General features: G+C 72.1%; 46 protein-coding genes and 1 pseudogene (1 of these 47 running past the window's edge). 23 read left to right on the top strand and 24 right to left on the bottom strand.

Annotated features, from left to right (window positions below; genetic code table 11):
* The first annotated feature begins 409 nt into the window (after positions 1-409).
* Complete coding sequence (locus tag ACFZDE_RS36825; RefSeq protein ID WP_381458631.1) at positions 410-859, top strand: PTS glucose transporter subunit IIA; 450 nt, start codon at positions 410-412, stop codon at positions 857-859.
* Between the two features lie 78 nt (positions 860-937).
* A complete protein-coding gene (gene ptsP / locus ACFZDE_RS36830) occupies positions 938-2608 on the top strand; it encodes a phosphoenolpyruvate--protein phosphotransferase (RefSeq protein WP_391005036.1) in 1671 nt (556 codons plus the stop codon).
* A gap of 108 nt (positions 2609-2716) precedes the next feature.
* Here the strand turns inward: ptsP and ACFZDE_RS36835 are convergent, their stop codons facing one another.
* A complete protein-coding gene (locus ACFZDE_RS36835) occupies positions 2717-3607 on the bottom strand; it encodes a hypothetical protein (protein ID WP_391211449.1) in 891 nt (296 codons plus the stop codon).
* 173 nt (positions 3608-3780) lie between these two features.
* Entirely contained in the window at positions 3781-5748 is a 1968-nt protein-coding gene (locus ACFZDE_RS36840) for an acetoacetate--CoA ligase (protein WP_391211460.1), read from the bottom strand.
* Between the two features lie 211 nt (positions 5749-5959).
* On the opposite strand from ACFZDE_RS36840, the gene ACFZDE_RS36845 reads away from it, so the two are divergent.
* A complete protein-coding gene (locus ACFZDE_RS36845) occupies positions 5960-8326 on the top strand; it encodes a TIM-barrel domain-containing protein (RefSeq protein ID WP_391211469.1) in 2367 nt (788 codons plus the stop codon).
* Positions 8327-8328: 2 nt separating this feature from the next.
* Here ACFZDE_RS36845 and ACFZDE_RS36850 read toward each other — a convergent pair whose 3' ends face one another.
* On the bottom strand, positions 8329-8865 hold the full coding sequence (locus tag ACFZDE_RS36850; protein ID WP_391005028.1) for an NUDIX domain-containing protein: 537 nt from the start codon (positions 8863-8865) through the stop codon (positions 8329-8331).
* Between the two features lie 46 nt (positions 8866-8911).
* Positions 8912-9721 (bottom strand): M15 family metallopeptidase, encoded by an 810-nt coding sequence (locus tag ACFZDE_RS36855; RefSeq protein WP_391211483.1) that lies wholly within the window; start codon positions 9719-9721, stop codon positions 8912-8914.
* A gap of 175 nt (positions 9722-9896) precedes the next feature.
* On the opposite strand from ACFZDE_RS36855, the gene ACFZDE_RS36860 reads away from it, so the two are divergent.
* From ACFZDE_RS36860 to glpK, 4 genes and pseudogenes are all read left to right on the top strand, one after another.
* Positions 9897-10322, top strand: a complete 426-nt coding sequence (locus tag ACFZDE_RS36860) for a zinc ribbon domain-containing protein (protein WP_391212015.1) — start codon at positions 9897-9899, stop codon at positions 10320-10322.
* A complete protein-coding gene (locus tag ACFZDE_RS36865) occupies positions 10319-11509 on the top strand; it encodes a lipid-transfer protein (protein ID WP_391211493.1) in 1191 nt (396 codons plus the stop codon). Before ACFZDE_RS36860 ends, ACFZDE_RS36865 begins: the two co-directional genes overlap by 4 nt.
* 803 nt (positions 11510-12312) lie before the next feature.
* A pseudogene (locus ACFZDE_RS36870) lies at positions 12313-12556 on the top strand (aquaporin); the annotation flags it as partial.
* Between the two features lie 19 nt (positions 12557-12575).
* A complete protein-coding gene (glpK, locus tag ACFZDE_RS36875; RefSeq protein ID WP_391005022.1) occupies positions 12576-14096 on the top strand; it encodes a glycerol kinase GlpK in 1521 nt (506 codons plus the stop codon).
* A 78-nt stretch (positions 14097-14174) separates the two neighbouring features.
* Here glpK and ACFZDE_RS36880 read toward each other — a convergent pair whose 3' ends face one another.
* The 5 genes from ACFZDE_RS36880 to ACFZDE_RS36900 are packed head-to-tail and all read right to left on the bottom strand — an operon-like array spanning position 14175 to position 22430.
* Positions 14175-14780 carry an ATP/GTP-binding protein gene (locus ACFZDE_RS36880; RefSeq protein WP_391005020.1) on the bottom strand — a complete coding sequence of 202 codons (606 nt, stop codon included), beginning with the start codon at positions 14778-14780 and terminating at the stop codon, positions 14175-14177.
* Entirely contained in the window at positions 14761-18459 is a 3699-nt protein-coding gene (locus ACFZDE_RS36885) for a hydantoinase B/oxoprolinase family protein (RefSeq protein ID WP_391211515.1), read from the bottom strand. The genes ACFZDE_RS36880 and ACFZDE_RS36885 overlap by 20 nt, the downstream gene beginning before the upstream one ends.
* A gap of 24 nt (positions 18460-18483) precedes the next feature.
* Positions 18484-18879 (bottom strand): DUF742 domain-containing protein, encoded by a 396-nt coding sequence (locus tag ACFZDE_RS36890; RefSeq protein WP_184561475.1) that lies wholly within the window; start codon positions 18877-18879, stop codon positions 18484-18486.
* A gap of 9 nt (positions 18880-18888) precedes the next feature.
* Positions 18889-19323 (bottom strand): roadblock/LC7 domain-containing protein, encoded by a 435-nt coding sequence (locus ACFZDE_RS36895; protein WP_391005015.1) that lies wholly within the window; start codon positions 19321-19323, stop codon positions 18889-18891.
* On the bottom strand, positions 19320-22430 hold the full coding sequence (locus ACFZDE_RS36900; protein ID WP_391211529.1) for a nitrate- and nitrite sensing domain-containing protein: 3111 nt from the start codon (positions 22428-22430) through the stop codon (positions 19320-19322). Before ACFZDE_RS36900 ends, ACFZDE_RS36895 begins: the two co-directional genes overlap by 4 nt.
* A 419-nt stretch (positions 22431-22849) precedes the next feature.
* Between ACFZDE_RS36900 and ACFZDE_RS36905 the strand changes: the two genes are divergently transcribed.
* Entirely contained in the window at positions 22850-23416 is a 567-nt protein-coding gene (locus tag ACFZDE_RS36905) for a hypothetical protein (protein WP_391211534.1), read from the top strand.
* A gap of 386 nt (positions 23417-23802) precedes the next feature.
* On the opposite strand, the gene ACFZDE_RS36910 is transcribed toward ACFZDE_RS36905, so the two are convergent.
* The 4 genes from ACFZDE_RS36910 to ACFZDE_RS36925 all read right to left on the bottom strand — a co-directional run bounded on the left by ACFZDE_RS36910 (position 23803) and on the right by ACFZDE_RS36925 (position 31752).
* Positions 23803-28443, bottom strand: coding sequence for a hypothetical protein (locus ACFZDE_RS36910; RefSeq protein ID WP_391211541.1), 4641 nt, complete (start codon positions 28441-28443; stop codon positions 23803-23805).
* A gap of 35 nt (positions 28444-28478) precedes the next feature.
* Positions 28479-29360, bottom strand: coding sequence for a hypothetical protein (locus ACFZDE_RS36915; RefSeq protein WP_391211548.1), 882 nt, complete (start codon positions 29358-29360; stop codon positions 28479-28481).
* Positions 29361-29391: 31 nt separating this feature from the next.
* Positions 29392-30918, bottom strand: a complete 1527-nt coding sequence (locus ACFZDE_RS36920; RefSeq protein WP_391005005.1) for a hypothetical protein — start codon at positions 30916-30918, stop codon at positions 29392-29394.
* Positions 30919-31056: 138 nt separating this feature from the next.
* A complete protein-coding gene (locus ACFZDE_RS36925; protein WP_391211558.1) occupies positions 31057-31752 on the bottom strand; it encodes an FCD domain-containing protein in 696 nt (231 codons plus the stop codon).
* Positions 31753-31948: 196 nt separating this feature from the next.
* Between ACFZDE_RS36925 and ACFZDE_RS36930 the strand changes: the two genes are divergently transcribed.
* Genes ACFZDE_RS36930 through ACFZDE_RS36950 form a run of 5 tightly spaced genes read left to right on the top strand, consistent with a single transcriptional unit; the run spans position 31949 to position 36328 of the window.
* Complete coding sequence (locus ACFZDE_RS36930) at positions 31949-33250, top strand: MFS transporter (RefSeq protein ID WP_391211566.1); 1302 nt, start codon at positions 31949-31951, stop codon at positions 33248-33250.
* A 5-nt stretch (positions 33251-33255) separates the two neighbouring features.
* Positions 33256-34074 carry a putative hydro-lyase gene (locus tag ACFZDE_RS36935; RefSeq protein ID WP_391005045.1) on the top strand — a complete coding sequence of 273 codons (819 nt, stop codon included), beginning with the start codon at positions 33256-33258 and terminating at the stop codon, positions 34072-34074.
* 15 nt (positions 34075-34089) lie between these two features.
* Entirely contained in the window at positions 34090-34848 is a 759-nt protein-coding gene (locus tag ACFZDE_RS36940) for a 5-oxoprolinase subunit PxpA (RefSeq protein ID WP_391211574.1), read from the top strand.
* Positions 34845-35462, top strand: a complete 618-nt coding sequence (locus ACFZDE_RS36945; RefSeq protein WP_391004997.1) for a carboxyltransferase domain-containing protein — start codon at positions 34845-34847, stop codon at positions 35460-35462. Before ACFZDE_RS36940 ends, ACFZDE_RS36945 begins: the two co-directional genes overlap by 4 nt.
* The gene (locus tag ACFZDE_RS36950) at positions 35459-36328 is read left to right on the top strand and encodes a 5-oxoprolinase/urea amidolyase family protein (protein ID WP_391211584.1); all 870 of its coding nucleotides are present in this window, start codon (positions 35459-35461) and stop codon (positions 36326-36328) included. Before ACFZDE_RS36945 ends, ACFZDE_RS36950 begins: the two co-directional genes overlap by 4 nt.
* Before the next feature lie 132 nt (positions 36329-36460).
* Here ACFZDE_RS36950 and ACFZDE_RS36955 read toward each other — a convergent pair whose 3' ends face one another.
* Positions 36461-37879 carry a HEAT repeat domain-containing protein gene (locus ACFZDE_RS36955; protein WP_391211592.1) on the bottom strand — a complete coding sequence of 473 codons (1419 nt, stop codon included), beginning with the start codon at positions 37877-37879 and terminating at the stop codon, positions 36461-36463.
* A gap of 300 nt (positions 37880-38179) precedes the next feature.
* Positions 38180-38572, bottom strand: a complete 393-nt coding sequence (locus tag ACFZDE_RS36960; protein WP_062925708.1) for an ankyrin repeat domain-containing protein — start codon at positions 38570-38572, stop codon at positions 38180-38182.
* Between the two features lie 295 nt (positions 38573-38867).
* Between ACFZDE_RS36960 and ACFZDE_RS36965 the strand changes: the two genes are divergently transcribed.
* Together ACFZDE_RS36965 and ACFZDE_RS36970 are read left to right on the top strand one after the other, a co-directional pair.
* Positions 38868-39062: a hypothetical protein gene (locus ACFZDE_RS36965; protein ID WP_030843336.1), complete on the top strand. Its 195-nt coding sequence runs from the start codon at positions 38868-38870 to the stop codon at positions 39060-39062.
* Between the two features lie 52 nt (positions 39063-39114).
* Positions 39115-40797: a hypothetical protein gene (locus tag ACFZDE_RS36970; RefSeq protein WP_391211600.1), complete on the top strand. Its 1683-nt coding sequence runs from the start codon at positions 39115-39117 to the stop codon at positions 40795-40797.
* Between the two features lie 205 nt (positions 40798-41002).
* On the opposite strand, the gene ACFZDE_RS36975 is transcribed toward ACFZDE_RS36970, so the two are convergent.
* Positions 41003-42502 carry an aminotransferase class I/II-fold pyridoxal phosphate-dependent enzyme gene (locus ACFZDE_RS36975; protein ID WP_391211608.1) on the bottom strand — a complete coding sequence of 500 codons (1500 nt, stop codon included), beginning with the start codon at positions 42500-42502 and terminating at the stop codon, positions 41003-41005.
* 99 nt (positions 42503-42601) lie between these two features.
* On the opposite strand from ACFZDE_RS36975, the gene ACFZDE_RS36980 reads away from it, so the two are divergent.
* From ACFZDE_RS36980 to ACFZDE_RS36995, 4 genes are all read left to right on the top strand, one after another.
* Positions 42602-43255, top strand: a complete 654-nt coding sequence (locus ACFZDE_RS36980; protein ID WP_391211612.1) for a YitT family protein — start codon at positions 42602-42604, stop codon at positions 43253-43255.
* The gene (locus tag ACFZDE_RS36985; protein ID WP_391211621.1) at positions 43252-44019 is read left to right on the top strand and encodes a glycerophosphodiester phosphodiesterase family protein; all 768 of its coding nucleotides are present in this window, start codon (positions 43252-43254) and stop codon (positions 44017-44019) included. Before ACFZDE_RS36980 ends, ACFZDE_RS36985 begins: the two co-directional genes overlap by 4 nt.
* A 50-nt stretch (positions 44020-44069) precedes the next feature.
* Positions 44070-45416 carry an MFS transporter gene (locus tag ACFZDE_RS36990; RefSeq protein WP_391211630.1) on the top strand — a complete coding sequence of 449 codons (1347 nt, stop codon included), beginning with the start codon at positions 44070-44072 and terminating at the stop codon, positions 45414-45416.
* Positions 45417-45682: 266 nt separating this feature from the next.
* Positions 45683-46057, top strand: a complete 375-nt coding sequence (locus ACFZDE_RS36995) for an RNA polymerase-binding protein RbpA (RefSeq protein WP_030247095.1) — start codon at positions 45683-45685, stop codon at positions 46055-46057.
* Positions 46058-46255: 198 nt separating this feature from the next.
* Here ACFZDE_RS36995 and fxsA read toward each other — a convergent pair whose 3' ends face one another.
* The 4 genes from fxsA to ACFZDE_RS37015 all read right to left on the bottom strand — a co-directional run bounded on the left by fxsA (position 46256) and on the right by ACFZDE_RS37015 (position 50370).
* The gene (gene fxsA, locus ACFZDE_RS37000; RefSeq protein WP_391211643.1) at positions 46256-46831 is read right to left on the bottom strand and encodes an FxsA family membrane protein; all 576 of its coding nucleotides are present in this window, start codon (positions 46829-46831) and stop codon (positions 46256-46258) included.
* Positions 46832-46913: 82 nt separating this feature from the next.
* The gene (locus ACFZDE_RS37005; protein ID WP_391211649.1) at positions 46914-47714 is read right to left on the bottom strand and encodes a glycosyltransferase; all 801 of its coding nucleotides are present in this window, start codon (positions 47712-47714) and stop codon (positions 46914-46916) included.
* Positions 47715-48250: 536 nt separating this feature from the next.
* Complete coding sequence (locus tag ACFZDE_RS37010; protein ID WP_391004976.1) at positions 48251-49852, bottom strand: amidohydrolase family protein; 1602 nt, start codon at positions 49850-49852, stop codon at positions 48251-48253.
* A gap of 77 nt (positions 49853-49929) precedes the next feature.
* Entirely contained in the window at positions 49930-50370 is a 441-nt protein-coding gene (locus ACFZDE_RS37015; RefSeq protein ID WP_004002750.1) for an Lrp/AsnC family transcriptional regulator, read from the bottom strand.
* Positions 50371-50573: 203 nt separating this feature from the next.
* Between ACFZDE_RS37015 and ACFZDE_RS37020 the strand changes: the two genes are divergently transcribed.
* Together ACFZDE_RS37020 and ACFZDE_RS37025 are read left to right on the top strand one after the other, a co-directional pair.
* On the top strand, positions 50574-51008 hold the full coding sequence (locus tag ACFZDE_RS37020; RefSeq protein ID WP_391211666.1) for a hypothetical protein: 435 nt from the start codon (positions 50574-50576) through the stop codon (positions 51006-51008).
* Between the two features lie 166 nt (positions 51009-51174).
* A complete protein-coding gene (locus tag ACFZDE_RS37025; protein WP_107057822.1) occupies positions 51175-51423 on the top strand; it encodes a hypothetical protein in 249 nt (82 codons plus the stop codon).
* On the opposite strand, the gene ACFZDE_RS37030 is transcribed toward ACFZDE_RS37025, so the two are convergent.
* A complete protein-coding gene (locus ACFZDE_RS37030) occupies positions 51386-52558 on the bottom strand; it encodes an acyl-CoA dehydrogenase family protein (protein WP_391004972.1) in 1173 nt (390 codons plus the stop codon). The genes ACFZDE_RS37025 and ACFZDE_RS37030 overlap by 38 nt on opposite strands.
* 328 nt (positions 52559-52886) lie before the next feature.
* Here ACFZDE_RS37030 and ACFZDE_RS37035 point away from each other — a divergent pair, with 328 nt between their 5' ends.
* A complete protein-coding gene (locus ACFZDE_RS37035; RefSeq protein ID WP_391211682.1) occupies positions 52887-54152 on the top strand; it encodes a glycosyl hydrolase family 18 protein in 1266 nt (421 codons plus the stop codon).
* Between the two features lie 52 nt (positions 54153-54204).
* On the opposite strand, the gene ACFZDE_RS37040 is transcribed toward ACFZDE_RS37035, so the two are convergent.
* The 3 genes from ACFZDE_RS37040 to ACFZDE_RS37050 form a co-directional block, all read right to left on the bottom strand.
* Positions 54205-54861: a TetR family transcriptional regulator gene (locus ACFZDE_RS37040; RefSeq protein ID WP_391004968.1), complete on the bottom strand. Its 657-nt coding sequence runs from the start codon at positions 54859-54861 to the stop codon at positions 54205-54207.
* A 75-nt stretch (positions 54862-54936) separates the two neighbouring features.
* The gene (locus ACFZDE_RS37045; RefSeq protein ID WP_391211694.1) at positions 54937-55077 is read right to left on the bottom strand and encodes an SCO1431 family membrane protein; all 141 of its coding nucleotides are present in this window, start codon (positions 55075-55077) and stop codon (positions 54937-54939) included.
* Positions 55078-55167: 90 nt separating this feature from the next.
* Positions 55168-56544 (bottom strand): C39 family peptidase, encoded by a 1377-nt coding sequence (locus tag ACFZDE_RS37050; protein WP_391211701.1) that lies wholly within the window; start codon positions 56542-56544, stop codon positions 55168-55170.
* Positions 56545-56738: 194 nt separating this feature from the next.
* On the opposite strand from ACFZDE_RS37050, the gene ACFZDE_RS37055 reads away from it, so the two are divergent.
* Positions 56739-56879, top strand: partial view of a uridine kinase gene (locus tag ACFZDE_RS37055; protein ID WP_391211706.1) — the 5' end (the start) only. 516 nt of this gene lie beyond the right edge of the window; 141 of the gene's 657 nt are visible here — the first part of the coding sequence; its start codon is at positions 56739-56741; its stop codon lies off the right edge, out of view.

Consider the following 56879-nt stretch of genomic DNA (forward strand, 5'->3'; position numbering starts at 1 on the left):
CTGGCGTTGACTTTTGGCACGCTGTTGAGTTCTCAAGGAACGGTCGCTTCCTTTGTACTCACCCTCTCGGGCTTTCCTCCGGGCTTCCCTTCGGTGCTCCAAACTCTATCAGTGTTTTTCCGGCCCCCTGACCACCATCCTGCAGGCATGCAGAAAGGAACCCAAGGATAGGATCTGACAAGTTGGTTGCTGCTCGGCCAGGGCGCAAGGTTGCGTCGCTCAGCCCCAAGCAGGAGTACGACTGTACACGCGGCCTCGGAGCGGGTGCAAATCGATTTGGGGTATGGTCTAGACCACTTCGGAGTGCACACGCGGAACCGGCACTTCAGGTGACATACGCTGCTCAACAGTGTGCCGCCCGGTACCTACAGGGACGGCCATACCGATCTCCACCCCTGGGAGGCTTCCCATGACCACCGTGACGTCCCCGCTCGCAGGACGCGCCATCGGACTGGCAGCCGTGCCGGATCCCGTCTTCTCCGGGGCCATGGTCGGCCCGGGCACAGCGATCGACCCCGTACGAGAGCCCTCCGAGGCCGTATCCCCCGTGGACGGCGTCATCGTCTCCCTTCACCCGCACGCGTTCGTCGTGGTCGACGAGAGCGGACACGGCGTGCTCACTCACCTCGGCATCGACACCGTGCAGCTCAACGGCGAGGGCTTCGAGCTGCTCGTGAACAAGGGCGACACCGTCCGGCGCGGCCAGGCTGTCGTGCGCTGGAACCCGGCCGCCGTCGAGGCCGCCGGGAAGTCCGCGATCTGCCCGGTCGTGGCGTTGGAAGCCACGGCCGAAGCTCTCTCCGATCTTCGCGTCGACGGCGAAGTGAAGGCCGGCGACAGTCTCTTCCTCTGGAAGTGACGTCCGTGCCGTCCCATGACGGCGAGTACGACAACCAACGCGGCGGCGGGGCCCGCCGCTCTATCGGAGACGGGTGAGATGGAGACAAAGCTGCGAGGCGTCGGCGTGAGCCACGGTGTGGCCATCGGCGAGGTACGGCACATGGGAACGGCGGTGCTCGAGCCGCCCGCGAAGCAGATCCCGGCGGACGAGGCGGAGCGTGAACAGGGGCGCGCCCGCAAGGCCGTGGAGGCGGTCGCGGCGGACCTGATGGCGCGCGGCAACCTGGCTGGTGGCGAAGCCCAGGCGGTGCTCGAGGCGCAGGCCATGATGGCCCAGGACCCGGAGCTGATGGCCGATGTCGAGCGCCGGATCGCGGTCGGCAGCACGGCGGAGCGCGGGGTGTACGACGCGTTCGCCTCGTACCGCGAGCTGCTGGCGGGAGCCGGTGAGTACCTCGCGGGTCGCGTGGCCGACCTCGATGACGTGCGGAATCGTATTGTCGCCCGGCTGCTGGGGGTGCCGATGCCGGGCGTCCCCGACAGCGACGAGCCCTATGTGCTGGTGGCCCGCGACCTCGCGCCTGCGGACACCGCGCTGCTGGACCCGGCCCTGGTGCTCGGCTTCGTCACCGAGGAGGGCGGACCCACCAGCCACAGCGCGATTCTGGCCCGGGCGCTCGGTGTGCCGGCCGTGGTGGCGCTGCCGGGGGCCGGTGAGCTCGCCGAGGGCACCATGATCGCCGTCGACGGCAGCACGGGAGAGATCTTCGTGGACCCGAGCGACGAGAAGAAGGCCCAGCTCGAAGCCGCGGCCGCCCAGCGAAAGGCGGCGTTGGCCGCCTCTACCGGCCCCGGTGCCACCGCTGACGGGCACAAGGTGCCGCTCCTCGCGAACATCGGTGGCCCCGCTGATGTGGAGGCCGCCGTCGAGGCCGGTGCCGAGGGCGTCGGTCTGTTCCGCACCGAGTTCCTCTTCCTGGACGACAGCAAGCAGGCTCCGTCCGAGGAGAAGCAGGTCGCCGCGTACCGGCAGGTGCTCGAAGCGTTCCCCGAGGGACGTGTCGTGGTGCGTGTGCTTGACGCGGGTGCGGACAAGCCGCTCGACTTCCTCACGCCGGCGGACGAGCCCAACCCGGCGCTCGGCGTGCGGGGGCTGCGGACTCTGCTCGACCACCCTGACGTCCTGCGCACCCAGCTGACCGCCCTGGCGAAGGCCGCAGAGGGGCTGCCGGTCTACCTCGAGGTCATGGCCCCGATGGTGGCGGACCGTACGGATGCCCGCGCCTTCGCGGACGCTTGCCGTGAGGCAGGGCTGCGGGCGAAGTTCGGTGCGATGGTCGAGATTCCGTCGGCCGCTCTGCGGGCTCGCTCGATCCTGCAGGAGGTGGAGTTCCTGTCGCTGGGGACGAACGACCTCGCGCAGTACACGTTCGCCGCCGACCGGCAGGTGGGTGCCGTCTCCCGTCTGCAGGACCCGTGGCAGCCCGCGCTTCTCGACCTTGTGGAGTTGTCCGCCGAGGCGGCGAAGGCCGAGGGGAAGAGCTGCGGTGTCTGTGGTGAGGCCGCGTCCGATCCGCTGCTCGCGTGTGTGCTGACCGGTCTGGGCGTCACCTCTCTCTCGATGGGCGCCGCGTCGATTCCCTATGTCCGGGCGACGCTGGCGAAGTACACGCTGGCGCAGTGCGAGCGGGCCGCCGCGGCGGCGAGGGCCACGGACAGTGCCGAGGAGGCGCGCAGCGCGGCGCAGGCTGTGTTGTCGGGCGAGTAGTTCGGCCTTGCTGTCGACGGCATTGGCGTTGCTGCAGACTGCTTGCCGACGGCTTCATGGCTTCCCGGGAGGGGCGCTCCACTGATGTGGGGCGCCCCTCCCGTGTTCTCAGTGCTGGTGGCCCTCGGCGTGTTTCTCCTCGCCCAGGTCGGGCGGTGCGCAGTAGTCGACGTTGGATTCCGGGGAGATCAGGTCTCCGGATTCGATGTCGGTGCAGTAGGCGTCGAAGACTTCTCCCGCGGTGAGGGGTTGGAGGCCGTATCCGCGCATGCGCCAGCCGTAGACGCGGTCGGGTGTGTCCGGGGCGCTCACGCGGATGACGAGTCCTCCGGGGCTTTCGGTGGCCAGGCCGAGGGCCAGGACCGTGGTGAATTCGAGGGCTTCGGTCTCGTCCAGTTCCAGGGCGGCTCCGTCGTCGCCGACGTGGAGGGCGGCGAGGAGCGTTTCCGGCGGTCCGGTGACGCTGCAGACGAGGTGGCGGTCGCCGGGCGGGGCCGTGTCGAGGATGCGGACGAGGAGGCCGGCGGCTCGGGTGAAGGCGGCGCGTCCGATGTCTTCGCCGCAGGATGTGCAGGCGCCCAGGCGGGCGAGGAGGGTGGTCGCGTACTCCCAGGTGGCTTTCCGGACGGCCTCGTCGACGAGGGCCGGGACGAGGTCGGCCAGCGGTCGGCCGTCGTAGGGAAGGGTCGGGCCGGTGGCCGCGAGCTGGGCGGTGAAGCGGGCGCGGCTCGACGACTTGTCGGGGTCCAGCTCCTTCTGTGTGCAGAACTCGGCGTACTCCTCGGGGTCGAAGAGGGCCACGGTGGTGTGGCTGCCCTGCAAGGCTCGGGCCCTGAGGAGGGACTCCATCTGTTTCAGGTAGGTCGTGTGGTCGGCGAAGGTGAAGGTGCGGTAGCGCCGCATGGCCTTGAAGTCGTGCTCGTCGGTGAGCAGGCCGATGGTGCCGGCGATCTCGCGGTGCAGGACCCGTCGCATGGTGCGGTTGTCGGTGTGCGCCATTGTTTCCCCCTGTGCACGGTCGATCAATGCTCACTCACAGTAATCGGCGGCACTGACAATCGGCCCGGCGCTGGGCACCATGCACGCGATCGAGCGGTGATGGCGCAGGTCACAGCAGCTGTGCGCTGTGACCTGCGCCGTGGGTCGGGGTGACGGGGAGTTGCGCGGCAGGGTCAGGCGCGCTTGCGGGCGAGGTCCTCGTAGAAGTTCAGGAGGTCGAGGTTGTCGATGGAGCCCGGGTTGACCGCCTTCTCCAGCGGGGTGCCTTGCAGGAGGCGCTTGACGGGGACCTCGATGCGCTTGCCGGTGAGGGTGTGCGGGACGCCGGGCACTTCGATGATCTCGTCGGGGACATGGCGCGGTGAGAGCTGCTCCCGGATCGTCTGCTTGATGCGGTTGAGCAGAGCTTCGTCGAGGACGGCCCCGGGGGCCAGGTGCACGAAGAGGGGCATCCAGTAGCCGCCGTCGGGCTGCTCGATGCCGATGACGAGGGATTCCCTGATCTCGGGGAGCCGCTCGACGGCTTCGTAGATGTCGGCGGATCCCATGCGGACGCCCTGGCGGTTGAGCGTGGAGTCGGAGCGGCCGTGGATGATCACCGATCCGCGGGAGGTGAGGGTGATCCAGTCGCCGTGCCGCCACACGCCGGGGTAGGTGTCGAAGTAGCTGTCGTGGTAGCGGCTGCCGTCGGGGTCGTTCCAGAAGTGGATGGGCATCGACGGCATGGGGTTGGTGACTACCAGTTCGCCGACCTCGTCGACGAGGGGGTTGCCGCTGGGGTCCCAGGACTGCAGGTCGGTGCCGAGGCACGGGGCCTGGAGCTCGCCGATGTGCACGGGGAGGGTCGGTACGGCTCCGGCGAAGCAGGAGCACACGTCGGTGCCACCGCTGACGGAGGCGATCCACAGGTCGTCGCGGACCTCGTCGTGGAGCCAGCGGAAGCCGTCGGGCGGGAGGGGCGACCCGGTGGTGGCGACGCACTGCACGGAGGACAGGTCGAAGTCGCGGGACGGGTGCACGTCGGCCTTGCGGCACGCCATGACGTAGGCGGCCGAGGTGCCGTAGAGGGTGGCTTTCGTGCGTTCGGCGATCCGCCACTGGGCGCCGGTGTCGGGGTAGCCGGGGCTGCCGTCGTAGAGGACGATCGTGGTGCCGGTGAGCAGGCCGGAGACGAGGAAGTTCCACATCATCCAGCCGGTCGAGGTGTACCAGAAGAAGCGGTCCTCGGGGCCGAGGTCGCAGTGCAGGCCGAGCTGCTTGAGGTGCTCGACCAGGATGCCGCCCTGGGACTGGACGATGGCCTTGGGCAGGCCGGTCGTGCCGGAGGAGTAGAGCACCCACAGCGGGTGGTCGAAGGGCACCTGCTCGAAGACGGGCTCGGTGTCGGCAGAGGTGAGGGCCGACCAGTCCAGGGCGCCCTCGGGTGCCTCGGTGCCGAGGAGCGGGATGTGGATCACTGCGCGCAGGGTGGGCAGTTCGCGGCGCAGTTCGGTGACGACGTCGCGACGGTCGTGCTCCTTGCCGCCGTAGCGGTAGCCGTCGACCGTGAAGAGCACCACGGGTTCGACCTGCTGGAAGCGGTCGAGGACGCTGCGGGCTCCGAAGTCGGGGGCGCAGGACGTCCAGACCGCGCCGACGGCGGCTGTGGCGAGGAGGGCCACGACCGCCTGGGGGATGTTCGGGAGGTAGCCGCTGACGCGGTCGCCGGGGCGGACCCCGAGGGCGCGCAGTTCGGCGGCCAGGGACCCGACCTGGCGGCGTAGCTCGGCCCAGGTGACGGGGCGGGGCTCGTGTGTCTCGTCGACGTGCAGGAGAGCCGGTTCGTCCGCGCGGGTGGCGGCCGCGCGCAGGGCGTGTTCGGCGTAGTTGAGCGTCGCTTCGGGGAACCACTGGGCACCCGGCATCGAGCGGTCGCCGAGCACGCGCGCGTAGGGGTGCGAGAAGCGGACGTCGAACCATTCCGTGACGGCTTTCCAGAAGGTGTCCAGCTCGTCGACGGACCAGCGCTGCAGCGCCGCGTAGCCGCCGTCGGCGGGGGCGCCGTGGTGTTGGGCGGCCCAGGCCTGGAACCTGGTGATCCGCGCGCGGGCGATGCGCTCGGGATCGGGCTGCCAGAGCGGCTGGAAGGTGTCGGTCGACATGGTCGGCTCCCGGACTGTGCGCGTCGTGTGCGTCCTCCGCGCACGGGCTGGGGTGTGCGCGTGAGCGGCTGGCACGGACAATGCCATGTGATCGACTTCGGCACCAGAGTGCGCCCCACATAGTCCGTGTCGTGAAGATGTGGTCTTGGCACGGGTGAACGGCAGTTGAACGACACACGTGTGCGGAGCGGTCGGTGGCAAGGTGAGCAGCATGAACGGTCGTGACCTGGTGCGTTCGGTGAGAGCGGTGGCTTCGGTGGGGGCGGCGCAGGGTGTGCGTACCGTACGAGCAGCGTGGCGCAGGCGGCGGGCCGACGCCACCGGGCTGCCGCCGCGGGGGGCGGAGCGTGCGCGGGTGCCCGGGCCCGTGACGGACGTGGAGCCGGGGCCGGGAGGAGGTGTCGTCCGGTTCAGCCGGTCGGAGCTGCGGATTCTGGTCGCGGTGAACGGCGCCGTGTTCTGGGGCTGGGACGGGGCGGAGCCGGAGCCGTCGTACGCGCTGGCCGGCCGTTGTCCCGAGCCCGATCCCCGGGCGGTCCTGGAGCCGGACAAGGACGGCGGCTGGCGTGTGGTGGCCGAGCGGGTGACGCTGGTGGTCTCGCGGTACGGCGCGGTGGAGGTGCGTACCCCGGGTGGTGTGACCCTGCGGCGGGATCTGCCGCCGCGGTGGTGGGAGCCGGTCGGGGGCGGTCCGGCTCGGTGGATGCAGCGCTCGGAGGTGGGCGCCGACGCGCGGTTCTTCGGTCTCGGGGGGCGTAGTTCGGGGCCTCGTCTGCCGGACGGCACGTACCGGCTGTGGAACAGCGATCCCGGCCGTGCCTTCGCGCCCGGGGAGGGCCCGCTGTACATCACAATGCCGGTGCAGTTGGTGGTGTCCGACGGTGGTACGCATCTGTCGTTCCACGACAACTCGTGGGACGGCACGGTGACGCTGCGGGAGGGCGATGAGGGCGCGGGTTCCGGGCACGACCGTGCCGGGACGTGTGAGCTGCGTATGGACGGCGGCCCGCTGCGCTGCTGGGTGATGGTGGGTACCCCCGCGCGCGTGCTGCTGGCCTGGGCGTCGCTCACGGGCGCGCCCGCGCTGCCGCCCGCGTGGGCGCTCGGGCACCATCACGCGCGGTGGGGGTTCGGCAGTGAACAGGAGGTGCGGCGGATCGTCGCGGGCTACTTGGAGCGAGGTCTTGCTCTGGACGCCGTGCACCTGGACATCGACCACCTCGACGCACATCACGTCTTCACCGTCGACCAGGACCGCTTCCCCAAGTTGCCCGTGCTGGCCGAGGAGCTCCGGCGGGACGGCATCCGGCTGGTGTCGATCGTGGACCCTGCCGTGAAGGCTCTTCCCGGCAACGCGGTGCACGACGGCGGTGCGGCCGGGGAAGCGTTCGTGCGGGATGCCTCGGGGCACGTCGTGCGAGGTGTCGCCTGGCCCGGGGAGGCGTTGTTTCCCGATTTCACGCACGCGCGCGTGCGTGAGTGGTGGGGCGGCCTCTACGGGGAGCGGCTGGCGCAGGGTTTCTCGGGGTTCTGGCACGACATGAACGAGCCGACGTCGTTCACCGCCTTCGGCGAGTCGACATTGCCGCTCTCGGCCCGTCACTCCCTGGAGGGACGTGGCGGTGACCATCGGGAGGCGCACAACGTGTACGCGCTGTGCATGGCCAGGGCGGGCTACGAAGGGCTGCGCAAGCTCGCGCCCGAGGAGCGGCCGCTTCTGCTCTCCCGCTCCGGGTGGGCCGGTATGCAGCGCTACGGAGGGACGTGGTCGGGGGACGTGGCCACCGGGTGGCCGGGGCTGCGGGCGTCGTTGGCGCTGGTGATGGGGCTCGGCCTGTGCGGCGTTCCGTACTCGGGGCCGGACGTCGGGGGCTTCGACGGGGATCCGTCTCCGGAGCTGTATCTGCGGTGGTTCCAGCTGGGCGCGTATCTGCCGCTGTTCCGTACGCACGCGAGCCTGCGGGCGGGTCGCAGGGAGCCGTGGGAATTCGGTGCCGAGGTGCTGGAGCACGCGCGACTGGTGCTCGCCGAGCGCCGTCGGCTGCTGCCGTACTTCGTGACGCTGGCGCATCTGGCGAGGCGGACCGGGGCGCCGTACGTGCGGCCGCTGTGGTGGGCGGCGCCGGAGGACCGGGCGCTGCGTGACTGCGACGACGCGTTCCTGCTGGGCGACAGCCTGCTGGTGGCGCCGGTACTGGCCCCGCAGACCGACCGGCGTGCCGTGCGGCTCCCCTGGGGGCGCTGGTACGACACTGCGACCGGGCGCGCGTACGACGGACCGGGGCGGGTGCTCGTCGACGCGCCTCTGGCGCGGATCCCGGTGTTCGCGCGCGCGGGTGCCGTGCTTCCGGTCCGTGGGGAGGACGGCGGGCTGGAGCTGGAGGTCTGGGCGCCCGCCCGAGGGCGGACCGGGGGCGGGCTGGTCGTGCCGGACGGGGGCGATGGATGGGAGGAACCGGAGATCGAGCGCTACACCGCTCGGTGGGCGGGCTCCCGGGTGGTCGTCGAGCGGGAGGGCGAGGACGGCGGTGGCGCGCCGTCCTACCCGGTGCGCGTCCGCGGGGCCGCGGAGCGCTGAGTTCAGATGTAGCGGCCCTCGAACCAGGCTCGCGCGGCGAGCGTGTGCAGGGGGAAGGCGAGTTCCTCGGGCCTGCGCAGGAGGTGCCAGCCCTCGGTCTCGTCCGTGGCGGCGGAGGAGGGCAGGCTCTCGGCCGGGCGCTCCGGGAGGAGCCCGAAGAGCAGCAGGTGCCCGTCGGGAGAGCTCATCGCGTCGGCGAGCCGTACGTCACGGCCGGCTGCGTCGATGCCGGTCTCTTCCCGGAGTTCACGTATGACGGCCTGCCGCCAGTCCTCCCGGTCGTCGATGTAGCCGCCGGGCAGGGCGGTGCCCCCGCGCGCGGGGGCGATGGTTCGGGTGATGACGACGAGGGCGGTGCCCTTGGTGTCGTACACGGGCTGGAGGGCGACCGCGACCGGAAGTGGATTGCGGTAGGCCACGGCCCCGCACACCGGGCAGGTGCGCGGCCAGCCGGTGACGCGCTCTCCGTAGGGCGCGCCGCAGCTCGAACAGTGGGAGTTCGGCGCGGAGTTGGAAGCGGAGTGCTGAGATTCGGACACGCGCGGACTGTAGCCGATCACCCAGAAGGCGCTTCGAGCGGGCTGCTCATCGAGCGCTGGTGAGGGATTTCCGGGCCACGGGAAAGTCGAAGTACGTGTCCGGGTATACCTCGGGCTTGAAGGTGTAGTGCCACCACTCCTCCGCCAGGTTCACGAAGCCGAGGCCTTCCAGGGTGCCCTTGAGCAGCAGTCGATTGCTGCGCTGCGGGCCCTGGATGCGTGGGTCGAGGGTGTGCGAGAGGGTGTCGAAGCAGTCGAAGCCGGTTCCCATGTCGATCGAGTTGTCGGGGAATCGCTCGCTCTTGGGCGCGAAGCAGGGCACCAGCGGTTCTCCGCTGCGGTAGGGCCGGGTCGGCTCGGCCGGGAGCCTGACGAGTGTGACGTCCAGGGTCGAGCCACGACTGTGGCCGGATTTCGCCGCGATATAGCCGTCGGCGAACAGCCGCGTTTTGTCGACGTTCGGGTAGAACTCGCCCTTCATCGCCTCGTCGTCGAGGTCCTCGGCCCAGCGGACGAAGTGGTCCACCGCGCGCTGCGGCCGGTAGCAGTCGTACACCTTGAGGCTGTAGCCCTGGCGCAGGAGCTTGCGCTGGGCCTTGTGGAGGGCTTCCGCGGCGGGGCGGGTGAGGATGCAGAGGGGTTGCCGGTAGCCGTCGATGCGCTCGCCCACGAAGTTGTGCCGGGTGACGTAGCGCATCTCCTGGATGATGGTCGGATCCACGGTTCTCAGCGCCACGAAGTCCTTCGGCGCCTTCGGGTCGGTGCCGGCCTGGGCGGTCGTGCTGGGTGCGGTCGTTGCCAGCAGGGCGGCGAACGTGGTGACGAGGGCACGCGCCACGGTGGTGAGTCGTGTCATGCCCCCTGCGTCTACCAGGACTGGTCGTGTCATGGAAAGGGGCCGCATGCGCAGTGGCGGCCGTCCGTCCGTTCGGGCTCGCGGACTGCCGATCTCCGCCCCGCCGTGACACACTCCTGACGTTCCGTCAGATTCCATGTGCGGGGAGGATGCTGTGGCGCGTGCACGAACACCTGTGGTGGCGGGGTGGTTCACCGGGGAGGGTGACGGTTTCCGGCTGCTCGGCACGCGCTGTGCAGCGTGTACGTCGGTCTTCTTTCCCCGCGAGGACCATCACTGCCGCAACCCCGCTTGCGAGGGCGGCGAGTTGACCGAGGTCGCGCTGTCGCGGCGTGGGCGTGTGTGGTCGTTCACGGACAGCCGGTACCCGCCTCCGTCACCCTATGTGACTGATCCGGAACATTCGTGGGAGCCGTGCGCGTTCATCGCTGTGGAGCTGGAGGCCGAGCGGATGGTGGTGCTGGGGCAGGCGGCTCCCGGGGTCACCGTCGCCGACCTGGCGGTGGGCCTGGAGGTGGAGGTCGTACCCGGTGTGCTCCATGAGGACGCGGAGACGACCTGGACGACGTGGCACTGGCGGCCGACGGGGGTGGCGGCATGACGCAAGAGGTGGCGGTGCTCGGCGCGGGCATGCACCGCTGGGGCAAGTGGGGACGCAATTTCGTGGAGTACGGCGTCGCGGCGGCCGTGGAAGCGCTCACGGATGCCGGGCTGAAGTGGCCGGACATCGGCGCGATCGTCGGTGCGGACACAGTGCGGGGCGGCTATCCCGGCCATGTCGCCGGGGCCACGTTCGCGAAGGCACTGGGCTGGCAAGGGGCCCGGGTCACCAGCGTGTACGCCGCGTGCGCGTCCGGGGCGCAGGCCATCGACGCCGCGCGGGCCCAGATCCTCGCCGGGCTCGCCGATGTGGTGCTCGTCGTCGGAGCCGATGCCGCTCCCAAGGGGTTCTTCCGCCCTGCGGGCGGGGACCGGCCGGACGATCCCGACTGGCTGCGGTTCCGCATTCTCGGGGCCACCAACCCCGTGTACTTCGGGCTGTACGCCCGCAGACGCATGGCTGAGCACGGCGACACACCGGACGACTTCGCACAGGTCAAGGTGAAGAACTCGGCGATGGGAGCGCTGAATCCGCATGCGCGCTATCGCGATCGCGTGACCGCCGAGGAGGTCGCCGCCTCCGCTGTGGTCGCCGACCCGTTACGGCTGCTCGACATCTGCGCGACCTCCGACGGCGGCGCGGCGCTCGTGCTCTCGAGCATGGAGTACGCGCGCCGGCACGGGCAGGCGGAGCCGGTGCGGATCCGGGCGGTGTCCACGGTGACCCCGAGTTATCCGAACACCGTGCTGGACCTGCCGGACATCGCCACGGACTCCGCGCGGGCTGTGGAGCCTTCCGGCGAGACATTCCGCAGATCGATCGCCCGGGCGGCCTACGAGGAGGCGGATCTCGGGCCGGAGGACCTGTCGCTCGCCGAGGTATACGACCTGTCCACCGCCCTGGAGTTGCAGTGGTACGAGGACCTGGGGCTGTGCGGGGAGGGTGAGGGCGTGAAGCTGCTGAGGGACGGCGCGACAGCCTTGGGAGGGCGTATACCGGTGAACGTCAGCGGCGGACTGGCCTCCTTCGGGGAGGCCGTTCCGGCACAGGCGATAGCCCAGGTCTGTGAGTTGACCCTGCAGTTGAGGGGCGCGGCGGGCGCCCGGCAGGTCCCGGGAGCACGCGTCGGCATCACCGCGAACCAGGGGCTGTTCGGGCACGGGTCGGCGGTGATCGCGGTGCGCTGATCGGCGTGCCGTGAGCCCCTCAGGGGCAGGGGCCGGGCGGGGCTGGTGACGCCGGTACTTCCGTTCCGTTCCCCTGATCCCGCCCGGTGCCTACGCTGTGTGATCACGCCGGAGTCGCGCCTGAGCGTCGGGGACGTCGCGGCGTTGTCGAAGCCGTGCACGGGTACGGCGGTGACCGGTTGCCGGGGCCCGACCGTGACTCGTCGCCAAGCTCTTCCGCGGCGGCCAGGGCGCCGCGGAACTCTTGCGGTTGAGAAGTCTCCAGGTCAGGTAGATCCTGGACACGAGCAAGCGAGGAGTCAGGTGTGGCTGGGCTTTCGCCCATGGCGGAGCCCGGCGGAGGCCGGACACCATCAGCCAAGCCTCGCGCGGCGCACCAGGGCCCGCGCGGGCCCGGACAGATCTGAACAACGTCCCGACCGGGCGCCGCCAAGGCCCGAGGAACCGGCCCGTCGGCCCGGTGCCCGCCCGGTGGTCGTCAGAGGGCCGTCAACCGTAGCGGTCGGCGACCTTGACGCCCTTTGGGTGCCGGTGAACACTTCCGGTGTCAGTCGACATCGTCGTACATAGTCGGCGTATTCCGGCACTGCGGCGCGTGGGTGCGCCTGCGCCATGGCCCACTTCCCACGGGCGATTCGGCTGTGAGGCACGTTCGTCATGGGATGCCGGGTGGGGCGCGGGATTCCCCTGCCTTCGGCTGAAGTGGCCACGGGAACACGCACCCGCAGGTGAGGACCGGGGCCGATCGTCCCGGGCCAGGCTGAGGAGCAGCCATGACCAACGGAGACATTTTCGTCGGCGGCGGTATCTACGGGTCCGGCGTGGCGATCCTGCTGGTGTCTCTGCTGGGCGTGGGCATCGGCCTGTCCCTGGGTGGTCCCACCGGTTATGCCATCAACCTGGCGCGTGACCTCGGTCCGCGCATCATCCACGCCATCCTGCCGATCCCGAACACGGGCACGTCCGACTGGGTACTCGTGAATCCCCGTCGCCGGGCCACTGATCGGCGGCCTGCTCGGTGGCGTCATCTGCAACGCAGCCTTCTGAACCAGCCGAAGGGGTAGCCATGACGGACAACTCCGCGAAGTACGTCGCAGCCATCGATCAGGGCACCACATCGAGCCGCTGCATCGTCTTCAGCCAGGACGGCGCGATCGTCGCCGTGGACCAGCGCGAGCACCGCCAGATCTTCCCGAAACCCGGCTGGGTCGAGCACGACGCCACCGAGATCTGGTCCAAGGTGCAGGCGGTGGTGGCCGGAGCGCTCGCCAAGGCCGGCCTGAGGGCCGACCAGCTGAGCGCGATGGGGATCACCAACCAGCGCGAGACGACCCTGCTGTGGGACCGGGCGACCGGCAAGCCGGTGCACAACGCGATCGTCTGGCAGGACACGCGGACGGCGGCCCTCTGCAACCAGCTGGGCGGCTCGGACGGGCAGGACCGCTTCCGTGAGCAGACGGGGCTGCCGCTGGCCACCTACTTCTCGGGACCCAAGGCGGCCTGGCTGCTCGACAACGTGCCCGGCCTCAGGGCCCGGGCCGAACGCGGTGAGATCGCCTTCGGCACGATGGACTCCTGGCTGATCTGGAACCTCACGGGCGGCACGGACGGCGGTCAGCACGTCACCGACGTGACCAACGCCGGGCGCACCATGCTGATGAACCTGGAGACCCTCCAGTGGGACTCCTCGATCCTCTCGGCGATGAACGTTCCCGAGGCCATGCTGCCCGAGATCCGCTCCTCCTCCGAGGTGTACGGCACCGCCGTGGGCCAGCTCGCCGGGGTTCCCGTGGCCTCCGCGCTGGGCGACCAGCAGGCCGCCGTGTTCGGCCAGGCCTGCTACGACGTGGGCACCGCGAAGAACACGTACGGCACGGGCAGCTTCCTGCTGCTCAACACCGGCAGCCGCCCGGTGCCGTCGAAGAGCGGTCTGCTGACGACCATGGGGTACAAGATCGGCACTGAGGCGCCGGTCTACTGCCTGGAGGGCGCGATCGCCATCACGGGCGCGTTGGTCCAGTGGTTCCGGGACCAGCTCGGCATCATCCGTACGGCCGACGAGATCGAGCCCCTGGCGGCGAGTGTCGAGGACAACGGCGGCGCGTACATCGTGCCGGCGTTCTCGGGCCTGTTCGCGCCGTACTGGCGCTCCGACGCGCGGGGCGTGGTCACGGGCCTCACCCGGTACGTCACCAAGGCGCACCTCGCGCGCGCGGTGCTGGAGGCGACCAGCTGGCAGACGCGTGAGGTCGTGGACGCCATGTACCAGGACTCCGGGGTGCACATCACGACCCTCAAGGTCGACGGCGGCATGACGAAGAACAACCTGCTGATGCAGCACCAGTCGGACGTGCTCGACGTACCGGTGGTGCGGCCCAAGGTCTCCGAGACGACCTGCCTGGGTGCCGCGTACGCGGCCGGTCTGGCCACTGGTGTGTGGAACGACCTGGACGAGCTCAAGGCGCACTGGCAGAAGGACGTCGAGTGGACGCCGAACATGGAGGCGTCGGTGCGGGACCGCGAGTACCACAACTGGCGCAAGGCCGTGGAGAAGAGCTTCGGCTGGGAGGAGGACGGCGACAGCTGACCACGCGCGCGTGGAGCGTCGCCTGCTGCGGCCCGTACCCCGGTCGAGGGTGCGGGCCGTGCGCGGTGGTCCTCGACGTCAGCCGGTCACGGCCTCGCGGCGGTCGGCGGAGTACTCCATGGCGTGCTGGACGACGCCGATGAGTGCCTCCTTGACCGATTCTCGGTCCCGGGCGTCGCACATCAGGAGCGGCACGCCCTCGTCGAGGTCGAGGGCCTGGCGGACGTCCTCGATCGGGTAACGGGGAGCGCCCTCGAAGCAGTTGACGCCGACCAGGAAGGGGATCGAGCGCCGTTCGAAGTAGTCGACGGCGGCGAAGCAGTCCTCCAGGCGGCGGGTGTCGGCGAGCACGACGGCACCGAGCGCGCCCTCGGAGAGCTCGTCCCACATGAACCAGAACCGCTCCTGCCCGGGCGTGCCGAAGAGGTACAGCACGAGGTCCTCGCGCAGGGTGATGCGGCCGAAGTCCATGGCCACGGTCGTGGTGTTCTTGCCTTCCACCCCGCTGGTGTCGTCGACCGGGCGCCCGGCCTCGGTGAGCAGCTCCTCGGTGCGCAGCGGCCTGATCTCGCTGACCGCGCCGACGAGCGTGGTCTTGCCCACGCCGAAGCCGCCGGCCACGAGGATCTTGAGCGTGACGGGCTCGACCGGAGGCTTGCCGCGCTCAGAACGCCCGAAGATCATCGATCTCTTCTCCTGCTTGATGGGGGTCGGGCGACGGCGGGCCGTAGCCTCCGCCGCCTGGGGTTTCGATGACGAGTACGTCGCCGGTGACGAGGTCCGCGGAGTCGCTGCCGCCGAGTGCGGTCACCGTGCCGTCCGTGTGCTCCACCCGGTTGGCGCCGAGGGCACCGGGCTCACCGCCCGCCATGCCGTAGGGCGGGACCCGGCGGTGCTGGGACAGGGTGGAGACGGTCATGGGTTCGAGGAAGCGGATGCGGCGTACGGCGCCGTCCCCGCCGCGCCACCGTCCGGCGCCGCCGCTGCCGCGACGGACGGCGAACTCCTCGAGGCGTACGGGCAGCCGCCACTCCAGAACCTCGGGGTCGGTGAGGCGGGAGTTGGTCATGTGGGTCTGGACGACGGGTGCGCCCGGGAAGCCGTCACCGGCGCCGGAGCCTGAGGCAACGGTTTCGTAGTACTGGTGGCGTTCGTTACCGAAGGTGACGTTGTTCATCGTCCCGGACCCTTCGGCCTGGACACCGAGCGCCGCGTAGAGGGCGCCGGTGACGGCCTGCGAGGTCTCGACGTTGCCCGCGACGACGGCGGCGGGTGGCTCGGGGGCGAGCAGGGAGCCGGGCGGAACGACGATCCTCAGCGGGCGCAGACAGCCGTCGTTGAGCGGGATGTCGTCGGCGACGAGGGTGCGGAAGACATACAGGACGGCCGCGTTGACGACCGAGAAGGGGGCGTTGAAGTTGGTGGGCAGCTGCGCGGAGGTACCGGTGAAGTCGATGGTCGCGGCCCGGTTCTCGCGGTCCACACGCACGGCCACGCGGATGACGGCGCCCGCGTCCGTCTCATAGGCGTAATCCCCGTCGTCGAGGGCGTCGATGACGCGGCGCACCGCCTCCTCGGCGTTGTCCTGGACGTGCCGCATGTACGCCTGGACGACGTCGAGGCCGTAGTCCTCGATCATGCGGCCGACCTCGTCGACGCCCTTGCGGTTGGCGGCGATCTGGGCGCGCAGGTCGGCGAGGTTGGTCATCGGGTTGCGGGAGGGGTGGCGCGCCTCGGTGAGCAGGCGGAGGGTCTCGGCCTCGCGGAAGCAGCCGTTCTCGGCGAGCAGCCAGTTGTCGAAGAGGACGCCTTCCTCCTCGATGGTGCGGCTGCCCGCGGGCATGGAGCCGGGGGCGATGCCGCCGATCTCGGCGTGGTGGCCGCGTGAGGCGACGTAGAAGAGGATCTGCGGACCACCCTCCGGAGCACCCTCCGAGCTACTCCTCGCGTCACTGTCCGTGTCGGGCAGGGGCGCGGTGCCGAAGACCGGGGTGATCACGGTGACGTCGGGCAGGTGGGTGCCGCCGTGGTACGGGTCGTTGACGGCGTAGGTGTCGCCCGGGCGCATGCGGGGGCCGCGGCGGCGGATGACCTCTTTGACGCTCGTGCCCATCGAGCCCAGGTGGACGGGGATGTGCGGGGCGTTGGCCACCAGGTTTCCGTCGGGATCGAACAGGGCGCAGGAGAAATCGAGGCGCTCCTTGATGTTGACGGACTGGGCGGTCGACTCGAGGCGTGCGCCCATCTGCTCCGCGATCGACATGAACAGGTTGTTGAAGACCTCAAGCAGAACCGGGTCGACTTTCGTGTCGAGATCGGAACTCTGTGTAATCGCGGCGCGTTCCATGAGCAGATGCCCGTCGTCGGTCGCCGCGGCTCGCCAGCCGTCGTCGACGACGGTCGTGGAGCCGGCTTCGGCGATGATCGCCGGGCCGGTGACGGTGTCGCCGGGAGGAAGGTCCTCGCGGCGGTGGAGGGGCACGTCGCGCCAGGCGCCGTCCGTGTGGAGGCGGACGGTCAGGGGCGCTGCGGGGTCGTGGCCGGGGCTGCCGTCGGAGGCGGCTCGACAAGGGGCGAGAGCGGAGAGATCGGGGGGTTCGGTGATGCCGGTGGCTTCCACAGAGAGGGCTTCGACGACGATCGGGCGGTCGAGCGTGAAGGAGTACGTGGCGCGATGACGTTCTTCGAAGGCGTGGCGCATCGCGGCGGGCTCGGTCAGCTCGACGGTGAGGGTGGTGTCCGTGCCGTCGTAGCGAAGTTCCGCGCGCCGGGTGACCTCGATCTGTTCCTCGGGGACGTCCTCGGCGAGGAGTCGGGCGCGGGCCGCCCTCCCCAGGTCTTCGGCGGTCTGGAGGACGCCGGGCATCGAGGCGGCTTCCAGGGGTGCTTCGACGGACTGCTCGCGCATGGCGGTGGTGTCGGCGAGGCCGATGCCGAGTGCGGAGAGGACGCCGGCCATGGGTGGTACGAGGACGGTGCGGATGCCGAGGGAGTCGGCGACCTTGCAGGCGTGCTGGCCGCCGGCGCCGCCGAAGGTGGTGAGGGCGTAACGGGTGACGTCGTGGCCCTTCTGGACGGAGATCCGCTTCACCGCGGACGCGATGTTGGCGACGGCGATCTGCAGGTACCCCTCGGCGACCTGTTCCGGCGTGCGGTCGTCGCCGGTCTGCTCGCCGATCTCGCGGGCGAGGGCGGTGAAGCGTTCCCGGACGAGCACCTCGTCGAGGGGCTCGTCGCCGCCCGGTCCGAACACCTTCGGGAAATGGGCGGGCTGGATCCGGCCGAGCATGACGTTGGCGTCGGTCACGGTGAGCGGCCCACCGCCCCGGTAGCAGGCAGGTCCGGGGTCCGCGCCCGCCGAGTCCGGCCCTACGCGGTAGCGGGAGCCGTCGAAGTGCAGGACGGAACCGCCACCGGCGGCGACGGTGTGGATGTCCAGCATCGGGGCGCGCAGCCGCACGCCGCCGATCCGGCTGGTGAAGACGCGCTCGTACGCGCCGGCGAAGTGGGAGACGTCGGTGGAGGTGCCGCCCATGTCGAAGCCGATCACGCGGTCGAAGCCTGCCAGCTGCGACATCCGGGCCATGCCTACGATGCCGCCGGCCGGCCCCGACAGGATGGCGTCCTTCCCGCGGAACTGCCCGGCCTCGGTGAGACCACCGTTGGACTGCATGAACATCAGCCGTACGCCTTCGAGCTCGTCGGCGACGTGCCGGACGTAGCGGCGCAGCACAGGCGAGAGGTAGGCGTCGACCACGGCGGTGTCACCGCGGGGGACGAGTTTCATCAGGGGGCTGGCTTCGGCGGAGAGCGAGATCTGCGGGAAGCCGATGCGGGCGGCGAGGTCTCCGACTGCCTGTTCGTGAGCCGGATGGAGGTGGCTGTGCATACCGACCACCGCGACGGCACGGATCCCGTCGTCGTACGCCTCCTGGAGCGGCCCGGCGAGGGCGTCGAGGTCGGGGGCACGCAGGACGGTGCCGTCGGCGGCGATGCGCTCGTCGACCTCGATGACCCGTTCGTAGAGCAGCTCGGGGAGGTCGATGCGGCGCGCGAAGATGCTCGGGCGGTTCTGGTAGCCGATGCGCAGGGCGTCGTAGAAGCCGCGGGTGATGAGCAGCAGCGTGCGCTCGCCCTTGCGCTCCAGGAGCGCGTTGGTGGCGACGGTGGTCCCCATGCGCACGCTGTCGACGGGAGCGTCGGAGCCGGCCAGCAGGGTGCGGACACCCTCGACCGCGGCGTCGGTGTAGCGGGCGGGGTTGTCCGAGAGCAGCTTGTGCGTGAGCAGCCGGCCGTCCGGGCGCCGGGCGACGACGTCGGTGAAGGTGCCGCCACGGTCGACCCAGAACTGCCAGCCAGTCACGTCAGTACCCCGCTTCCGCGCTGCTCACAGCGCCCGGAGGCCGTTGATCACGTCGCGCAGAATACTCTCGTCCGGCAGCTCGGCAGGGGGTACCGGCCGGTTCACATGGACGAATTCCGCGTCCACGAGATCTCCGACGAGGACCCGTACCACTCCGATCGGCAGGTCGAGTTCCGCTGCGAGCTCGGCGACCGACTGCGGGATGTCACGGCACAGTTCGACGATGTCCACGTGCTCCGGGGAGAGCATGTGGTCCGCTTCCGGATCGTCCGCGTGCGGCTCCGCGACCACGACCGCAATCAGGTCCAGGCGATGCTGTCCCTGGCTGCTGGTGCGGCCGCGGGTCATGGCGTACGGGCGGACGACCGGTCCGGCGTCGTCGTCGAACCAGTGGCTTCTTCCCTGACCGTCAGCGCTCATGTCATCCCACTACCCGCCTGCGGGCAGATCGGTGCGCGGAGCGGCGGCCAGATGCGCGCCCACGCGCTTCACGAGGAGCGTCATCTCGTAGGCGACCTGGCCGACGTCCGAGTCGGCGTCCGAGAGGACGGCCAGGCAGCTGCCGTCACCGGCGGCCGTCACGAAGAGGAAGGCGTCGTCGAGCTCGACGACCGTCTGGCGCACGCTGCCGGCCTCGAAATGACGCCCCACGCCCTTGGCGAGGCTGTGGAACCCGGAGGCGACGGCGGCCAGGTGCTCGCTGTCCTCCCTGGTCAGGTCCCTGGACACGCCCGTCGGCAACCCGTCGCCGGAGAGCACGAGGGCCTTGCGGATGTTCGCGACTCGGTCCACCAGGTCATCGAGGAGCCAGTTCAGCTCGCCCTTGATCGTCGCGGTGTGGCCGGTCGGCTTCGGTGCGGTCATCGACCGTCCCCCTCTGTCGTTCCTTGTGGTGCTGCGCCGCTGTGGGCGTCATCGCCCTCGGCGTTCTCCTCACGGCCGCGCTGCCAGCCCCGCTGGAGCGATGCCATGCGGCTGCGTACTTCCTCGGCGTCGCGTTCGACGGGCTCGGCCCTGTCGTCGGTGCGCGGCTGCGAGCTCCGCTTCAGCTGCGGGGCCAGGTTCGCCTGCCGGACGCGCCGGGGCAGCGGGGCCGTGCCGGAGCCGGGCTGTGGTGCGGAGCCGATCCCCTGGGACGCCGAGCCGGTCTCCCGGGTCGCGGAGCCGGTTGTCTCGGGTGTGGCGCCGGAGCCCGTCTCGTGGCGTGAGGGCCCTGCGGTGGTCTCCGAGGAGCCGGAGCGGCGGTCGGGTGCCTCGGAGCCGCTCGAAGCGATCTCCGCGCGGCGGGTCCGCCTCGGGAGTACGGGTGGCTCCGGCCGGTCGCCCGTGGCGCTGCCTGGCGGGGCCGCGGGCGCGGTGTGGTCCTCGGTGCGGCCTGCCGCACCGATGCCGCGGCGGGTTGAGTCGGTGCCGCGACGGCGGGCCGGCAGCGGTGGCGGTGCGTCCGGTAGAGCGTCGCCCACGCCACTGACGGAGTTGTCGGTACGGCGCCGGGCCGGAAGGGCGGACCCGGGTTCGGCTCCCGTCCGGCCGTTGGCCCGGCTGCCCGTGGGCTCCTCGCCCCGGCGGCGTGCCGGGAGCGCGGAGGTGGGGCTCGACTCCGTGCGGCCGAGGGCCGTGGAGTTCTCCTCGTCCGTCTTGCCCCGGCGGGAGCGCTGGTCGGTGACCGGGCGCCCGTGGGAGCTGACCAGCTTGGGGGTGTGGCGGCGGGACAGCGGGACCGGTGCGCTCAGCTCGTCGTCGGCGTCGGTTCCCTCCCCTGTGCCGCGGGGGTCGGCGGTCCGGCGCGGGTCGGTGTGGCGGCCGGCGGTCTCGTCCGGGGCGCGGGTGAGGGAGTGGCGGGAGCGGAACAGGCCGCCGTGTTCGCCGTCCTCGTCCTCGATGGCTCCGGGGAGGTCTCCGATGGTGTCCAGGTCGACGGGTGCCTCCAGCTCGACCGGCCCGTCCAGCAGGGAGGCGGGCAGTCCGGGGCGCTGCGCGGACGCCTGGGACAGCGCGGCGCGGCGGCTGCCCTGCGGTTCGCTCTCCGGGGCCAGCCGGGGGCGGTCGAGCCGGAACCCGATGCCGTTGGTGTCCGGGACGTCGTCGGTCAGCAGCGCGTCGGGGATGAAGACCACGGCGGTCGTGCCGCCGTACGGGGAGGGCTGCAGGGAGACCCGGACGTTCTGGCGCTGGGCGAGCCTGCTGACCACGAACAGGCCGAGCCGGTCGGTGTCGGAGAGTTCGAACTCCGGTGTCTCGGCGAGCCGGAGGTTGGCGTCCAGGAGCGCTTCGGCCGCCATGCCGAGGCCGCGGTCGTGAATCTCCAGGGTGAAGCCGTTGGCGACGCGTTCGCCCAGGACCTGGACGGCGGTGTGCGGCGGCGAGAAGACCGTGGCGTTCTCCAGCAGTTCGGCCACGAGATGCGTGAGGTCGGCGACGGCTGGGCCGCTGATGGCGATCCGCGGAAGTCGGCGGACCTCGATGCGCTCGTAGTCCTCCACCTCGGCGACGGCGGCGCGCACGACGTCCATCAGCTGGACGGGCTTGCGCCACTGCCGGGAGGGCGCGGCGCCGGAGAGGATCACCAGGCCCTCGGCGTGGCGGCGCATGCGGGTGGTCAGGTGGTCGAGGCGGAAGAGGTCGGCGAGTTCCTCGGTGTCCTCTGTCCGGCGCTCCATGGCGTCGAGGAGGGTGAGCTGCTTGTGCAGCAGGACCTGGCTGCGGCGCGCGAGGTTGACGAAGACCTCGGAGACGCCGGCACGCAGTTCGGCCTGCTTGACGGCCGCTTCGACGGCGGCGCGCTGCAGCGTGTTGAGGGCCTGGCCGACCTCGCCCATCTCGTTCTTGTCGTATTCGAGGCGCGGGACTTCGGTCTCGACGTCGACCTGCTCGCCCGCGGAGAGGCGGCGCATGACACTGGGCAGCCGCACTCCGGACGCCTCGTGGGCTTCCAGGCGCAGCTGCCGCAGATCGCGGATGAGGGTGCGGCCGACGCGCACGGACAGGAAGAGGGAGACCAGGAGCGCGATCAGGCCGAGGGCACCGGCGACGACGGCCTTGGCGATGACGCCGACAGCTACGGGGTGGACTCGGTCCTGGTAGCGGTCGTTGGCCTGGTCGTTGAGGGTGCCGAGTTCGTCGAGCACGTTACCGGCGGCGCTGTCCCAGCTCTTGGCGGAGACACCGCGTGGGTTGCCGGTCCCGGAGGAGACGGCGGCTTCCTCGGCGACGCGCAGGGGAGCCGAAGAGGCGTTCTTCCAGAAGGTCTGGTAGCGGTCGCGTTCCGCCACCGGTAGCAGCGGCAGGTTGACGTCGTACGTCAGGGTGCGCTGGGCCACGAGGTCGGAGATGTCCCGCTCTTCGGAGTGCGAGATCCTGCCGACGATCAGGGCGGAGCCGAGGAGGGCGTCCTCGCGGGAGAGCAGCTCGCGGGCGCGGGCGAGGTTGACCAGCGCGCGGTACTGCTTGTCGAGCTCGACGTTGTCGACCACGTGCAGGTTGGCGAGGAGCACGTAGCAGGGGTCGACCAGCCGGTTGTAGAGATCGAGGGCCTGGGTGCGGTTGACGGTGCCGTCCTCGACGCTGCGGCGCAGCGAATCGATGCCGTCGAAGGCGTCCAGGACCGCGGTCAGCCGTTCGTCGGTGTCCGCGCCCATCGCGTCGCGCACATCGGGGTTCCGGGCGTTCTCGCGGATGCTGGCGACGGCCTCGTCGGTCGCGCTGCGGCTGCTCCGGAGCGCGGCGAGGCCGTCGGACGCGCGGGGGTCGGCGAGGTGGACGAGGGTCTGGCGGCGTTCCTCCTGGAGGACGCGGACCGTGTCCTCGATGGGGTAGCCGATCTCCTCCACCACGGACGACACATTGAAGAGGTCGCCCGCCTCACGTCCCGTGAGCACCGTGGCGAAGGCCCAGATCGCGGTCAGGGACACCAGCGGCACGAGGAGAAGCGCCACGATCTTCCGGCGGATGGACTTCCCGCGAAAGCGCATGGCCTCCCCCAGCTCGGGCCCCCGGCTACCCGGGGTACACATGTGCGTCAACAAACGGCGCGAGCCTACTACCGACCCACAGGGAACTCGAAGACCGGTCCGGAACCTGAAGTTCCGCGCCAGCCACGCGGCATGGCGAGTTGTCCGGGCATTGCAGGAGTTGTCTCCCTGAAATCGGTGGTCGCGGCGCGGGTCAACCTCCCGACTCCGCCAGGGCGGTTGGCTGAAATTTTTCGATTCACGGGAATCTTCGCGAGGAGTTGTTCGTCCTTCTCTATGGGAAACGGGGACGGAATCGGCCACAGGAGCCGCGTCCTGCACCTGGGCGGCGTAAAACAGTGCAAGCCGGGCAGCCACTGGGGAGCACGGGTCTTCGGATGCGAGCGGGCGGTCTGCTGGCGGTGGGGAGTGACACGGTGATGGGCACGGCGGAACGGCGCGGTGCGCCCAGGGCGAGCGGGGCGCAGCTGACGGGGCCTCAGGACCTCGAAGCGGCCGAACGCGATATCTCCGAGGGCGCGGCGGTGCCCTCGGGCCGAGAGGCGGCGGATCCGGCGCACGCGGCAGGTCGCGTCACCCGCGCGCAGCACTACCGGCCCCTGTGGGTCGAGGAACCCGCCCGGCGGCGTCGCCTGCCGGATCCGGTGCGGACGGCGGCGGTGCGGGCGGTCCTCCTCATAGCCGTGACGCTGATTCAGGCGATGGTGGCCTTCCTGTGCACGCTGGCCGGGTCCTGGCTGGCGTTCCCCATGGTGATCAGCAGTGTGGTCAGCACGATCGCGGCCACGTGGGGTGCGCTCGACGTGTGGGTGACGCGCCAGGTCTGGAACCAGCGCAACGGCGTGGTGTCCGTACCGAGCAGCACGGCGCGGGCGTTGCGGCGCGAGCGGCGCAAGGCCCGCCGGCAGGAGCGGGCCACCGCGCGTACGCAGGAGCGGATACGCAGGCGGGGTGGAGCCGGGGCCGGACAGCTGTCCCACTCGTGAGAGGTGGCCACGGGGAGCGGCGGCGAGGCCGCCGGGCCGAGGCGTTGAGCCGGCCCACCCCAGCCTCAGCCCCCCTAGCGGGGGTATGGGGGCAGCAGCTCCCGGGGCCCCCACGGCAGGACCCCGCTTCCGTACCTCGTTGAGGCAGAACTCCGCGCACCCTCCCCTTGGGGTTGGGGCCCGCGTCCTTCCGCCTGGCCCCACGCCTCCTCACCGTAGGAGCCAAGGTCGAGGTGTGGGTGGCTGAGGGCTTGGCGGAGGGCGCGGTGCTGCGCTGCGGCTGTTCCCGCCCGGGCCCGGCGGGGTCGGCCCGGGCGGTCGCGCAGCCGCGGGGCAGGCGCCCTGGGGAGGAGCGGCCGTCGCTGGTCGCGCAGTTCCGCGCGTCCCTAAGGTGTCGGTGACGCGGGCCGTTTGTACATCCTGGTTGCCGTGATCTCGCTGTGCGCCGCCTCCCCTGCCCGGGCTTGTTGCGGCAGGCCCGGGCGCAGGTGTTCCTCGACGCTGATGTATTTGAGGCCGGCCCTGAGGTCGGCGTCGTTGCGCATGCGGATGACTAGGGGGAACTCGGCCAGGGCGGTGGTGTCGAACAGGCCCGTGGTGTACAGGAGCTGCACACCGAGGGCGTCCGACACCGCCCGCTGGAGTTCCAGCAGGTACGTGGCGTTGGCGCGGCCGATGGGGTTGTCGAGGAACAGGGTGCCGGCGTGCCGGTGCTTGTCGCGGCCCCGGTCGTTGGAGCGCAGCGCGGCCATCGTGCAGTAGAGGGCGATCGCGGCGGTGAGGAGCTGGCCGCCGGAGAACACGTCGCCCATCTGCCCGACGGGCACACGCTCGGCGCGCAGCACGGCGTCGGGCTTGAGGATCTCCACGGCGACGCCCTTGGGCTCCAGCGCCGCAGCGACACCCCGAAGCAGCAGGGACATGCCGTCGCGCCGCAGGTCGGAGTTCTTCTTGACGGCGGCGCGGGTCGCCTCGTCGATGACCTCGCCGAGCCGTTCGGTGAGCGTGGCCTGGTCGGGCTCCTCGAAGCGGATGCGGAGGAACTCCTGCCCGGACCACTCCCCGAGGCCCTCCGGGAGCCGGGAGAGCCGCTGGGCGGAGCGCAGGGTGGCCAGGGCCGACTCGACCAGGCCGCGCAGGCGGTCCACGATCGAGTCGCGGTTGCGCTCCAGCTGCTCCAGTTCGTCGGTGAGGACGCGCAGGCGGGGTGCGAAGGCGTCCGCCCACTTCTGGGCGTGCTCGGGCAGTGCGGAGGCGGGCAGTTCGCGGATCTGCTGGCGGGCCGGGGTGCGGACCTGCTCGTAGCGCGTGGAGTTGGCGTGCCGCACGAGGATGTCGCTCGCCTCGCGGACGGCGGCCTCGGCGGCGGACAGGTCGGCGGCGCAGCCACGCAGGGAGCGACGGGCCTCGGCGGCCGACTGCCGGGCCTCCTCGGGGCTGCCGGGGTAGGGCTCGGGATCCTCGTGCTCCTCGTCGCTGGTGTGTTCGCGCAGCAGGTCCCGGAGCATGGCGGCGATCTCGTCGAAGCCGCTCGCCGCGTCCTCGGCGGCGCGGTGGGCGTCCAGGAGTTCGGCGTGCGCCTCGCGGGCCTGGTTCAGCGCCTCGGTGCGGGAGGCGAGTTCGGCCGTGGCGGTGCGCAGCAGGGTCTGCGCGTGCTCGGCGTCGCGCGGCTGAAGCTCCTCGGGCAGGTCGGTGTGGGTATCGCCGTCGTCGGCGGGGGCGAGTCGCTCGGCCTCGCCGCGCAGCCGCCCCAGTTGCTCGCTCGCGGTCGACATGCGGGTCTCCAGGAGCTGCACCAGCTCCTCGGCGCGGGCGGCGGCGGCCTGGCGGCTGGGTCCGTCGGAGCCGTCGGGGGATTCGAGGAGCTGCTCGGCGCGGGTGCGGACCTTGTTGCTCAGCCGGTCCAGCTCCGCGCGTGCCGCGCTCTCGTCGCTCTCGGCGCGGGCCTGCTCGGCGCGCAGGTCGGCGCCCACGCCGACCTTCTCGTACACCTGGGACGCGGCCCGGTAGGCCTCGCGCAGGGCGGGCAGCGAAGCCTTGGGCGTCTGCTCCTCGTCCTCGGGTACGTCGTCGGGGGCGCCGGCGATCTCGGAGCGCTCGGCACGCAGCGCGCGCGCGGTGCGGCGGGTGTCGTCGGCGGCGCGCTGGGCGGCACGCCGGTCCTCGTCGGCGGCCCGGGCCCGCTCCAGACAGGACTGGGCGCTCGCCTCGGACTCGGCCGCCTCGTCGGCCAGTTCGCGCAGTTTGACCTGCCAGCCGGCCCGCTCGCGCAGCCGGAAGGCGAGCCCGGCGAGGGCGTCGGCGGAGCGGCGGGCCTTCTGGGCGGCCTCCTGCCGCTCGTCCCGGACGCGCGCGGCCTCGGCGGCGACCTCGTCGGCCTCGGCCCGTACGGTCCGGGCCTCGGTCAGTTCGGCCTCGGCCTCCTCGGCGAACGCGCGGCTGTCGTGGGCCGCCCGGGCCAGTTCGGTCAGCCGGCCGGCGGGGCAGCCGGTGCGCCAGGAGGCGAGCCTGGCGGCCAGTTCGCGGTCCTTGCCGAGCCGGGCGGCGAGGGTGCGGATCTCCTCGTCCCGTTCGGTGGCGCGTGCGCGCAGGGCCTGCCGCTCCTCGTCGGCGGCGTGCTCGTCGTGCATGGCCGGGTTCGGCGGCACGAGGAACACGTCTCCGTCGCCGGAGTCGGGGGCGGGCGTCGGGGCGAGCAGGGCGGCGGCGGTGCCGACCGCCACGGCCGAACGGGGCAGCAGCGCCGCGTCGCCCAGCGCCTCCCGGGCGCGGGCGTGGGAGTCGGGGTCGGTGATGATCACGCCGTCGACGAGTTCGGGCCGGGCGGCCAGCACGCGCGCGTGGTCCGCCGGGTCGACGGCCTGGGCCAGATAGCGCCAGCCGGGCAGTGCGGGGATGCCGTGCTCGCCGAGGAACTCGACGGTGGCCAGTACGTCCGGGCCGGGCGGCAGCAGCCCGCCGTCGCCGAGCGCGCCCAGGATGCGGGAGTCGTCGGCGGCGGCCGTGCGCAGGTCGAACAGCTGCCGCTCGGCGGAGGAGACGGCGTCGTCGAGCAGGTCGCGCAGGTCGTCGGCGGAGCGGTCGAGTTCCTCCGGGGTGAGGCCCTGCTCGCCGGCGGCCTGCTGTGCGGCGGGCTCGCCGTCCGTGCCGTGGCGGGGTTGCGGGATGCCCGGGCGGGTCTCCGGGGTCAGGCTGAGCAGTTCCGCCAGCCGCTCCTCGCCCGCGAGTGCCTCGGCGGTGCGGCGCTCGGCCTCGTACGAGCGCTCGGCCGCGGTGGCGGCGTCGGCGGCGCGGGCCGCGGTCAGTTCGGCGCGGGACTCGGTGGCGGCGGCCTCGCGTGCGTGCTCCGAGGCCCGGCGGGAGGCCTCGCGGGCGGTGTCCCAGGCGGCGACGGCGCTCTTCTCGGCGTCGCTGGCGGCCAGCGCCGCGCGGGCGGGGTCGGCGTCGGGCGCTGAGTCGTCGAGCCAGCCGGCCCGGACCGCCTCCGCGGTCTCCTGCTCGACCTCGGCGAGTCGCTGCTTGAGGTGACCGATCTCGCTGCGGGCGCGCTGGGCCTGGGTGGCGGCCGCGGTGGAGTCCCGGTAGGCCGCGTCGCTGACCTCCTGGAGGGCGGCGGAGCGCTCCTCCTCCTCGTTGGCGTGGCTCTCGGCCCTCTCCGCGGCGGCGTGCAGGGCCCGTACCAGGTCGACGGCGGCCTTGGAGCGGGCGGCCAGGGCGGGGGCGGCGTCCCGCTCGGCCTCTCGGATGGCGGCGGACACGCGGGTGACGCGGTCGGAAGCGGCGCGGTGGCGCAGCACGGCCTCGGCGGCCTGCCAGGCCGAGTACAGGGTGCGGGCGTCGGCGAGCTCGCGCTTCTGCGCGGCGGCGGACTTCTCGGCCCCGGCGAGCGCGAGGGAGGCGTGCCGGTAGGCGAGTTCGGCGGAGATCAGCGCGCTGCGCTCGCGGGCTGCCTCGGCGTGCGTGACGGCGTAGGCGGCGGCGGTGACCCGCTGGGCCAGGTCGGCGGCCCGGACCCGCTCCCGCACCCCGCGTGCGGACAGTCTGCGGGCCAGGGTCCGGGTGCGGCGTTCGGCTCCGGCGTGGATGTCACGCGCGCGGGAGCGGGCCTCGGCGGCCTCGACGATCCGGCCGAGGAGGTCGACGGATCCGGCGGTGAAGTCCCGTTCGGCCATCAGCTCGGCGCGCCGGCCCAGCTTGTTACCGAAGCCGCTGACCAGGTCGGCGAGCCCGTCGGTGTCGCGGGTGTCGGTGACGGCGCGCAGCAGCAGATCGGTGAAGTCGGCGTCCTTCTTGACCGCGAAGAGACCGGCGGCCTCGCCTTCGTCGGCGTTCATCTCTCGCTGGTAGCGGAAGAGCTCGGGGTCGAGGCCGAGGTCGCCGAGGTGCTCGATCCAGCGGTCGTGGGTCTCCTCCCAGTGCACCTCCAGGTGCGGGTAGTTCTTGCCCGCGTCGGTGAGGGCGTCGCGGAAGCCCTTCATGGTGCGGCGCCGCCCGCGCGCACCGGACTGGCCCTCGGCCGGGGCCCGTACGGCGGTGGCCTCGGCCACGGGGAGAGCGTCCAGGTTCAGTCCGGGCCCGGGCCGGAAGGAGTACCAGGCCTCGGCGAACTTCCGCGGGTCGTTGGAGACCTGCCGCCCGCGCCACTCGCTGACCTTGCCGACGACGACGCATTCACCGGTCAGCACGTGCTGCCACTCCAGCGCCACGTGCCCGCAGTCGTCGGCGAGGAGGAACTTGCGCAGTACGCCGGAGCTGGCGCCGCCGAGGGTGTTGCGGTGGCCCGGCAGCATCACGGAGAAGATCAGCTTGAGCAGCACCGACTTGCCGCCGCCGTTCTCCAGGAAGAGCACACCGGCGGGCGCGGGCCGGCGCGGCGGACCTACCGGCTCCTCCTCGAAGAACTCCGCCTGCGTGGGCGCGGGGTCGGGCACGATCTCGCCGACACCCCGCAGGTCAAGCACGGTGTCGGCGTAGCGCGCACCGGCGGGCCCGATCGAGTAGAGGCGGACCCGGGACAGCTCGTACATGGCGGACTCTCGTAAGTCTTCGTGAGATGGGGAGTTCAGGAGGAGTGGAACGGCAGCCCGGCGTCGGCGACCAGCTCCAGGTCGTCGCTCTCCTCGGCGGGCAGCAGTGTCGGGGTGCCGTCGGTGACCGGGACGACGCCCAGGTCCAGCAGCTCTGCCAGGGCGGCGCTGCCGGCCATGTCGCGGACCTGGAGCTGGTAGCGGGCGGTCGTGCGGTAGGTGCCGCCGTGGTCGTCGCCGGTGCGCTGGAGGAATCCGGAGTCGGTGAGGAAGGCGACGGCCTTGGCGACGATGCCGGTGGTCGAACCGGCCAGGCGGCGGGCGTCCTTGGTGGCGCCGGTCGCGCTGCGCCGCACCCAGATCCGCCAGGCGGCCTCCAGGCCGGGCGCGTCGGTCGCCGGGTCGGTGTTCTCGCCCCGCTCGTCGGCGCGTTCCTCCAGGCGGCGGCAGGCCTGGCGCACGAAGGCGTCGACACCGTTGACGGAGACGCGGCCGATGTAGCCGTCGTCGGCGAGGTCCTCGGGGCGCGGGAACGCCATGGCCGCGACGGCGAGATGGGCGAGTCCGTGCAGGAACCGGTCGCCTCCGTCGGCGGACGTACGACGCGCGTAGTCGCCCATGCGGACGGCGAACACCGAGTCCTCGGCGGCGGTCACGGCCATGCCCGCGCGCGGGGACACCTCCAGCACGATCAGGCCGAGCCCGGTCGCCACGGCGTCGGCGAGCCGGGCGAAGGGCGGGTCCTCGCGGTAGCGCCGCAGCAGGTCCGCGTACTCCTGGTCGCGGGCGGGCTGCAGCTTGGGCTGGAGACCGAACGACACGAGCCGGGCCGCGTCGGCGGCGTCGGCGGGCGTGACGGCGGCGGTGACCGTCGGGGCCGCTGCGTCCGGCTCGCTCCACTCGGCGTGCTCGCTCACGGTCGGGACTCCTTGTGCCATTCGTACTGACTCATGCTGCTTCCGTCCGGTCCGCCGCCATCCCGGCCGCGTCCAGCAGGGCCGTGCCGACGATGAGGTCGGCGCCGCCGAACTCCGGGTCGTCGAGTTCGGTCCCGTCGTCCACGGCGAACAGCAGCTTCTGCTCGCCCTGTCGATAGGCCGTGCCGACCGGCGGACTGGCGGCGTGCACCGCCAGCAGGGCGACGAGGTACGGCAGCTCCGGGTCCTGCCGCCGGGCCTGCGCGAGCAGCCCGGACAGCCGGCGCGGCGCGTCGGCCGGCAGGTCGAGCAGCTCCTGCGCAGCCGCCATCTGCTCTTCGCTGAAGCGGCTGTCGTCCGGCGTGGCGATCAGGTCCGGCTCGGGCATCTCCGCGCCCAGGTGCTCCCGCTCCACCGGCGGCGTCAGCAGTATGTCGACCAGGTCGGCGACCCGGACGGACACCGGGGTGCGCAGCCCGGTGCCGCGGCCGAAGAAGGCGTCGGTGACGCGGACGGCCTGCTCCACCGGCAGCGGCAGGACGGGCGAGACGAGATGGCCGTAGAGGTCGATGCCCGATGTCGTCATGGGTGTGGCGAAGGCCTGCCGGTCCTGCTCGGCGCGGAACAGCGGTCCGGCCTCCAGCAGGCGGGACTGCAACTGGGTGTGCCGGCGGATGCAGTCCTTGACGATGTCGACGAGCTCGGCGGCGCGGCGCTTGTGCTCAGGGTCCTCGGACTCGTCCCGTGCCTTGCGGATGTTGGTGAGGATCGCGTTCTCGTGGCGGTAGCGGTCGGCGACGTGGTCCAGCGCCTCGGCGATCATGTCGGGCACGGTGGAGAGCCAGTCCACCGCGCGGACGTTGCGCCGGGTGGCGTCGAGGGCTCGGCGCAGGGTCTCCGAGTACTGCACGGTGCGGTAGCGGGCCTGTTCGGCCGCGAGCTGGGCGTCGGCGAGCCGGCCGCGGCTGATCAGCACCTCCAGCTTGACCTCGGCGGCGATCTGCGCGCTGGTGACGTCCGTGTCGAGGGCGCCGACGAGGACGTTGACCGCCTCGTCCGTCGTACGGAGGTAGACCGTGCCGCCGGGGCCGGGGACCTCTTCGATCAGCTTGAAGTCGTAGTCACGGCGCACATAGGTGCCGTCCGCCCCGAACGTGCCGTACACGGCGCGGAAGCCGCGGTCGACGCTGCCGACGTTGATCAGGTTCTCCAGCACCCAGCGGGCCACCCGCTCGTGCTCGGCGGTGGGGCGCTGCGGGGCCTGGGCGGCGATGCGCGGAATGAGCCGGGCGACGATCTGGTCGTGGTCCGCGCCGGTGTCGAAGTCCATGTTGAGGGTGACCAGGTCGATCGCCGCGAGGGCGACCTCCGCCATGCCGTACACCGAGTACGCGCCGGCGAGGTTGGCCTTGCGCGCGTCCAGATCGTGCAACGGCGCGGTGCAGGCGAGCGCGCGCAGGCGCCGCGCCAGGCCCTCGTCGGCGGCCGGCCCCGGGGCGGGGCGCGGCCCCGCGCTGAGCTGGGGCGGAACGCTGTCCGTCGATGCAGGCGAAGTCACGGTGCACAGACTAGGTCCTGGGTCTGACAACCACCCAAACGACGCGGTACGCCCCCTCGGTCACGGGCCTCAGCCACCCCAGCCGGCCTCCGGAACAGCCACCCTCGCCGACCACGCCGACCCCCGGAACAGCCACCCTCAGCCCTCCTCCCCCACCCTGCGCCGGTACACCTCCACCACCCGCTCCAGCGAGTCGTCGAGGTACCCCGCGAGCAGCCCCTCGGCCTTCTCCCGGTCCCCGTCCTGAAGAGCCTGCAAAATCGCGACATTTCGCGCAATGTACGGCTCATGCAGCCGTTGCGGCTCGTCCACCACATGGAACGCCAGCCGCAGTTCGGCGAAGACGCTGCGCATCAGCTCGGCGGTGCGCTCGCTCGCGGCGAGCGCGACCAGCTCCCGGTGGAAGTGGATGTTGGCCGTACCCACACCCTTCCAGTCACCTTCGTGAGCCGCCCGCCGCCCCTCCTCGACCGCCCCGGCGAGCCCGTCCAGGCCGTACGGCGGCTCACCGAGACCGCGCACGACGGCGCACTCGACAAGCCGCCGGGTGCGGTAGATGTCCTCGACGTCCTCGACCGTCAGGACCCGGACGAACACGCCCCGGTTCAGCTCGTGGACGAGCAGCCGCTCATGCGTGAGCAGCCGGAACGCCTCGCGCAGCGTGTTGCGGGAGACGCCGAGCGCGCCTCCGATGCTGTCCTCCGACAGGCGGGTGCCGGGCGGGAAGTAGCCCTCGGCGATCCGGCTCCTGAGGATGTCCGAGACCCGCTCCGCGGTGCTGGTGCGCCCGAGGAGGGCCCGGTCGTCGGCGAGGTCCTTCAGCTGCTCTGCCATGCCGGAATTCAATCGCAGATCACAAGAACGAACCAACATGGGTATTGAGGGATCGTTGAACAATCCTCTACGGTGCTACGCACGGCGTCATGACGGCGGGCCGCTTTCCCGCCGCTTTCCCCACCACGGCGCCGACCGCCTCCGTACGGCACGGCTCACTCCGAAGCACCCTCCGTCCTCCCTCTGCGAGGTGCCCATGAGCACGACCCCTCCACCGCAGGCCCAGCTCGACGACCCACGCCCCGCCACCACCGAACGCACCTCGGACGACGGGGCGTTCGGCTGGCTGCGCGCCCTGGGCCCGCGTGGCCGCCGCGCCTTCACGGGTGCTTTCGGCGGCTATGCCCTGGATTCGTACGACTACTTCACGCTGCCGCTGAGCATGGTCGCGCTGTCCGCCTACTTCGGCCTGAACAGCGGCCAGACGGGCCTCTTCACCACGGTCACGCTGGTGGTCTCCGCGGTCGGCGGCGCCCTGGCCGGCGTGCTCGCGGACCGCGTCGGCCGGGTGAAGGCACTGATGGTCACGGTGATCACGTACGCGGTGTTCACCGTCGCCTGCGGTTTCGCGCCCAACTACGAGACGCTGCTGGTCTTCCGCGCGCTCCAGGGCCTCGGCTTCGGCGGCGAGTGGGCCGTCGGCGCGATCCTGGTCGCCGAGTACGCGAGCGCCAAGCACCGGGGGCGCACGCTCGGCGCGATCCAGAGCTCCTGGGCCGTGGGCTGGGGCCTGGCCGTGATCGTCTACACCCTGGTCTTCTCGGTCGCCGGTGACGACCTGGCCTGGCGCATCATGTTCTGGACCGGGGCGCTGCCCGCGCTGCTCGTCATCTGGCTGCGGCGCAGTGTGCACGACGCCCCCGAGGCGGCCGCGGCGCGTGAACGGAGCGCCGAGAAGGGCTCGTTCAAGGCGATCTTCAAGCCGGGCCTGCTGCGGATCACCGTCTTCGCCGGACTGCTCTCCACGGGCGTCCAGGGCGGCTACTACACGCTGGCCACCTGGGTGCCGACGTATCTGAAGTCCGAGCGGGACCTGTCGGTCGTCGGCACCGGCGGATACCTGACGTTCCTGATATCGGGCGCCTTCATCGGCTACCTGACCGGCGGCTACCTCACCGACAAGCTGGGCCGGCGGCGCAACATCTGGCTCTTCGCCCTGCTCTCCGCGCTCTGCATCCTGGCGTACGCGAACATCCCGAGCGGCGCCAACACCCTGCTCCTGGTGCTCGGTTTCCCGCTCGGGTTCTGCATGTCGGCGATCTTCAGCGGCTTCGGCTCCTACCTGAGCGAGCTGTACCCGACGGCGGTGCGCGGGACGGGGCAGGGCTTCACGTACAACACCGGGCGCGCGGTGGGTGCCGTGTTCCCGACGACGGTCGGGTTCCTGGCCGACAGCTGGGGCGTCGGCGGCGCGCTGGTGTTCGGCGCGATCGGCTACGGCATCGCGGCCCTGGCCCTGCTCGGGCTGCCGGAGACGCGTGGGAAGGAGCTGGCGTGAACCGCATGAGCACCGAGGACCGCCCCCTGCTCCTGGTGGACGAGCACGCGCGCGCGTGGAGCCCCGCCCAGGCCCGCTCCCGCTTCCGGGAGGGCCTGACGGGCCCCACGGCCGGGGTCGCGGCGGGGCACACCCAGGTCAACCTGATCTCGGTGCCCGCCGACTGGGCCTACGACATGCTGCTGTTCTGCCAGCGCAATCCCAAGCCCTGTCCGGTCCTCGACGTCACGGACGCCGGTTCCTGGACGACGGTGCTGGCCGAGGGCGCGGACCTGCGCACCGACCTGCCCCGCTACCGGGTCTGGCGGGACGGCGAGCTGGTGGACGAGCCGGCCGACGCGCGCGCGTACTGGCGGGACGACCTGGTGTCGTTCCTCATCGGATGCAGCTTCACCTTCGAGTGGGCGCTGGGCGAGGCGGGTGTGCCGATGCGCCATGTCGAGCAGGGGCGCAACGTGCCGATGTACGTGACGAGCCGTCAGTGCCGTCCGGCGGGGCGGCTGCACGGCCCCATGGTGGTGTCCATGCGGCCGGTGCCGCCCCGGCAGCTGGCGGCGGCGATCCGGGAGAGCAGCCTGATGCCGTCGGTGCACGGCAGTCCCGTGCACTGCGGCCATCCCGCGGGTCTCGGCATCGACGACCTCGGCCGCCCCGACTTCGGGGACCCGGTGGACGCCGAGCCGGACGACATCCCGGTGTTCTGGGCCTGCGGGGTGACCCCGCAGGCGGCCGTGATGGCCTCGCGTCCGCCGTTCGCCCTCACCCACGCCCCGGGGCAGATGTTCCTCACCGACGCCCGTGACGAGCAGTACCGCGTGGCCTGACAGGAGACACGGCTCATGACCTCGATCGACCTGAACGCCGACCTCGGCGAGGGCTTCGGCCGCTGGCGGCTCACCGACGACGAACAGCTGCTGTCCGTCGTCACCAGCGCCAACGTGGCCTGCGGTTTCCACGCCGGGGACGCGGTCACGATGCGCCGAGTGTGCGAGCTGGCGGCCGAGCGCGGCGTCCGGATCGGCGCCCAGGTGTCCTACCGGGACCTGGCCGGGTTCGGGCGGCGCGCGATGGACGTGCCGCCCGCCGAGCTGGCGGCCGAAGTGGCCTACCAGATCGGCGCGCTGGAGGTCTTCGCCCGGGCGGCCGGTGCCCGGGTCGCCTATGTCAAACCGCACGGCGCGCTCTACAACCGGGTCGTGCACGACGAGGCGCAGGCCGCCGCGGTCGTCGACGGCGTGCTCCTCGCGGACGCCGCGCTGCCCGTCCTCGGACTGCCCGGCTCACGCCTGCTGGAGCTGGCCGGGAAGGCCGGACTGCCGGTCGTCGGCGAGGCGTTCGCGGACCGGGCGTACACCGACACGGGCACCCTGGTGCCGCGCGGTGTGGAGGGCGCCGTGGTCGCCGACCCGGAGGCCGTGGTGGAGCGCTCCGTGAGCATGGCCCGCTCCGGCGAGGTCGTCGCCCGCTCGGGGACGCGCATCGAGGTACGCGCGCGGTCGCTGTGCCTGCACGGCGACACCCCGGGCGCGGTGGACCTGGCGCGCCGGGTGCGCGAGCGCCTGACGGCCTGCGGGGTCCGGGTGGAGGCCTTCGCATGAAGGTGCTGCCCGTCGGCGAGGACGCCCTGCTCGTCGAGGTCTCCTCGGGCGACGAGGCCCAGGCCCTGCACGCGGAGTTGCTGCGGCGCCGCGCGGAGGGCTCCCTCGCGGCCCGCGAGATCGTGCCGGCGGCCCGCACGGTCCTCATCGACGGCCTCGACGCCCCGGCTCGGCTGGCCGCCGAACTGACCGCCGCCGACCTGCCGCCCGCTCCCTCACGCGCGCGTGACGTCGTGGAACTCCCCCTGCGGTACGACGGTCCGGACCTGGCCGACGTCGCCGCCCACTGGGGCGTTCCGGAGCGGGAGGTCGCCCGCATCCACGCTGACACCGAGTTCCGGGTCGCCTTCTGCGGTTTCGCTCCCGGCTTCGGCTACCTCACCGGTCTGCCACCGCGCTACGACGTGCCCCGCCGGGCCACTCCGCGCACGGCCGTCCCGGCGGGGTCGGTCGCGCTGGCGGGCCCGTACACGGGCGTGTACCCGCGCTCGTCGCCGGGCGGCTGGCAACTGATCGGCACGACGGACGCCGTGCTGTGGGACCACGCGCGCGTGCCGGCGGCGCTGCTGTCACCGGGCACGCGCGTGCGGTTCGTCCCCGAGGCGGGGTCATGACGGACCGCGCCCTCGCCGTCGTACGGGCCGGGGCCCTCACCACCGTGCAGGACGCGGGCCGCCCCGGGCACGCCCATCTCGGTGTGCCCCGCTCCGGCGCGCTGGACCGGCCCGCCGCGGACCTCGTCAACCGGCTGGTCGGCAATCCGCCCGGGGCGGCCGTGCTGGAGACGACCCTCGACGGCTGTGCCGTACGCCCCCGTTCGACGGTCACGGTGGCGGTGGCGGGCGCGCCCTGCCGGGTCACGGTGGACGGACGTCCCGCCGCCTGGGGAGCACCGGTGCGGGTGCCCGCGGGGGCGCTGCTGGAGATCGGACCGGCCGTGTCGGGCGTACGGGCCTATCTGGGGGTCTGTGGCGGCATCGCCGTCGAGGCGGTGCTCGGCAGCCGGTCGACGGACCTGTTGTCGGGGCTCGGCCCGGCTCCTCTCGCGGTCGGCACGGTGCTGCCCCTGGGACGGCCCTTCGGCGGACACGCGCGCGTGGACGTCGCCCCGCAGCCGGCGCCACCGGCGGAGTTGGTGCTGCGGGTGACGCTCGGCCCGCGCGACGGCTGGTTCACACCGCGGGCCCTGCACACCTTCCTCTCCCGCGCCTACCGGGTGTCCTCCGCGAGCAACCGCATCGGACTGCGCACGGAGGGACCCGCACTGGAGCGGGCCCGGCCGGGCGAACTCGCCAGCGAGGGCATGGTGCTGGGCGCCGTGCAGGTGCCGCCGGACGGCAGGCCGGTGATCTTCCTGGCCGACCATCCGACCACCGGGGGCTACCCGGTGATCGCCGTGGTCCGCACCGCCGACCTCCCGGCCGCCGCCCAGGCGGTCCCCGGCACCCCGGTCCGCTTCGTGGCCGTGCGCCGCCGCTAGGCGCGCACGGGGCGGCCCGTCAGGCGGGCGCGCTGTGCCGGAGTTCACCGGCGGCCGCGGTCAGCAGCTGACAAGGAGGTCCGCCCGGGCCACACAGCCGTCTCCCCGGGGCCGGACGGCGACCGCCCCGGATCACACAGCCGTCTCCCCGGGACCGATCCGGCTGCGTACGGCCGTCTGTACCTCGTCCTCCTCGGCCGGGTCGGCTGCGAGCCGGCGCAGGCGCTCGACGACGCGGGCGTCGCCCGTCTCGGCGTGCCGGGCGGCGATCTCCCGGGTGGTCTCCTCGCAGTCCCACAGGCACTCGACGGCGAACCCGGTGGCGAAGGAGGGGTCGGTGGCGGCGAGGGCGCGTGCGGCCCGGCCGCGCAGATGGGAGGAGGCGGTCTCGCGGTAGACGTGGCGCAGCACGGGTGCGGCGCAGGCGATGCCGAGCCGTCCGGTGCCGTCCACGAGGGTCCACAGGGTCGGCGCGTCGGGGCCCTCACCCCGCACGGCCTCGCGCAGCGCGGCGAGGACGAGGTCGCGGTCCCGCACCCCGCCCCGGCAGGCGAGAACGCGTCCGGCGGCGGCGCCCAGCGCGTCGGGCCGCCGGGCCCAGCCGCGGGCCCGGTCCACGGCGGCCAGCGAGCGCATTCGTTCGAAGGCGTCGACGGCGGCGTCGACGACGAGTGCCGAGCCGTCGGCCACGGCGCCCTCGACCAGATCCAGGGCCTGGGGGTCGTTCCTGTCGGCGAGGTATCTGAGGGCCGTGCACCGGGCTCCGTCGGTGCCGTCCCGCGCCGCCCGGACGATCTCGGCCCGGTCCTCGGGGCCTGCCACGGCGGAGAGACAGCGGGCGGCCGGCACATGGAGGGCGGCGCCGCGCTCGATGCCCTGCTGGGCCCATTCGAAGACGGCTTGGACGCTCCACCCCGGGCGGGGGCCGGACGGCCGCATCTGCCGCTGCCAGCGGTCGAAACAGCCCGTCTCGTGGGCGGCACGCACGCGTGCGGCGACGGATTCGCGCGGATCCTCGGCCCACAGCCGCCAGGGCCGGGGCTCGAAGGCGTCCCGGACGGTGGCGGCCAGTTCGGCATCGCCCTCCGGGTCGGCGGGGAACCGGGCGAGGACGGGTGCGGCCAGGGCGCGCAGTCCCGCGTCGTCGTCCCTGAGGGCCAGTTCATCGAGGGCCCAGGCCCAGTTGGAGCCGTGCGCGGCGTACCTGCGCAGCAGTTCCAGCGCGTCCCGCCTGCCGTAGGAGGCGAGGTGCCCGAGGACGGCCAGGGCGAGCCCGGTGCGTGACTCGTCGCCGTCGAGGACGTCCTCGGCGCTGAAGAGATGGGCCTCGACCTCGTCCAGTTCGCCGCCCAGGTCGAGGAAGAGGCGGGCGTAGTAGAGGGAGCGGTTCTCCACCTGCCAGTCGTGGCGGGGATCGCGCAGCACACAGTGGTTCAGCGCCGCCAGCGCCTCGGGGCGCGGGGCGGTGAGCGCGTGCAGCGTGCCGTCGCCGCGGCCCCGCTGAAGCAGGCCGAGCAGCGTACCGCTGGGCGCTATGACCGGATCGAACATGGGAAACAGCCTCACATCAAGCGTCGACGCAACCGGGGACGTGTACTACCTGGCCGCGCGACAACACGTCGGAGTGCCCGCCGTTTCCTGCTTGCTGTAGACCATCTTCCTCTGCCTCTCGTCGGTGGCCCTTGCGGACCGCGTCACGGCCCGCGCGGTGCGGCAACACCTGCCCAACCATCACGTCCGTGAACCACGTCGTCATGATGACTCGGCACTCTCGTCTGCCGCGACCGAAATTTCGGCGGCCCTGTACCGCCTCCCCCGTTTTCCGTGTCTTTGCTGGTCAGATCTGCCGGTTCAGTGCTCGCCGAACAGTTCGAGCAACTCCGTCCGACCGAACATCCGGGCGGTGTCGACCGCCGAGGGCGTGCCGGCGGACGGGTCGGCGCCGCCCTCCAGAAGGGCCTTGATGACATCCGATTCGCCCTTGAAGACCGCCCCGGCGAGCGGGGTCTGACCCCGGTCGTTGATCCGGTCGGCCTCGGCACCCCGCTCCAGCAGTGCGCGCACCGCGTCGGAGTGGCCGTGGTAGGCGGCGAGCATCACGAGCGAGTCGCCCCGGTCGTTGGTGAGGTTGGCCGGAACGCCCGCGTCGACGTACGCCACGAGCGCCTCGGTCTGTCCCCGCCGGGCCAGATCGAAGATCTTGGTCGCCAGCTCCACGACCTCGGGGTCGGGGACTTCGGTCATCGGACGGACCGCCTCTCCACTACGCATCGCCTCCGGTGTACGCCTGCGAGGGCGCAGCCGTACGAGTGAATCGCCAGGGTACTGGCTCGCGCGGCACATGACCCGATGTGCCCGAGGTAAAGATCAGCACAGACCCGGACAAGCGCAACAGCCCGGCTCCACCGGGCCCGGGACCACTCCGCCACACGGGGGAAATCGTCCGAATTTCACCCAGTTGCACCTTTTATCGTATGGATACATCCTGTGAGCCTGGAAGTACTCATGGTGACTGTCCCCGCGAACCAGGAGAACTCAAATGATCCTCTCCATCTCAGGCGTGGTCCTGCTCGGCATCGTCGTCTTCATCTTCTTCCGCAAGGACGGACTGAAGGCGTCGCATGCCGTGGTCGCCATGCTGTTCGGCTTCTATCTGGCGAGTACGGCCATCGCTCCGAGCATCAAGGCGGGCGGCGAGAGCCTGGCGAGCCTCCTCGGCGGAATCAAGTTCTGACGACCCCGTCCCCCGTACGCATCCCGCCCGTACGCACTCACTGGAGGCAGTAGTGGCCCGGCGCCCCCTCCCCCGCATTCTGAGCAACGGCAGCGCGCAGCTCGCCCGGAGCCGGGAGCTGGCCCGGACGGCCGCCGACAGCGCCACGGACGTCCTCCACCCGCTGATCACGATCACGCGGGGTCTGCGCCGGCTGGCAGCGGCCGGGCGGCGCAGATGGGCCGAGACCCCCAAGGAGAGACGGGGGGCGCTGCTGTTCCTGGTGGCCTCCGTGATCCTGGTCGTGGCACTGGTGCCGTACGGACCGCTGCTCGCCGCCATCACCCTGATGGCGGCGGCGGCCTGGCAGGGCCGGGACCGCTCTCCGGCGGCGCCCGACGGGCCCGACGAGTCGCAGACCCAGCGGCTGAAGTCGCTGTACGAGGCGCTCGTGCCGTACTTCTCCGCCGCCGACGACCCCGAGCCGCTGTACTCCCACGGCGGCGCGTGGGACAAGGCCTTCCCCACCTACGCCTTCGACGGCGGGGGCCGGATCTCGCAGCTGGTGGTCCGCTACCCGGCGTATTTCACCGACGGCGAGCCCGAGGCCCGCAACCGGATCGAGCACCTCCTCGCGGCCAAGTCGGGCCGGGGCCGCGAATACCACTTCACGTGGGACGAGGAGGGCAACCAGTTGACGGTCGGCGTGCTCCTGCCGCTGCCCGTCGACATCGCCGCCCAGCGTTTCGTCACCACCCCCGGCGAGACGGTCCTCGGTTTCACCGACCCCACCCGGGTCCAGCGCACCCTCCCCGTCACCCTCGGGGAGAAGCAGCGGGACGTGCCGCCGGTCGTCTGGCGCACGGGCCTGCGCTCCACCGAGCCGCATCTGCTCGCGCTCGGCCAGCCGGGCAGCGGCACCTCCACCCTGCTGCGGTCCATCGCCCTGCAGGCCCTGCCCCACGGCGACGTGGTGATCGTCGACGGCGGGGGCACCGGCGAGTACGCCTGCCTGACCGGCCGGGACGGCGTCCTGGCCGTGGAGGCGGGGCTGGCCGGGGTCACGGCCAGTCTGGAGTGGGTGGCGACGGAGACGGAGCGCCGCTTGATCGCCGCCAACCGGGCCCACCAGGCGGGCGACCCGCCGCCCGACGACACCAAGCGCCCGCTGTGGGTGCTCCTCGACCGCCCGACGGCGTTCACTCACCTGGCCACGGCGGAGGGCCGCAAGGACCCGCAGTCCCTCCTCCAGGTCCCCCTGCGGCACGGCCGCCCGGCGAACGTGACGGTGGTCGTGGCCGACCAGCTGGACGGTTTCGACGCCCTCGGCGAGCCGGTGCGCCAGCACACCCGCGCCCGCGTGGTCCTGGGCCCCGCGACGGCGGAGCAGCTCGAGTCGGTCCTGGGCGCGCCACCGCACACCACGCCGATCGACGAACTCCCGCCCGGCCGCGGGTACGCCCGGCTGGGCAACGGCCCGGTGCACCGCCTCCAGGTCCCCGCCACCCCGAACCCCTATGACGACGCCACACCCGACGCCCTGTGCGAGGCGGTCCTGGACCTTCTCCCGCCGCGTACGACCCCCGCGGACGGGGAGACGATCCCGGAGCAGGACCAGCCGGAGAGCGAGCCGGAGCCGGTGGCGGCGGACGGGGAACCGGAGGCGTCGGAAGCGCGGCCGGTGGCGACTCCCGACCTGGCCAAGGAGCCCGCGCCGGACCCGGACCCGGTCCCGGTGCTGACCAAGGAGACGTAGCCACGCGCGTCGAGGCCTCCGGCGGGCACCACGCAGGCACGCACGACAAGGCCTCCGGCGGGCACCACGCAGGCACGCACGACAAGGCCTCCGGCGGGCACCACGCAGGCACGCACGACATGGCAGTCGGCGGGCACCACGCAGGCTTACGGCAAGGCCGCCGGCGGGCGCACGCCCGGCCCGGCGGCGGCCCACCCGTCGCCCCTCAGGCCACGAACGTGCGCGGCGCCTCCGCGTTCCCCACCGCGCCGCTCTCCACCAGTCCCGCCGCCGCGGCCAGCCGCACGGCCGCCTCCTCGGCCACGGCCCCGCCGACGGTGAACGGCAGCCGCACATACCCCTCGAAGGCGCCGTCCACCCCGAACCGCGGCCCGGACGGCACCCGCACCCCCACGCGCTCCCCCGCCTCGGCCAACCGGGAGCCGGACAGGCCTCCCGTGCGCACCCAGAGCGTCAGCCCGCCCCGGGGCACCTCGAACTCCCACGTCGGCAGCTCCCGCCGCACCGCGCTCACCAGCTCGTCCCGGTTCGCCCGCGCCTGCGCCCGCCGTACCTCCAGGGCCTGCTCCCAGCCCCCGGTGCCGAACAGCCAGTTCACCGCCAGCTGCTCCAGGACCGGGGTACCGAGGTCGGCGTAGGCCCGGGCGGCGACCAGACTGCGGATCACATCGGGGGCGGCCCGCACCCACCCGATCCGCATCCCGGCCCAGAACGCCTTGCTCGCCGAGCCCACCGTGATCACCGTCGATCCGGCAGGGTCGAACGCGCACACCGGCCGCGGCATCCGCACGTCGGGGTCGAGCCACAGCTCGCTCATCGTCTCGTCGGCGATCAGCACCGTCCCCGCGGACCGCGCGGCGTCCACCAGCCGTCGCCGCTGGTCCTCGTCGGCGAGCGCCCCGGTCGGGTTGTGGAAGTCGGCGACGACGTAGGCGATACGGGGCGCGGCGTCCCGCAGGACCTGCCGCCAGCGGTCCATGTCCCAGCCGGTGAGCCCCTCGGCCATGGCGACGGGCACGAGCCGGGCCCCGGCCTCGCGCATCAGCTGGAGGATGTTGGCGTAGGAGGGCGACTCGACCGCGATGCGCTCGCCGCGCCCGGCGAAGAGATGGCAGATGGCGTCGATCGCGCCCATCGCGCCGGTCGTCACCATGATCTGCTCGGGCATGGTCGGGATGCCGCGCGCGGTGTACCGCTCGGCGATCATCGCGCGCAGGGCCGGCAGCCCGGCGGGGTAGTCGCCGTGCGTGTGCGCGTAGGGCGGCAGTTCCTCCAGCGCGCCCTGGACGGCCCGGGTGAGCCAGGGCTCGGGGGCCGGGAGGGCCGCGCAGCCGAGGTCGATCAGGGAGCCGAGGGCCTCCGGCGGCAGGGGCTCGAGACCGCGCGCGGGGAGCGGGTTCCCGGCCGGGACGGCGGTCCAACTGCCCGCGCCCCGACGGGACTCCAGGAACCCCTCACCGCGCAGCGCCTCATAGGCGGCGGCCACCGTCGTACGGCTGACGGAAAGGGAGAGGGCGAGTTCGCGTTCGGCGGGCAGGCGGGCGGCCACCGGGACCCGGCCCTCGAGCACCAGCAGCCGGATGCCGTCGGCGAGGGCGCGGTAGGCCGGCGGCCGGCGCGAGCCGGGCCCCGCCGGGCGGTCCTGCTGGGAGCTGAGCAGCCGGGCGAGCTGTGCCGCACCCACGGCCGAGGTCCACTCCGCCATCGAAATCAGTCCACCTTCCCCGGATTGGCCATGGATGGCCTTTCCATCCAAGCCACATGGTGGCATGCATCAGTCCACTACCACCACAGGGGGCACATCATGTCCACGCGGGGGCAACTCGCCCGGCGGCTCTTCCAGCTCTATGCCGGTCTCGCGCTCTACGGCGCCAGCTCGGCGCTGCTCGTGCGGTCGGGGCTCGGACTGGAGCCGTGGAACGTGCTGCACCAGGGGCTCTCCGAGCGCACCGGGCTGTCGATCGGTGTGGTGCTGACCCTGGTGGGCGCCGCGGTGCTGCTCGCGTGGATCCCGCTGCGCCAGCGGCCGGGCCTGGGCACGATCTCCAACGTGCTGGTCATCGGCATGGCGATGGACGCGACGCTGGCCCTGGTGCCCGACGCGCACGGCGCCGCGCCGCGCGTCGCGCTGATGGTGTCCGGGATCGTCCTGAACGGCGCGGCGACCGGTCTGTACATCGCGGCCCGCTTCGGACCGGGCCCGCGCGACGGTCTCATGACCGGACTGCACCAGCTCACGGGCGTTTCGATCCGGCTGGTCCGCACCGGCATCGAGCTCACCGTCGTGGCGACGGGCTTCGCCCTCGGCGGCACGGTCGGGATCGGCACACTCCTGTACGCCCTGGCGATCGGCCCCCTCGCCCAGGTGTTCCTGCGGGTGTTCGCCGTTCCGTCGGCATCCGGCGGCGGGACGGCCGTTGCCACCGGGCAACCCCGAGGGGCGATACTGCGTTCGTGACCCCGCGGATACGCCACCCCTACCTCGACCATCCCGGCCCGATCGCCTTCGCCCACCGGGGCGGGGCCGCCGATGGCCTGGAGAACACGGTGCGGCAGTTCCGCCGCGCCGTCGAGGCCGGGTACCGGTACATCGAGACGGACGTCCACACGACCAGGGACGGCGAGCTCGTCGCCTTCCACGACGTGACCCTGGACCGGGTGACGGACGGCGCGGGCCGGATCGCCGACCTGCCGTGGCAGGAGGTCCGGCAGGCGCGGGTGGCGGGCGGGGAGCCGCTCCCCCTCTTCGTGGAACTCCTGGAGACGTTCCCCGACGTGCGCTGGAACGTGGACGTCAAGGCGGAGGCCGCCCTGCTGCCCTTCCTCGACCTGGTCGGGCGGACGGACTCCTGGGACCGGATCTGCCTGGGCTCGTTCTCGGAGGCGCGGGTGGTGCGCGCCCAGCGGCTGGCCGGTCCCCGCCTGGCGACGTCGTACGGCACCCGGGGCGTGCTCAATCTGCGGCTGCGCTCCTGGGGGGTACCGGCCGCGGTGCGCCGCTCGGCGGTCGCCGCCCAGGTCCCCGAGTTCCAGTCGGGCGTCCAGGTCGTGGACCGGCGCTTCCTGGCCGCGGCGCACGCGCGCGGGCTCCAGGTGCACGTGTGGACGGTCAACGATCCCGAGGGCATGCACCGGCTGCTCGACCTGGGCGTGGATGGCATCATGACCGATCACATCGACACGTTGCGCAAGGTCATGGAGGACCGCGGCGTCTGGGTCTGAGACCCCGGGCCCGTCCCCGCCGCGCGATCACGGGGAAGCGAGGGGCGCGGGTGGGCAACGACACCGTGCGGACACCACCGTCCGACGGGGCGGCGGAGCGCAGGAGCGAGCAGCGCGGCTGGTACTTCTACGACTGGGCGTGCTCCGTCTATTCGACGAGCGTGCTCACCGTGTTCCTGGGCCCCTATCTGACGTCGGTGGCCAAGGCCGCGGCCGACGCCGAGGGGTACGTCCACCCTCTCGGCATCCCGGTGCGGGCCGGGTCGTTCTTCGCGTACTCGGTGTCCCTGTCGGTGATCGTGGCCGTGCTGGTGATGCCCCTGGTGGGCGCCGCCGCCGACCGCACCGGCCGCAAGAAGCCGCTGCTCGCGGCCGCCGCCTACACCGGGGCCACGGCCACGGCGGCCCTGTTCTTCCTGGACGGCGACCGCTATCTGCTGGGCGGTGCGCTCCTGGTCGTGGCGAACGCCGCGCAGTCCGTGGCGATGATGCTCTACAACTCCTATCTGCCGCAGATCGCCCCGCCCGAGGAACGGGACGCGGTCTCCTCGCGCGGCTGGGCCTTCGGTTACGCGGCGGGCTCGCTGGTCCTCGTCGCCAACCTGGTCCTCTACACCGGGCACGAGAGCTTCGGCCTGTCCGAGAGCGCGGCGGTCCGCATCTGTCTGGCGTCGGCCGGTCTGTGGTGGGGCGCGTTCGCCCTGGTTCCGCTGCGGCGGCTGCGCGATCGAAAGACGGAGGGGCGAGAGGCGGCCGTGCCGGGCTTCCGGCAGCTCGCGGCGACCGTACGCGACATGCGCCGCCACCCGCTGACGCTCGGCTTCCTGCTCGCCTACCTCGTCTACAACGACGGCGTCCAGACGGTGATCTCCCAGGCCTCGGTCTACGGCTCCGAGGAACTGGGTCTTGAGCAGTCCACCCTCATCGGCGCCGTGCTGCTGGTGCAGGTGCTGGCGGTGGCGGGCGCGCTGGCCATGGGCCGGCTGGCCCGGGTGTACGGGGCCAAGCGCACGATCCTCGGCTCGCTGGTGGCGTGGACGGTGACGCTGGCGGCCGGGTACTTCCTGCCGGCCGGTGCGCCGGTGTGGTTCTTCGTCCTGGCCGCCGGGATCGGCCTGGTCCTCGGCGGCAGCCAGGCGCTGTCGCGGTCCCTGTTCTCCCATCTGATCCCGCCGGGCCGGGAGGCCGAATACTTCTCGGCGTACGAGATGAGCGACCGCGGTATGAGCTGGCTCGGGCCGTTGCTGTTCGGGCTCACCTACCAGCTGACCGGGAGCTACCGGGACGCGATCATCTCGCTGGTGCTCTTCTTCGTGCTCGGCTTCGCCCTGCTCGCGCGGGTTCCGGTGCGGCGTGCGATCGCCGAAGCGGGGAATCCGGTTCCTGACAGGATTTAGCACTCGGAGCGAAAGGGCTGTAGTGTACGCGTTTGGCCTGCCAGGCGGACCGTTACTGCGCGTCAAAGATGCCGAAACGCTAGGTTATATCTGCTATCAGATGTGACAAACCGGGCGCTGGTGGGTACAACAAGGGCGGCTACGACGGCGACGCATGACCCGGAACGGGACTCGGAACGGGAATCTTTACCGCCGACCGGACGTTGACCGGATGACGACGACAGCGACACCTGTCCTGTGGGCGACAAGCCCGGGAGGCACGATTCATGAGTGAGCGAGCTCTTCGCGGCACGCGCCTCGTGGTGACCAGCTACGAGACGGACCGCGGCATCGACCTGGCCCCGCGCCAGGCCGTGGAGTACGCATGCGAGAAGGGGCACCGCTTCGAGATGCCCTTCTCGGTCGAGGCGGAGATCCCGCCGGAGTGGGAGTGCAAGGTCTGTGGGGCCCAGGCACTCCTCGTGGACGGCGATGTCCCTGAGGAAAAGAAGGGCAAGCCCGCGCGTACGCATTGGGACATGCTGATGGAGCGGCGCACCCGTGAGGAACTCGAAGAGGTCCTCGAGGAGCGCCTGGCGGTTCTGCGCTCCGGTGCGATGAACATCGCTGTTCATCCCCGAGACAGCCGCAAGTCGGCATAGCCCTCACGGGCCTGGCCGAAGTAACAGCGCATCAGAAGACCGCGGGCGCCGTACGAGAAGTACGGCGCCCGCGGTCTTCGGCGTGCCCGGGGCGCGGCGTGCCCGGGGCCCGGCGTGGCTCGAATGCCGGGGCGGCTCGTGTGCCGGGGCGGCTCGGGCCGGGGCGGCTCAGTGGGTCGACTCGTGTGCCGGGGCGGCTCAGTGGGTCAGCGGCGGGCGCGGCGGCTGCGGGGTGTCCCGCGGCTCGTCCCTGATGACCTCGCCCTGGACGACCTTGCCGTCGGGCTGGTGCATACGGGCCTGCTGGAAGGCGTCGCCCAGGGTGCCCGGGCGGGCTTCCCGGAGCTTGCGCTCGAAGGTGCGCTCCGCCGAGCGGCTCACGAACTTCTGGACCGGCGGCAGCAGCAGGAGCAGACCCACCGCGTCCGAGGCCAGGCCGGGGATCATCAGGAGCAGTCCGCCCAGCATCATCAGGCCGTTGCCCTCGCTGCCGGGCCGGGCCGCTTCCGGCATCACTCCGCTCTGCTGCTGTTGCAGCGCCTCGGAGAGCTTGCGGAAGGCCCGCCGGCCGGCCCGCTTGATGACGACCGAGCCGGCCACCAGACCCGCCAGCAGGACGAGGAAGACCACCAGCACGCTGGTCGCCCCCGCGACCAGTGTGAGCAGCCAGATCTCCAGCACGAGCCACGCCGCGACGCCGAGCGGCAGGAACGTACGCAGCCGGGAGCGCTTGGGCCGGGCAGGGGGCAGCGGGGTCTGAGCGCCTGTCGTCATGCGTCCAGTGTGCCTGGCCCCGGCTCAGCACGGGATAAGGCCGCCATCAGCTGTTCCTGTGAAAATCCGGTCCGGCCGCAGGTTACGGCTTCGAGGGCCTGCCGCGCCCCGTGACCTTGCCGACCCGCTCCCCCACGCCCCACGCCGTGACGCGCCACAGCGCCTCGACGAGGATGTCGCGGCTCATCTTGGAGTCGCCGAGCTCGCGCTCCACGAAGGTGATGGGCACCTCGATCACGTGGTAGCCGGCCTTGACCGCGCGGCGGGCGAGATCGACCTGGAAGCAGTACCCCTGGGAGGCCACCTCGTCGAGGCCGAGCCCCTGGAGGGTCTCGCGGCGGAAGGCACGGTAGCCGCCGGTGATGTCACGCAGCGGCAGGTCGAGGGCCAGCCGGGAGTAGAGGCTGCCGCCCCGGGAGATCACCTCGCGGGACTTCGGCCAGTTCACCACCCGGCCGCCGGGCACCCAGCGCGAGCCCAGCACCAAGTCGGCGCTTTTCAGGGCGGTGAGCAGCCGCGGCAGTTCCTCGGGCTGGTGGGAGCCGTCGGCGTCCATCTCGATCAGCACGCCGTAGTCGCGCTCCAGGCCCCAGTGGAAGCCCGCGAGGTAGGCGGCTCCGAGGCCCTCCTTGCCCTTGCGGTGCAGCACGTGGACGTGGTCGTCCTCGACCGTCAGCTCGTCGGCCAGCTTGCCCGTGCCGTCCGGGCTGTTGTCGTCGGCCACGAGCACGTGCGCCTCGGGGACGGCCTTGCGTACCCGGCCGACGATGCTCTTGATGTTCTCGGCCTCGTTGTAGGTCGGGATGATCACCAAGGCTGTGCCGAGCGGGCCGAACTTCCTCACCCGGTCTCCTGCCGCGAGGGTTCCGTCGCCGTCGTTCACTACTGCCCCTTCATGTCCATACGCAGAGGTCCACCATAGTGGGCCCGGCCTGCGCCGACGTGACAGGACGTTCGAATCGCGGTGCGGCAAAGGGCGAGACGCAAGTGAGAGACGCGCCTCCGTGGGCGCGGGTGCGGCGGATGGGGGCCCGGCGCCCTTCGGGCCGACCTGGGATCCGCTGGCTGCGGATCGACCGAAAGCCGTTGTCTACTGAGCGCGCGGGCCCCACCCGGGTCACACCTCCCCGACCGTCCGGAACGTTCCCTCGGCGCTGCGCCGGCCTGAGCCTGGCTCCCAGTGGCGGTGCCCCGGTGCGGCACACCGTCCCTGACCCGGCGGCGCCGCGGCGAGTGCTCGGACGTTCCCCGGTCGGGCGTCCGGCGGTGGACCCGGCCGAACCTACCGGCCTCCTGCGGCCGCCTGTCAACAGCCGTTTGACCTGCGCGTTCAGCGGCAAAGCCCTGGTCAGAGCCGAGGATGCGCAGGTCGCGCGCCGGGGGCGTGGCGCACGGATTCCTGCGCGCCACCCCCGTAGATCACTCGCCCGGCCGTACGAAGACCGTGCGTCCGCCCACCACGGTGCGCAGACAGACGGGCAGGTCGCGGCCCGGAGTGAGGTCGGGCAGGCCCGGGGTTCCGGAGCGGGGATCCGTCGACCAGCGGGCGACGCGGTCGTCCGGGGCCTGGACGACGAGTTCGCCGGTGCGCCAGACGGCGTAGTCGGCGGGGGCGCCCGGCACCAGAACGCCCGCGTCGTCCCGCCCGACGGCCCGCCAGCCGCCCCGCGTGTGCGCCGTGAACGCGGCGCGCACGGAGACGCGGTGCTCCGGTGTGCGGTGGAAGGCGGCGGCCCGGACGGTGCCCCACGGGTCGAGCGGGGTGACCGGGCTGTCGGAGCCGAAGGCGAGCGGGACACCGGCGCGCAGCAGGGCCGCGAAGGGGTTGAGAGCCCGCGCCCGCTCCGTTCCGAGCCGCTGGGCGTACATGCCGTCCTCGCCGCCCCACAGGGCGTCGAAGGCGGGCTGCACGGAGGCGGTGAGGCCGAGTTCGGCGAACGCGGCGACGCTTTCCGGGGTGAGCATCTCGGCGTGCTCGACGCGGTGCCGGGCAGCCCGGATCCGGCCGAGCCCGAGCTTCTCGGCGGCGGCGCGCACACCCTCCACCACGGCGTCCACGGCCGCGTCGCCGATGGCGTGGAAACCGGCCTGCAGGCCCGCCTCGGTGCACGCCACGACGTGCGCCGCGACCGCGTCGGCGTCCAGGTAGGCGATGCCGGTGTCCCCGGCGTCGGCGTAGGGCTGGTGCAGACAGGCCGTGTGCGAGCCGAGGGCGCCGTCGACGAACAGGTCCCCGGCGGCGCCCACGGCGCCCAGCTCCCGCGCCTTGGCGACGTCCTGCTCTGCCCAGTAGCCGACGACGCGCGGACCGTGTTCCGCCGCGGCGAGGCGCAGCAGGCCGGTGAAGTCGTCCTCGGAGGAGATCTCCGGCCCGGCGCACTCGTGGAGGGTGCCGATCCCCAGCGAGACGGCGTGCGCGAGCGCGGCGCGCTGCGCCTCGGTGCGCTGCCGCGGCGTCACGGCGGCGAACGCGGCGGCCCGCACGGCGTGATGGGCGTCGGCGGTGAGCGGGCCGTCCGTACGGGTGACGTCGGGGACCGCGTCGAGCAGGGCGGTGCTCACGACCGCCGAGTGGACGTCGATCCGGCTGAGGTAGAGGGGCCGGTGCCCGGCGGCCTCGTCGAGCTCGGCCCGCGTCGGCGGCCTGCCACCGGGCCAGCGGGCGGCGTCCCAGCCGTGCCCGAGCAGCACCCGGTCGTCGGGGCGGACGGCGGCGAAGTCCCGGACGAGGGCGAGGGCGGCCTCCAGCGTGGGGGCGCCGGAGAGGTCGAGTCCGGTCAGGGCCAACCCCGTGGCCGTCGTGTGCACATGCGCATCGGTGAACGCCGGGGTGACCAGCGCCCCGTCCAGGTCGACCACCTGATCGACCCCGTCCGCGAAGGCGTCGGCGGCTCCCTCGGACCCCACCCAGGCGATCTGTCCCCGCTCCACGACCATCGCGGTGGCGAAGGGGTCGGCGGGGCTGTGGACCTCTCCACGGCGCAGCAGGACGGTCTCGGGCGGGGCGGTGGGCTCACTCATGGAGCACAGTCTCACAGGGGCTGGGACGCCTCCTGAATCAGGGGCGCGGTGAACGCGGGAACAGCCCCCCCCTGCGTTCAGATCCGCGGCGGCCGGGCCTCATACGGCGTGGACAGCACCACCGTCGTCCGTGTGGACACCCCGGCCAGGGAGCGCAGTCGGGCCAGCAGCTCCTCCAGCTCGTGGGGTGTGGCCACCCGCACCTTGAGGATGTAGTTCTCGTCGCCCGCGACGCTGTGGCAGGCCTCGATCTCGGGCACGCCGGCCAACCGGTCGGCGATGTCGTCGGGCGCGCTGGGGTCGAACGGCTTCACCGAGATGAAGGCGGTCATGGGCAGCCCCACCGCCTCGGGGTCGACGACCGCCGCATAGCCGCGGATCACACCGCGCTGCTCCAGCCGCCGCACCCGCTGGTGCACGGCCGAGGTGGACAACCCCGTGGCCTTGCCCAGGTCGGTGTAGCTCATCCGCCCGTCCTTGACGAGCAGCTGCACGATCTGTCGGTCCAGCTCCTCCATGGCGCAAGAACCTACAGTGCGGTTGATCTCCTCGGATACCTGAGGAGCCCAGGAGGGCATCTGCGCCGGGCATGTGACGAACGCCACAGGCCTCGAACGGTCTCCGTGATGTTCTCGTGATTACCGCCCAGGGGGGACGGGAAGTGCTTGCTGTGGCCGAGGCCGCAGTGCCTGTGACGGCCCAGTCCGAGGGGGAGAACCCAATGCAGAGTCTTAAGCGCCCTGGTCGCACCGCACCCAAGCGGCAGCAGCTCGTCGTCGAGCCCGAGCCGGAGGGCGTCGAACCCGACGCCTTCGACGACGAACTCGACGCCTACGACACGTTCGAGATGTTCCGGGTCGTCTGCCCGGACTGCGCGCAGCCCATCGCCCTGCTGGCGGACGAGGAGGTTCTGCCGGAGCACGCGATGTGCGCCTCGCCGTGGAACCCCTTCGGACTCACCGTCTGCGCCGGAACCGGGCGCAGCGCCTCGGACGCCCGCCCCGCGGACGAGTCCGTGAAGCCCCAGGAGCAGGACACCGCACTGCTGTTGACGCTCCCTCAGGGGCTGGACTGGCGGACCCAGCCGTTCTCGCACGTCGGCGGTCCGGGCTCACGCCCCATCAGGGTCCCCGTCATGCGCGGCCAGGCGGCCTGAGCACGGGCTGTTCCCGCCCGTCCGCTCCACTCCCGTAGCTGCCCCGCACCACGGCCCGCAGAACGCCGTGGTGCGGTTCAGTGTGCCCGGGGCCGTGCGCGGTACTGAACGAACGCCCGATTCCACCATCGGGTGACCTGTCCGGGCTCTGCCGCGTTGCCCTGGTATGACCCCCATCTCCTCAGCGACCGGGCGTCAGCGCCTCCTGTACGTCCCGCCGCCCGCAGAATCGGTTCGGCCTACGCCGCCCCGCTATCAGGACCCGCCGATCTACCGGGACTTGATGCGGACCTGGGCCGAGGGCGGCCGCACCCTTCCGGGCCGTCACGACCCGGAATGGATGCGGCTCGCGGCCCCCTGGCGGGGCCTTGACCAGTTCAGCGTTCCTCTGGACCCACGAGATGGCGGGCGATGACCATCCGCTGGATCTGGTTGGTGCCCTCCACGATCTGCAGCACCTTGGCCTCGCGCATGTAGCGCTCGGCCGGGAAGTCGGCGGTGTAGCCGTAGCCGCCGAGGATCTGCACGGCGTCGGTGGTGACCCGCATCGCCGTGTCCGTGCAGTGCAGCTTGGCCATGGCGGCCTGCTTGGCGAACGGCCGGCCCGCGTCCTTCAGCCGTGCCGCCGCGAGGTAGAGGGCGCGGCCCGCCTCGATCTGCGTCGCCATGTCGGCGAGCATGAACCGCAGTCCCTGGAAGTCGGCGATCGGCTTGCCGAACTGGCGCCGCTGCGCCGCGTAGGTCGTCGCCTCGTCGAGCGCGGCCTGGGCCACGCCGATCGCGCACGCCGAGATGCCGAGCCGCCCCGAGTCGAGCGAGGACAGGGCGATCGCGAAGCCCTGCCCCTCCTCGCCGATGCGCCGGGCGTCCGGGACCCGGACGCCGTCGAAGTGGACCTGGGCGGTGGGCGAGCCCTTCATGCCCATCTTCTTCTCCGGCACGGCCGCGCTCAGCCCCGCCGCGTCGCCCGGCACCAGGAACGCGCTGATCCCGCGCGGGCCCTCCTCGCCGGTGCGGGCCATCACCGTGTAGAAGTCGGCGATCCCGCCGTGCGTGATCCAGGCCTTGGTGCCGGTGATCACCCAGTCGTCGCCGTCCCGTACGGCGCGGGTGCGCAGGGCCGCCGCGTCCGATCCGGAGTGCGGCTCGGAGAGGCAGTACGCGCCGAGCATGCCGCCGCCGAGCATCGCGGGCAGGTGCTCGACCTGCTGCTCCTTGGTGCCGTAGGCGGCGAGCGCGTAGGAGGCCAGAGAGTGCACGCTGACGCCGAGTCCGACGGTGAGGCGGGCCGCGGCGAGCTCCTCCAGGACCTGGAGGTAGACCTCGTAGGGCTGGTCGCCGCCGCCGTACTCGGAGTCGTACGGCAGGCCGAGCAGCCCCGACTGGGAGAGCAGGGTGAACAGCTCGCGCGGGAAGCGGCCGGAGTCCTCCTCCTCAGCCGCGCTCGGGGCGATCTCCTGCGCCGCGATGTCGCGGACGAGTGTGATCAGGTCCCGGGCCTCCTCCGTGGGCAGTTGTCGGTCCACCGGCTGCGGGGCGCGGTCGGGCATGGCGACGCTCTCCTCCCTGTCGGGCACTGGCGGTCGGGCCCATGGGTGGGGGCGGCGCCGCCGGGTCGTTCTGGTGCCTGGCCGATGCTTGCAGTCCCGGGTCTCGGAAGCTGCTGACCAGCGGCTGTGCGCTGCGAGTATGCCCGATCGGAGGCATCCCGTCACCAGTTAACGACCGCTTACTTCAAGAAATGACCGAGCGCTCCCCGAGCGGCGAAATTGGTCCGAACCATTGACCAACTGGTCTAGTCCTCCTACTGTTTCGCTCCACCGATTCACCGCGTTCATGCCAATGAGCGCGTTCCTCTCCCCCACGAGGAGACACCGGATGCACACCCCCCACCGTTCCCGCTTCCGGGCCATCGTGTCCGCGGCCTGCTGCGCCGTCCTCGGCGCCGGTCTGCTGGCCGGCGCGGGCACCTCGGCCACCGCGGCGACCTCGGCTCAGGAGGCCGCCGCCGGTTCGAAGGCCGCTCCCGGCGCCCGGGCCGCCGGTTCCAAGGTCATCGGCTACTTCACCGAATGGGGCACCTACGACCGCAAGTACTACGTCAAGAACATCGAGACGTCCGGATCGGGCGCGAAGCTCACCCACATCAACTACGCCTTCGGCAACGTCACCGGCGGCAAGTGCGCCATGGGCGACGCCTACGCCGCCACCGACCGGGCCTACACCGCCGCCGAATCCGTCGACGGCAAGGCCGACACCTGGGACCAGCCGCTGCGCGGCACCTTCAACCAGCTGCGCAAGCTGAAGCAGAAGCACCCGGACCTCAAGGTCCTGTGGTCCTTCGGCGGCTGGACCTGGTCGGGAGGCTTCGGCGAGGCCGCGAAGAACCCGGCCGCCTTCGCCCAGTCCTGCTACGACCTGGTCGAGAACTCCAAGTGGGCCGACGTCTTCGACGGCATCGACATCGACTGGGAGTATCCCAACACCTGCGGCGCCACCTGCGACACCAGCGGAAAGGCGGCCTTCCGGAACCTGATGCAGGCGCTGCGGGCGAAGTTCGGCACGAAGAACCTCGTCACCGCTGCGATCACCGCCGACGCCACCCCGGGCGGCAAGATCGACGCGGTGGACTACGCGGGCGCCGCCCAGTACGTCGACTGGTACAACCCGATGACGTACGACTTCTTCGGCGCCTGGGACGCCGCCGGGCCGACCGCCCCGCACTCGCCGCTGACCTCGTACACCGGCATCCCGAAAGCGGACAACCACAGCTCGGCGACCATCGCCAAGCTCAAGGGCCTCGGCATCCCGGCATCGAAGCTGCTGCTCGGCATCGGCTTCTACGGCCGCGGCTGGACCGGCGTCACCCAGGCGGCACCGGGGGGCAGCGCCACCGGCCCGGCGGCGGGCTCGTACGAGCAGGGCATCGAGGACTACAAGGTGCTCAAGACCAAGTGCCCGGCGACGGGGACGGTGGCCGGCACGGCGTACGCCAAGTGCGGCGCCGACTGGTGGAGTTACGACACCCCCGCGACCATCGGCAGCAAGATGACCTACAAGAACCAGCAGGGCCTGGGCGGCACCTTCTTCTGGGAGCTGAGCGGCGACACCGCGAACGGTGAGCTGATCAAGGCGATCAAGTAGCGCCCGGAGTCAGGGGGCGGAGGCGGTCTGTGGCGGGCCCTCCGCCCCTTGCTCATACGCCCCGGCGCGCGGGCTCCGGGGCCCGGAAGGCCGGGTCGAGCTCCTCGATCGCGCGCAGGGCTCCGCCGAGGGTCTTCACCAGCAGCGCGCACATGGTGTCGCGGGGCAGTTCGGGCCGGTCGATCCACTCCAGCGTCGCGCCCTCGACACTGCACACCCAGGCCAGCAGCGCCATCCGCGCCAGCGGTGTGATGTCGACGCGCTCGTAGGCGCCCTCGGCGATGGTGGTCACCACGGCCTCGCGCACCCCGTCGCGGATGGCGTGCACCTCGGTGTCGAACCCGACGCCGCCGCTCACGATCGTGCGGTACGCGGCCTGGTTGTGTTCCGCGTAGCGCAGATAGCTGTCGATGGTGCGCTGGACCCGGTCCACCGGCGGCAGTTCGAGACCGCTCGCCGCCAGGGTGACCAGCTCGGTGACCGAGTCCTGGATGATGGCCAGGTAGTAGCCGCGCTTGGACTGGAAGTAGTAGTAAATCAGCCCCTTGGCGACGTGCGCCTGCCGGGCGATGTCGTCCATCGACAGGGCGTCGTAGGAGGTGTCGGCGAACAACCTCCGCCCGATGGCGATGAGTTCAGCGCGGCGCGCCAGCGAGCGCTCGGTGCCGCGGGCCCGGGGGCGGGCGGCAGGCTGGGGGCTGATATTCAATTTCGACCCTGGTCTCAACGGGCGGGGCGGGACCACCGCAGTATGGCAGGCCCCGCCTGAGCGTCGCGGGTCAGGTCACAGCAGCCCGAGCCGCGTCACGAGCATCGCGACGACCACGACGAGGGCCCAGCCCATGAGGTGCTCGACGAGCTTCGGGCCGTCGTCCCGGGGGCCGCCGGTGCGGACTCGGGTGGTGGTGGCGGAGTGCGCTGTCATGGCTTCTCGCTGGGTCGGTGGTGTGGACGGATTCCCCCGGAGTTCCGTCCACCTTGCCACCGGACGCGGCTTTCGCGGCCGAGAGCTTGCTCACACGCGGACGCCCACGGCCGCCAGGGCCTTGCGCTGGACCGCGCTCGGGCGCGCCGGGAAGTACAGGTAGCAGATGCCGCCGGTGCCCGAGGCGACCTTGCCGGAGGCGTTGTACCGCTTGGTCCGCAGCCAGATGTTCTCGAACTCGCGCCGCCGGTAGACGCGCCGCACGGCCTCGTTGCTCGCCGAGAAGGGGTCGTTGGCGATCACGTCGCCGGCCGCCGTGAAACCGACGACGGTCATCAGGTGCCCGGCCGTGCCGTACCCGGCGCCGGTCAGCTCCTCCTTGAGGAACGACTGGGACGTTATGGCCGGGATGCCCGCGGCGATCAGCGTCTCCAGGTCGGTGAGCGAGCCGAGCCGGGTGACGACGCCCTGGAGGTCCTTGAACGTGGCGGCGTAGGCGGCGTTGAAGGGCCAGTTGCCGCAGCCCGCGTACTGGTAGTCGTAGGTGAAGCGGGCCGCGTGGCACACCTGCGGGTCGGCGTACGCGGGGTCAACCCAGTCCAGCTGCTCGTCGGTGAGCCGGCCGCCCCAGTACTCGACGATCATCTGGGAGGACGTCGGGCTGCACCAGGCCTCGCCGCCGTTGTCGTACTCGGGGTACTGGCCCTTGTGGATCTCCTGCGAGTAGCGCGGGACGGCCAGTTCCTTCGCGAGGCCGGGCGCGGACGCCGGGACGGTGAACCGGTCGGGCACGTCGGAGCCCATGGCGCCCAGCCGCCACACGGTGGGGGTGGCCTTGGTGCCAGGCTGGCGGTAGAGGGTCAGGCGCAGCCGGTACGAGGCCAGGCGCAGGCCGGTCGACGCGTCGTCGAGGGCCAGGGTGTCGGTCCAGACGGTGCTCTTGCCGTCGCTCTGGTCGTCGACCGAGGTGCGCCGGATGTCCTGGTCGCCGGCGGCCCAGCGGGCCATCACGTACCAGGGGGTGCTGGTGCCGTCGGTGTAGGTGCCCTTGATCTCGGCCTTGATCCAGGTACCGGCCGGGGTGCGCGCGTTCCAGGAGACGATCGCCTCGGTCGCGGGGACGGTGAGCCGGTGGACCGGGGAGGTCCAGCTCGCGTACTCCCACCGGGCGGTCCTGCCGGTGTGCGGGTCGGTGTAGGCGGTGGTGCCGGCGGGCTTGGCGATCACCAGGCCCGGGCGGGCGCCCGCGACGGCCCGGGTGCCCTTGGCGGTGCCGCCGGACCAGTCGGTGTACGAGACCCAGGCCCGGTTGTCGACGGTGCGGCCCGGGACCGCCCGGGCGGGGTCGAGGTCGGTCGTCATGGGGGCCTCGGGGTCGGCGGCCGCCGGACCCGCGCCCGCGGTGACGGCGGCGGCGACCGCGGCGGCCAGGACGGTTCTGCGGGACGGCTGTTCTGCTCTGCGCATGGTGGGGACCCCCGGATGTCGGAGTCGGGCAGGTGCGGGGCAGGTCCGTGCACGGTCGGTCGTATCCGTGCGTGCGCCACATATGAGCACAGCCCGCCGTGTCCTGCCAGCACTTCGACGCGCGGCGCGCCCATCAATATTGGCGTCGACCAGTGGCATCGGCGGCGGACCTCGTGGTTAGAGTGCCGACCGAGATGAATCCGTCCTTCCGCCCCGCCCCGTGCCCCGTCGTCCGCGACCTGGCCGCCCGGGTCCGCCGCCTCTCCCCCTCCTGCGGCCCGGTCCGGCTCGTCGGTGTCGACGGGCACGCCGGGTCCGGGAAGAGCACGTTCACC

Origin of the sequence: Streptomyces sp. NPDC007929 (assembly GCF_042959065.1) — a bacterium.
Classification (GTDB): Bacteria; Actinomycetota; Actinomycetes; order Streptomycetales; family Streptomycetaceae; genus Streptomyces.

Bases quoted from the DNA above. Each gene is read 5' to 3' on its own strand.
- ACFZDE_RS36825 (WP_381458631.1), top strand. From the start codon at position 410: ATGACCACCGTGACGTCCCCGCTCGCAGGACGCGCCATCGGACTGGCA.
- ptsP (WP_391005036.1), top strand. From the start codon at position 938: ATGGAGACAAAGCTGCGAGGCGTCGGCGTGAGCCACGGTGTGGCCATC.
- ACFZDE_RS36835 (WP_391211449.1), bottom strand. From the start codon at position 3,607: ATGGCGCACACCGACAACCGCACCATGCGACGGGTCCTGCACCGCGAG.
- ACFZDE_RS36840 (WP_391211460.1), bottom strand. From the start codon at position 5,748: ATGTCGACCGACACCTTCCAGCCGCTCTGGCAGCCCGATCCCGAGCGC.
- ACFZDE_RS36845 (WP_391211469.1), top strand. From the start codon at position 5,960: ATGAACGGTCGTGACCTGGTGCGTTCGGTGAGAGCGGTGGCTTCGGTG.
- ACFZDE_RS36855 (WP_391211483.1), bottom strand. From the start codon at position 9,721: ATGACACGACTCACCACCGTGGCGCGTGCCCTCGTCACCACGTTCGCC.
- ACFZDE_RS36865 (WP_391211493.1), top strand. From the start codon at position 10,319: ATGACGCAAGAGGTGGCGGTGCTCGGCGCGGGCATGCACCGCTGGGGC.
- glpK (WP_391005022.1), top strand. From the start codon at position 12,576: ATGACGGACAACTCCGCGAAGTACGTCGCAGCCATCGATCAGGGCACC.
- ACFZDE_RS36880 (WP_391005020.1), bottom strand. From the start codon at position 14,780: ATGATCTTCGGGCGTTCTGAGCGCGGCAAGCCTCCGGTCGAGCCCGTC.
- ACFZDE_RS36890 (WP_184561475.1), bottom strand. From the start codon at position 18,879: ATGAGCGCTGACGGTCAGGGAAGAAGCCACTGGTTCGACGACGACGCC.
- ACFZDE_RS36895 (WP_391005015.1), bottom strand. From the start codon at position 19,323: ATGACCGCACCGAAGCCGACCGGCCACACCGCGACGATCAAGGGCGAG.
- ACFZDE_RS36900 (WP_391211529.1), bottom strand. From the start codon at position 22,430: ATGCGCTTTCGCGGGAAGTCCATCCGCCGGAAGATCGTGGCGCTTCTC.
- ACFZDE_RS36905 (WP_391211534.1), top strand. From the start codon at position 22,850: ATGGGCACGGCGGAACGGCGCGGTGCGCCCAGGGCGAGCGGGGCGCAG.
- ACFZDE_RS36910 (WP_391211541.1), bottom strand. From the start codon at position 28,443: ATGTACGAGCTGTCCCGGGTCCGCCTCTACTCGATCGGGCCCGCCGGT.
- ACFZDE_RS36925 (WP_391211558.1), bottom strand. From the start codon at position 31,752: ATGGCAGAGCAGCTGAAGGACCTCGCCGACGACCGGGCCCTCCTCGGG.
- ACFZDE_RS36930 (WP_391211566.1), top strand. From the start codon at position 31,949: ATGAGCACGACCCCTCCACCGCAGGCCCAGCTCGACGACCCACGCCCC.
- ACFZDE_RS36935 (WP_391005045.1), top strand. From the start codon at position 33,256: ATGAGCACCGAGGACCGCCCCCTGCTCCTGGTGGACGAGCACGCGCGC.
- ACFZDE_RS36940 (WP_391211574.1), top strand. From the start codon at position 34,090: ATGACCTCGATCGACCTGAACGCCGACCTCGGCGAGGGCTTCGGCCGC.
- ACFZDE_RS36945 (WP_391004997.1), top strand. From the start codon at position 34,845: ATGAAGGTGCTGCCCGTCGGCGAGGACGCCCTGCTCGTCGAGGTCTCC.
- ACFZDE_RS36950 (WP_391211584.1), top strand. From the start codon at position 35,459: ATGACGGACCGCGCCCTCGCCGTCGTACGGGCCGGGGCCCTCACCACC.
- ACFZDE_RS36955 (WP_391211592.1), bottom strand. From the start codon at position 37,879: ATGTTCGATCCGGTCATAGCGCCCAGCGGTACGCTGCTCGGCCTGCTT.
- ACFZDE_RS36960 (WP_062925708.1), bottom strand. From the start codon at position 38,572: ATGACCGAAGTCCCCGACCCCGAGGTCGTGGAGCTGGCGACCAAGATC.
- ACFZDE_RS36965 (WP_030843336.1), top strand. From the start codon at position 38,868: ATGATCCTCTCCATCTCAGGCGTGGTCCTGCTCGGCATCGTCGTCTTC.
- ACFZDE_RS36975 (WP_391211608.1), bottom strand. From the start codon at position 42,502: ATGGCGGAGTGGACCTCGGCCGTGGGTGCGGCACAGCTCGCCCGGCTG.
- ACFZDE_RS36980 (WP_391211612.1), top strand. From the start codon at position 42,602: ATGTCCACGCGGGGGCAACTCGCCCGGCGGCTCTTCCAGCTCTATGCC.
- ACFZDE_RS36995 (WP_030247095.1), top strand. From the start codon at position 45,683: ATGAGTGAGCGAGCTCTTCGCGGCACGCGCCTCGTGGTGACCAGCTAC.
- fxsA (WP_391211643.1), bottom strand. From the start codon at position 46,831: ATGACGACAGGCGCTCAGACCCCGCTGCCCCCTGCCCGGCCCAAGCGC.
- ACFZDE_RS37010 (WP_391004976.1), bottom strand. From the start codon at position 49,852: ATGAGTGAGCCCACCGCCCCGCCCGAGACCGTCCTGCTGCGCCGTGGA.
- ACFZDE_RS37015 (WP_004002750.1), bottom strand. From the start codon at position 50,370: ATGGAGGAGCTGGACCGACAGATCGTGCAGCTGCTCGTCAAGGACGGG.
- ACFZDE_RS37020 (WP_391211666.1), top strand. From the start codon at position 50,574: ATGCAGAGTCTTAAGCGCCCTGGTCGCACCGCACCCAAGCGGCAGCAG.
- ACFZDE_RS37025 (WP_107057822.1), top strand. From the start codon at position 51,175: ATGACCCCCATCTCCTCAGCGACCGGGCGTCAGCGCCTCCTGTACGTC.
- ACFZDE_RS37030 (WP_391004972.1), bottom strand. From the start codon at position 52,558: ATGCCCGACCGCGCCCCGCAGCCGGTGGACCGACAACTGCCCACGGAG.
- ACFZDE_RS37035 (WP_391211682.1), top strand. From the start codon at position 52,887: ATGCACACCCCCCACCGTTCCCGCTTCCGGGCCATCGTGTCCGCGGCC.
- ACFZDE_RS37045 (WP_391211694.1), bottom strand. From the start codon at position 55,077: ATGACAGCGCACTCCGCCACCACCACCCGAGTCCGCACCGGCGGCCCC.
- ACFZDE_RS37050 (WP_391211701.1), bottom strand. From the start codon at position 56,544: ATGCGCAGAGCAGAACAGCCGTCCCGCAGAACCGTCCTGGCCGCCGCG.